This is a genomic window from Cystobacter fuscus, assembly GCF_002305875.1.
Classification (GTDB): domain Bacteria; phylum Myxococcota; class Myxococcia; order Myxococcales; family Myxococcaceae; genus Cystobacter; species Cystobacter fuscus_A.
Genome location: NZ_CP022098.1, coordinates 2,750,130 through 2,807,800, shown reverse-complemented (window position 1 = coordinate 2,807,800; position 57,671 = coordinate 2,750,130). Strand labels below are relative to the sequence as shown.

Here is a 57,671-nt window from a genome sequence, read left to right as displayed (position 1 = left end):
ACACAGGTGCGCTCAAGGCAGCCTCCATTGCCTATCCCCTCCCCTACGAACCCTTTCGCAATCAGGCGAAGGCTCCCTGTAGACCCGATCTGGATGAGATTGAAATCAACGGAGGGTGTTGGGTGACTCTCGAGAGGCGCCCTCCCTGCACCGCCATCCAGGCCGAGTACCAGGGCAAATGCTACTTTCCTGTCTCGAAGGACCGGGGCCGCCCGCCGCAGTCCGCAAAACCGTGAACGACCCCTGGGCGTGAAGAGGCCCCAGCAAGAGTCATTCGTCGAGAAAGCGGCGCCACCAGCGGTGGGCCGCATCGAGAGGACAGTCCCGCCAGGACATGTGCTCCGGGAAGGAAAAGAGCCAGGGCTCGAGCACGCGCGCCAGTTCGCGGTAGGCGGGCAGCGTGTCGCCTCGCCGCAGGTCGCCCGCCTCGGGCCCGAGGCCCAGGGACACCAGGACTCGCCCATCCACGAGTGATTGCACGGTGGAGGAAGGGGAATGCAGCCGTGAACGAAGCACCTCGGCACCACCCACATGGGACGACACTTCCGGGCCCAGGAAATTGAGCCAATGCACGCCATCAACGCGCGTGCCCATTTCCCGCTGGCCGTGCGTCACATCGAGGCCAGGGTAGCGCAGCGCATCCTCATGGATGTCCTTCATGGAGGGTCCCCAGAGGTTTGGGGAAGAGAAGGCGAGCCCCGCGTGGCCCGAGGCATAGGGCAGCAGCGCGGCCAGCGCCATCATCTCTTCCCGCATCCGCCCGGGACCACACGCCTCCAGGTATTCGGTGGGCCAGGAAAAGCTCACCAGACTCATCTGATTCTTCGGAGGCACGCGCCACGACAGACGCGCCCAGTAGAAGAAACCGAAACCGGTGACGCCGCGCTCCTCGCTCGACAATTCCACCATCCGGTCGCACTGGTTCTTCTGCTGCATCAAGCGAAGTTGCTCATCCTCCTCGTCATCGAGGAAATACTCCTCGTCCGAAGTAGAGAGTATCTGGCGGATGTTCGACCAACTATCCTCGTGAAGAACAGCGGATTCGTACCCCAGGGAGTATTCCGAGAAGATCTCGGGCCCCGTCCCAACCGCGTCCAGATACATATCGAGCGCACGCTGGATGGGAAGCGCGAGCGCATGATGATTGAGCGGTAGGTACAACACCAGCTGGATGACCTCTCTCCGCACGAGCACATCACCGGCTGGCCCCTGCTCATGGCGACGAATTCGAGGATAGGCGCTGCTCATGGGTTGATTCCGACTCAGACCTCGTCGAACCGCGCCCCCAAGATACCGGTTTTATCCAGAGCCACCTTGATCTCTCCATCAACGATGATCGGCGGGTGCCACCCCCAGAGCCGAAAGATCCGAGCGTCACCCACTTTCGACTTGTCGATGCGTAGGCCGGAGATGGCTCGGTATTCGCCGATCTGGTCTGGCCTCCCGTCCTTCGCGGTATAGAGCTGCACTTCCTTACAGGCCTTGTCGTCAATGCACCGAACCGTCCGTGCCACATTCAAGAGATGGTACGGCTCGCTCTGTCCCTCGACTTCGACCGGGAAGAGCTGAACATCGCTGGTCGCCATTTCGCGCAGCACTGATGCAACGCGCTCGCTGAGGATCGGCGCCAGCCCTACCCCTGCGGTGGTGAAATCCAGCGGCCTTCCAAGCCGGTAAAGCGGAATGCGCATCCTCTCACGAACTTCTACCGGTCGACCGTCGCTAAACTGCCAGATGTCGTCGATCTCCTCTCCCGTAAGGTTGGTGGGCTCCGAGAAGTACCAGCGCCCTGGCACTTCCGCATCGATGCTTAGGCGGAAGAATCTTCGCTCCATAAATGAATCATCCCTCAATGTTCTTGGTGATGAGCTTTCGCAGTTCCGTGCCCTGTTTCTTTCCACCCATGGCCGTCAACGCTACGAGGACCAGAACACGTGCCCCGTTGTCGCCAAGCACCCTTCCGAAACGGTGCCCGGACTTCTCCAGTTCCAGAAAGCCGTGCGCGTTTTTCGACTCCTCCAGGAGTCGCAGGAATCCTTGTCCGAGGTTCCACACGGGACCTGTACCCAGGTACGCGATCAGGGACGCCGTCAGTCCCATCGCGATGAACTTCGTGATGGGCTCGGGCGCAACGAGCATGACAAGCGCAGTCCCGACGATTGATACCACCATTGCCCGAAGAGCCGCGGGATTAGCGAAGTCCCTCACTGCATCTTCCACCCCATCCCAGACGGTATCGAACGCGAAGAAGAGCGCCATCAGGAACCGCTCCTTCGGCGCCAATGTAAACCCACCCGCGAGCAGGCTCAGGCAAGTCGCTGAGTCGATCTGCTGCTGGCAAATACGCTCATACGATGGAGGCACGGTTCGACCCTGCACGCCGTCGACAACTCCTCCGGCTGTGGCGAGCAACGAACGATGATTCTCCTGCTCGTCTCCCTCGAGCAAGACGCTCAGCTCCATGTCGAGCACCAACTGTGTCACTGCGCTCTTGAACTCTTCGTCGTCGATCTCAACCTGCTCGGACTCGACAGGCGTATAGACGATGGGCGTTTCCCTCCCCGTATCCAGTTTCACGATCCGCGTTGTCGCACATCCTGACGCGAGCAGCAGCAGCGCAAAGAGCCCGCAGACTCTCATGGTGTCCTCCAGGAGCAAGCCGAGAAAGGTGTCGGGTGCATCGTAGTGGGTTGAGAATTTCCAGGAAGCGCTGGGGCAGTTCGAGCGCAAGCTCCTGAACAACCGGGAAGATTGCTTGGGCAGGAGGGTGCCCAAGCCAGCAACTACGTCACCACCCTACCCGGCCGGAGGCACCTGCCGCGAACGGGCGCGGTGGGCCGGGAAGAGCAGCTCGTACACCAGGTACACGACGATCGCGGCGTTGAGGAGCAGCACGATTGCCTTGCCCACGCCTGGCTTGTGGATCACCTCATAGACCTCGAAGGGCAGGAACAAGGACAGTCCGATCACGACGAGCCATTCCCCCCAGGGTTTTCCCAGCAGGAGCAATGTGCCCTCGAGGGCCGTGGTGACCCCATCCAGCCAGGCCACCAGGGCGCTACGTTCGATCACATGCTTCGTCAGGTGCGTGTGCAGCCAGTTCCCGAGCCGTACCATGAAGGGCCGTGCCTCGACGAGTTCGTGGGCAACGCGTTGCCCGAACAAGTAGACCGCCTCCGGATCGGTCGTGAGCCAGATCGCCAGCCCGAGCATCAAGCCGGCCTTCACGAACTTGTAGGTGATGATCAGCCACATGCCCAACGTCCGGGGTGCCCTCTGGTCTGAGTCCGGCCCACTGCGCTCTGTCTTCACCCTCTCGCTCCCCGAAATGTGTCGAGCACTTCATAGCCTGGACCGTCCACCTCCAGGGGACTCCCGCGCCGCCCATGCGTCGCCACGGGAAAAACCGTACACTCGCTCGAAGCGGAGGTCTTCTCCGAGGGGACGGGGCGCCGCCCGCGCACCGGGATTCGAGTTCAGGAGTCAGCCATGTCGCGCTTCAAGGTAGGGACGTTCAACGTGCTCAATCTCGCCCTGCCGGGGCAGGTGACCTATCCGAACGACAGACCGTTCAGCAAGGAAGAGTACGCGAACAAGATCGCCTGGATTGGCGGTCAGTTGCGGAGGATGGATGCCGAGATCGTCGGCTTCCAGGAGGTGTGGCATCTGGATGCGCTGAAAGACGCCGTCCAGGCGGGAGCGCCCCCGGGGGCAGCACCCCTGCACGTGATGGTCGCGACCCAGGAGCAGAACAAACCCCAGGTGGGGCTCGCCACCTCACTGGAAGTCGTCCGGACGATCACCCACCAGGCTTTTCCAGATGGCTTCGCGCTCACGGTCTCCGGGATTCCCGATCCCATCCAGTCCTTCTCCCGTCCGGTGTTGCAGGCCGACCTGAGATTGCCGGAGGGCCAGGAGTTGAGCGTGCTCGTCGCGCACCTCAAGTCCAAGCGCCCGATGTTGGACGAGGAGACGGAGTCGGACGCCAAGAACCTCGCCCTGGGGAGCGCACGCGCCCTCATGGTCCGAGCCGCCGAGGCCTACGCCCTGCGCTGCATCCTGCTCAAGCTGATGGAGGGCACGAAGCACCCCGTGGTCCTGCTCGGAGATCTGAACGACTCCGCCTTGTCCGTGACGACGGTGATCGTCTCGGGCACGCCCCCCGTCCATCACCTGCCCCCCCAGGAGAAGCAGGCCATCTGGGACGTGCTGCTCTACAACGCCTTCGACATCCAGGCGCGTCAGAACACCCGGCGGGATGTCAGCTACAGCCACATCTACAACGGCTATTACGACACCCTGGATCAAATCTACGTCTCCCAGGAGTTCAGCCGGCTCAATCCCAAGCGGATGGGAGAGGTGGAGTACGTCCATTACTTCAATGACCACCTCGTGGACCGGACCTTGAGCCGGGAGCGGCCCGACCGCATCCAGTCCGACCATGGCCAGGTGGTGGCCACCCTCCGGCTGACGGAGCCGCCCCCCCGCCGAGCCTCCCCGTGAGCCGCCGACGAGTCGCCCTGTCCACCGATGCGGCGGGTCACCCCCGCTGCAGTCGCGCTCGGACCTCTCGCGCATCCGTGGCCGGTGGGCGGCCGAAGAAGCGCGAGTACTCCCGATTGAACTGCGACGAACTCTCGTAGCCGACCTCGAACGCCACCGAGGAGGCTGTCGTGAGACTTTCGACGAGCAAGGAGCGCGCTTGCATCAACCGGAGCCGCTTCTGGAACTGAAGCGGGCTCATCGTGGTGACGGACTTGAAGTGCCTGTGAAAGGCGGACTCGCTCATCGCGGCAATCCTGGCGAGTCCCTTGGTCCGCAGAGGCCGCGCGTAGTTCTCGCGAATCCACTGAATCGCGAGCCGCACCCGCGAGATGGCCGAGTCGGGCACCGCGATCTCCCGCAGGAGGTGCCCCTGTGGTCCTTGGAGCACGCGGAACAAGATCTCCCGCTCGTAGAGGGGAGCGAGCACCGGGATCTCATCGGGTCGTCGCATCAGCCGCAGGAGCCGCGTCCACGCGTCGAGAAGCTCCGCGGAGACCGAAGCCACGGCGAAACCCGCGCCACGGCCCACGCGCTGGGGCGCATGCGCCAAGACCTCGGCGATGACTCGCGGTTCGAGGGACAGGCTCACCGCGAGGTAGGGCCTCCCAGCACCTCCCTGGTGCACGGTTCCGACGGCTGGCAGGTCGACCGACATCACGAAATACGTGGCCGGGTCGTAGCGCAGCGTTCGCTCACCGATGGTCATCGTCTTGGCACCCTGGAGGATGAGGTTGATCATCGGCTCGTAGACGGCCGCGAGCTCGTGCTCGGGCACCTTGCCCCGCACCATGGCGACCCTGGGGATACCGGTTTCGGTGCGCCGGTTCTCGGCGACGGCGGTCAACTCGCGAAGCTCGTCCAGGGCATCCACGGGCACCATCATGCCTCATCCGCGTGGGCGCGGCGGCCCATGGCAGGATCAGGCAAGAACGCGACCGGATCCCACGTACCCTCCGGCGCACCCAACTCCTACGTTCGTGGCTCCACATCACGCGAGGAGCACACATGAGGATCGCAGTCATCACCGGTGGTAGCCGCGGCATCGGACGAAGTGCCGCCCTTCAGATTGCCCGACGCGGCGTCGGCGTTGTCGTCACCTTCAACAGCCATCCCACGGGCGCCGAGTCGGTGGTCCGTGACATCGAAGCCGAGGGCGGCAGGGCAACCGCCTTGAAGCTCGACGTGCGTGATGTCGGTTCCTTCGCGGCCTTCCGCGACGCCCTCTCCGCGGTGGCGCGCGGCTGGGGGAGAGACACCTTCGACATCCTCGTCCACAACGCCGGATATGGACTCTACAATCCAATCGAGACAGTCACCGAAGCCGAGTTCGACGGGCTGTTCGGCGTGCACCTCAAGGGGCCGTTCTTCCTGACCCAGACACTGCTCCCGTTGATCGCCGCGGGTGGGCACATCATCAACGTCACGAGCGTGACCACCCGTGTGGCAACGGCGGGCGTCGCACCCTATGCAGCCTTCAAATCGGGGCTCGAGACGCTCACCCGCTACATGGCCAAGGAGTTCGGTTCCCGGGGGATCCGCGCCAACGCGGTGTCACCCGGCCCGATCCGCACCGATCTCGCAGGCGGGCTGAGCCCGGACTTCGAGGCCCTGCTCGCGTCACAAACGGCACTCGGTCGGATCGGTGAGCCGGACGACGTGGGGCGCGTGATCGCTTCATTGCTCAGCGAAGACCAGCGCTGGGTCAACGCCCAGTGCATCGAGCTCTCAGGTGGTTACATCATCTGAGCCTGGGGGGACGGCGACTCAGCGCGGAGCCGGCCGCTCGATGCGGCCGTCCGCGTGCCGCGCGAACCGGCCCTCCTCGCGCGGGTGCACCGGGTCGTCCTTCCCGAACGGCCAGCCGCCGAAGCGCGTGCGCTGGTAATCGTTGAACGCCTGCTGGATCTCCGCGCGGGTGTTCATCACGAAGGGGCCGTACTGCACGACGGGCTGCCCGATGGGGCGCCCCTGCAACATCAACACCTCGACCGCGCCGCCCATGGCCTCGAGCCGCAGCGGGACGTCGCCCTGCACGGCCAATATCTGGTGCTCACGGAAGACGTGGTCCGCGACCTTCAGCGCCTCGCCCTCGAAGAAGTAGAGCGTGCGCTGGGCGCGCGGGTTCTTCGCGGGCGGAAGGGTCCACGTCGCGCCGGGCTCGAGGCGAACGGTCCAGATGGCCACGTCCGTGTCCGGACGCGAGGCCCACGAGCGGGGCGGAGGTGGCGGCGCGCGCCGGCCCTCGAGCTCCCCCGCGGCGACCGTCACCTCGGTGCGCCGGCCCGCCGCGTCGGTGAACGCGAGGCGGGGGATGTCCTGGCTCCAGAGCATCGAGAAGTGGGGCGGCGCGTGCTTGTCCTCGGCCGGGAGGTTCAGCCAGATCTGGAACAGCTCGGTGGGGTTGGGCTCGCCCTTCTTCACGAGCGGGAACATCTCCGAGTGCACGATGCCCGCGCCCGCGGTCAACCACTGCACGTCGCCGTGGCCGAAGCGCGCGGTGGCGCCGAGCGAGTCCGAGTGGTCGATGAGCCCGTTGCGCACCAGCGTCACCGTCTCGAAACCGCGGTGCGGGTGCCCGGGGAAGCCCGGCACCTGCTCGCCGTGGTACATGCTCCAGCCGTCTTTCCCCGCGAAGTCCTGGCCCAGGTTGCGGCCGTCGAGCGAGGCCTCCGGTCCCAGATGCTCGTTACCGGCGGGGTAGTGGTCGTCATGGTGCACGCAGAACAGGAACGGATCCGCGGTCACCCAAGGGGGTGAGCCAAGGGGCAGGGTCTGGAGGATGGGGCTCTTCATGGCGGGTCCTCTTATCACGGGGCTTTGTCTCCATCTGATGCGGCATGCCCCTTCTTGATTCGGGGCACTTCCAGACACCCCGTAGCGGTCCCCGGAACACGCCGCTCAACCGTCGCCCGTACGCTTGGGCAGCGTCACCACGAATTCCGTGAACTGGCCTTCCTCGCTCGTGAACTCCAGCGTGCCGCCGTGGCCCTGCACCACGATGTCGTGGCTGATGGACAGGCCCAGTCCCGTGCCCTCGCCAGAGGATTTGGTGGTGAAGAAGGGAGTGAAGATCTTCTCCTTGCTCGCCGCGCTGATGCCCGGTCCATTGTCCCGGATGCGGATTTCGAACCGGTCCCCCAGATCGCGCGTCTTCACGGCCAGCACGGGGGTGAAGGACTCGCCCAGCGCGCTCTTCTTGAGTGAGAGCGCGTAGAGCGCGTTGTTGGTGAGGTTGAGGATGACGCGCCCGAGGTTCTCCGGCGTGACGAGCTCGTTGCCCAGGCGCTCGTCGTAATCCTCCTGGAGCACCGCTCCAAGCATGGAGGCCCCTGGTCGGGAATCACGGCCCACGATGGTGAGGTTGACGTGCTCTTGCACGAGCTCGTTGATGCGCACCCGGCTGGGTCTGCCGGAACCCGAGCGCGCATGCTCGAGCATCGCGCGGATGATGCGATCGGCTCGCGAACCATGCTCGGAGATTCTCGTCGCGGCGAGCGACAGCTCATCGAGCACCTCGTCCACCACCTGGGCACGCCCTTGTGCCGGGGTGTCGCGCTGGCCGTGGAGCTCCTCGCGAAGTTCGCCGATGAGGCCCATGGCGGACTGGGCGAAGTTGTTGACGAAGTTGAGCGGATTCTTGAGTTCGTGGGCGATGCCCGAGGTGAGACCGCCGAGCGAGGCGAGCTTCTCCTGGAGGACGAGCTGCTTCTGCGTCTCGCGAAGGGTACGCAGCGCCTCGGAAAGCTCGCGCGTGCGATCCTTCACCCGCGCCTCCAGGGTGTCATAGAGCTTGGCGTTCTCGAGGGAGATGGCGCTCTGCGCGGCCAGCAGTTCGAGCACCTCGCAACGCTCGGGCGTGAAGGCGTTGGCCAGCAACTCGTTCTCCAGGTAGAGGAGACCCACGCGCTTCTTCTGGTAGAGGATGGGCATGCACAGCACCGACTTGGGCTGGCGCTCGCGGATGTAGGGATCCGACTGGAAGCCCTCGGCCCGGGAGGCATCGCCGAGCACCACCACCGTGTGAGTGCGCTCCACATAGCGCATGATGGCGCGTGAGAAGCCAATCGGAAGCTGTTCCAGGTTCTCGTGGAGCGTGACCGTGTTCGCTTCGTCCTGGAGCGAGATCTGCGCCATGGCGACGAGTGGCCGCCCGCCTTCGAGCACGAGCAGGCCAGAGCGGGCCCCGGCGTTCTCGACGACGATGCGCACCAGCTTCTTGAGCAGCTCGGTGAGGACGACCTCGCCGGAGATGACCTGCGAGGCCTTGACGACGCTCACCAGATCGAGTGCTCGCGAAGTATGGGAATCCTGCGTGGAGGAGGTGGTGCTGATGGAGGTGCGCGGAGCAGCGGTGGTGGTCCCATTGGAGGGCGCCGACACCGCGCGCAGCTCCGGCAGGGCGCGATCCAGCTCCCGGACCTTCGCCTCGGCGCCCCACAGGTGGTAGAGATGGCGCGCCTTGGCCAGGAAGAAGCGCGAGACCTCGAACTCCTCCTGCTGGCGTAGGAAGGTGGCGAAGAGCTCGGTGGCGAGCGCCTCGTCGTTGAGGTACTCGTGCTCGCGAGCCAGGGAGATGGCCCGGTAGTACGCCTTGCGCGCCTGCTCCACCTCGCCGCGCACGCGGTGGCGCTCCGCCTCCAGCAAGGCGTGCTTGGCCCCATAATTCATCGGCGCGTGGTGGGCCCGCGCCTCGAGCTTTTCCACGTTTTCGTCGATGCGCTTCATCGCGTGCTCGCGCTCCTCGGGAGACATCCCAGTGAAGAGAGCCAGGCGCGCGAGTGCGTCAAAGAAGTGGATGCCGAAGCCGAACGCCGTGGACAATACCGCGCCCAGGTAACGCTCGACTCTCGCGGAGTGTTCGAGCGCCTCGGCGGGCTGACCGAACAGCACGCAGAGCTGGATTTTGTAGATGAAGAGCGTGGCGAGGCCGAACGCGTCGTTCGCCTCGAGGTGGAGGGGCAACATCTTCCGCTCGTCGTACGCGGCCCCGATGAGGAGACACGGGTTCTCGGACAGGCCTCTCAGGTTCTGCACCGTCTGGTGCATGATCCTCGTGTAGTAGATCGCGCTCTCCTGCTTGAGCTGCACGATGATTTGGAGCCATCTGGCGGTGCTCTGGTCTAGTTCCGCGAGTTCCTGTCCCAACAAGAACGCGTGGGTCTGGCGCAACATCACGCTCCATCCGGCGAACTCCAGGTCTCCGACCTCCAAGCTCGTCTGGTAGAGTTCCTGGAGGTTGCGCAGAGACTCGCGCAGATGCTCCTTCCAGTGCTCGATGTGCATGTTCCAAAGATAACGGGTGCGCGGGGCATACTCCCGGGACTCGTAGCGTTCGAGCAGCCGCAGCGCCAGCTTTCCCGAGGCATGGGCGGAGTCGATATCCCCCAGCAAGCCAGCGAGGAGGATGCTGTACGTGCCATAGCCGTAGGCCAACGCCCCCGTGTTGCCGTGCTCGAGCCCGAGTTCGATCTGGCGAAGCACGACGAGGGGGAAGAGATCCGGAGCGGCAACGTACGTGGTCGTGGCGATGCTCGTGAAGATCCGCATCGCCACGAGCATCTTCGGGTCCGTCATCGGTGGCAGGTCGATGAGATCCTCGATGCGGCGCTCCCCGATGAGGGCCTTCGTCCTGGCGAACGCGGCTCGTACATCCTCGGAGGTCGATTGGTCCGGAAACTCGATACCGAGCAGCGACAGGCTCCGGCGTGCGGCCAAGACCGCGTCCTTGAGCCGGTTCTGGATGACATAGGCCTGGATCTTCATCTCGTAGACCCGGACCAGGTCGAGCGTGCCGTGAGCGTGTCGAAGGACCTCGTCGGAGTGGTGCTCCATGCTCGGGAAGTCCGTGCTCAAGAAGCACACCTCCACCGCCTGGGTGTGAAGCTGGAGCGCCAGCGGGAAACACCGCGTCCAGCGCTCCGGGCCCAGGAGCGAGAGCCCCTTCTCCAGATAACCCAGCGCGGCCGCATGCGCGGCGGAGGACTGCGCCTTGCGCCCGGCCATGAGATTGAACTCCGCCAGCTCGTCCCGCTCTGCCTGCCCGGTGATCAGCTCCGCACCAAGGTTGAGGTGCCCCACGATGGTGAAGAGTTCTTCGTTACGCTCTCCCTTGCTGAGCGCCGAGCGCATCAGACGGCCGATCCGCAGGTGGACCTCCCGCCGGCTGTCCTCGGGGATGAGCGAGTAGGCCGCCTGCTGCACCCGGTCATGCAAGAAGCGGTAGACGACCCTGGCGCTCTCACCTGGTGTCTCCCGCTCGACGAAGGCCGCGGCGGCGGAGCGATCCTCGATGAACTTGTAAGCGTCTCCCACGGGCAGGACGAGCCCCTCGCGCAATCCCGCCCAGAGTGACTCCGCTGTTTCCCCAGGCGTGCGCGCGTCGACGATGGAGAGGGTCTTGAGATCGAAACTGTTGCCGATACACGCCGCCAGCCAGAGCACTCGCTGCGCATCCGCCGGAAGCTTTTGAATCTTCGTGGCCATCAACTCCACGACGTTGTCCGTCATGGGCGTGTGGACGAGGCGGTCCATGTCCCACGCCCACCTGCCAGCCCGTGCGTCGAAGTGGACCAGTCCCTCCTCGGAGAGGGAGAGCAGGAATTGTCCCAGGAAGAAGGGATTGCCCTCGGTCTTGCGCAGACAGAGTTCCGCCAGGGACTCGACGTCCGCGGGGGCGCGGCCCAGGGTGTCGGCGAGCATCTCGATGCAGTGCTCGCGGTCCAGCGGGCCGAGGGTGATGGTGCTCACGGTGGCACCGGCCGCGCGCATCTCCTCGAGAAGAGAGAGGAGCGAGTGCGACGTGCCCACCTCGTTGTCGCGGTAGGCCCCCACGAGGAGCAGGTGCCGCGTGCCCGGATCGGTCATCAACCGCTCGAGCAGCTTGAGCGAGGGCAGGTCGGCCCACTGCAGGTCGTCGAGAAACACCACCAGCGGGTGCTCCGGCCCGGCGAAGCTGCGCACGAAGCCCTCGAAGACGAGATGGAAGCGGTTCTGCGCCTCGGTGGGCGGCAGCTCGGGGGCCCGTGGCTGCGCTCCGACGATGAACTCGACCTCGGGGATGACGTCGATGATGACGGAGGCATTCGGACCCAGTACGCCCAGCAGCTGCTCCTTCCATTGATTCAGGCGCTCCGTGGGCTCGGTCAGGAGCTGCCGCATCAGCTCCCGCAGCGCTTGGATGAGGGAGTCATAGGGAATGTTCCGGTTGAACTGATCGAACTTGCCGGAGACGAAGTATCCCCGGCGTTGCACGATGGGCCTGTGCACCTCGTGCACGAGCGCGCTCTTGCCAATCCCCGAGTAGCCCGCGACGAGCACCAGCTCCGCCCGCCCCTCGGCCGCCCGGTCGAAGTGGGTGAGCAGCGCGTCGAGTTCCCGCTGACGCCCGTAGAGCTTCTGAGGGAGCTGCAGGGAATCGGACACGTCACCGCGCCCGAGTTCGAAGGACGAGATGTGGCCGGTGGCCTGGACCTCGTCCAGGCAGCGCCGGAGATCGCGCCCCAACGCGAAGGCGCTCTGGTAGCGGTCCTCTGCCCGCTTGGACAGCAGGCGCATGATGAGTTGGGAGACGGCGGCGGGCAGGCCGGGCACCAGCTCGTGGGGGGGCACCGGTACCCGCGCGATGTGGCAGTGGACGAGCTCCATCGGGTCGGTGGCGGAGAAGGGAAGCTTGCCGGTGAGAAGCTCGTAGAGGGTGACGCCCAGCGAGTAGAAGTCGGTGCGGTAGTCGATGGCCCGGTTCATGCGGCCCGTGGCTTCCGGCGACATGTAGGGCAGCGTTCCCTCGAGTACGTGGGCCCCGAGGACGACCGGGGTCTCGCGCACCAACTCCGTGGCGATACCGAAGTCGATGAGCTTGAGCTCGTCGGTGTCTGGGTTCCAGACGATGTTGGAAGGATTGATGTCCTTGTGGATGACCTGGTGCTGGTGCACGTGACCCAGGATGTCCGCGAGCCGCTGTGCCATGCGCAGCAAGCGCGGCAGCTCCAGGGAGCGACCTCCCAGGAGGCGAGCAAGCGATTGGCCGCCAAAGTCTTCCAGGATGAGGGCCATGCTCGTTCCAAAGCGCTCCAGGCCCAGGACCTGGATGACCCCGTCCATCGCGAGCGCCCGCGTCAGCCGATACTCGCGGTGGAGCCGGGCCACGTGCTCGGTGCTGGGGAACTGCGCGTTCAGCACCTTCAGAACCACCGGCCGAGCATCCGCGGTTCGCATCGCCCGGTAGACGATGGACCTGGTGCTGGTGAACAGCGTTTCCTGGATGAAATACCCGGTCATTGGATTCATCGGTCCAAAAGCACGACCGTACCATCGCGTTCCCACACTGCCCAATCAGATCGGCCTGCTCGCGAGGCAAGCAGGCATGGACACGCTCTCCCCGGGAGGTAGATGTTACGGAGGTCCCGTCACTCCGGAAAGGAAGACATCCGCAGATGAACGACGCCACGCCAACCCCAACCGACGCCAGTGCATCCAGGACTCCGACCCTCTCCCAGAAGGCCTTCCAAGCGCTCTGGAGCCACCGGATGAAAGCGTTCGCGGGCATTCCAGGTCCCGCGCCATCCCTTCCCTTGGGAAATGCCCAGGACTTCATCGGTCGACTCCCCTGGGAAGTCTGCGCCCGGTACGCCGAGCGCCATGGAGGCATGCTCGTGGTCTGGCTCCTCGGTGCGCCCACGATCATCCTCACGGACCCGGAACTCATCTGGCAGGTGCTCGAAGGGGACTTCGACAGCTACTACAAGACCAGTCCCCGCAAGCAGTTCCTCCCCATCATCACCGACGCGAGCGAGTTCATCGCGAACGGCGCGGAGTGGAAGAAGAAGCGGGAGACGGACCCCGCCCACAACGCCATCGGCCCGCGGGGATACGAGATCGACGCCCACGCCGTGCGTGAAGCGCTCACCCAGAAGGTGCGCGCCCTTGTCGAAGCGACGCGAGGCGAACCTCTCGAAGATGTCGTGCCGGTGATCGCGCGTCTCGCCTTCGATGCGCTCTCGATTCAAGCCGTGGGGAGGCTGCTCGAGGATGAGATCTTCGACACGTTCCAGACACTGACGAAGGTCGGCACCGACCGGATCAACCTGCCCGTACCCCTGCCCTTCGCCCTGGCGGGCGCACGTGCGCGCGAGCGCTGGCAAGCCCGGTTCGAGAGCCTCGTGCGGGAAATCAGACAGTCACCCGGGGCGGGCAGGAGCGTGCTGCACGCCACGCTCAGGGTGGGAACGCAGCTCGACGAGAGGGCCCTGGCGACGCAGATCGGCAACATCTACTTCGGAGGGATGACCTCGATCACCAGCAGTGTCATTCACACGCTGTACCTCCTGACGCGGCACCCGGATGTGCGAGCGCGCGTCGTCGCCGAGGTGCGCGAGTTGGCGACTCGCGAGCTGGACCCGGCGCTCGAGGTGTTCGAGAGCTACCCGGAGTTCAACCGCGTCGTGCTGGAGTCGCTCCGCGTGCTCCCTCCCGTTCCCATCTACTCGCGCTGTTCGAGCCCGGACCGACAGGTCTCCCTCGGAGGGCATGTCCTGCCGCCCAACACCGACCTGCTCCTCACGTGCTGGCCCCTTCATCGCTCGGCCCGGCATTGGAAGGACCCCGAGCGCTTCGAGCCCGACCGCTGGAAGGGGAACACCCTGGCGGAGAACCCCCTGGGCAGCGGGTACTTCTTTCCCTTCGGCAGGGGCCGGCGGGCCTGCGCGGGCAGCGCGCTCGGGTTGCTCAACATCAAGATGCTCCTCGTGTCGCTGCTGACCGCGAGCCTGCCCGAGGTGGGCGCCCACCAGGAGTATCGGGGGAAGCTCTTCTTCGGCGCCATGCATCCCAAGGGAATGCGCGTGCGCTTCCTCCCCATGGGCTGAGGCTCTCCCCCGAGCCTCCCGCGACCGCCATACCGGGCTTCACACCTGACGTGTGAAGCCCATCACAGCACGCTCGGGAACAAGGCCTCAAAGTACTCACTGCCATGCACCGCTCGTCCCCTGTTGAAGAGGGACGATCTCCGACCCGGGCCTGGCGGAACAGGCGAGACATCAAGGCCCGGCTCTCTTGATTGCTCACCTTCCTGGCTCCGCGAAGGAAATGCCCACGCGCCCCGTTCAAGCCGGGCACTCAAGACACCCGCTCATCACGCTGAAAGAGACCCCATGCCGAAGCAGAGCGAAAACCTCGAGCTGTTGTTGGTCCATGCCGACACGAACACGCCCATGCTGGAGGAAGGTCCGCCCGTGGACGCGGCCGCCGGGCTCGAGAGCACCCGGGAGCAGGTTCACGAGCCGCTCGACTTCTGGGAGGAAGGCGGGGACCCGAACGACCTCGAGGCCCAGCGCTGGGGTCTCATCCTCCCCGAGGGTCCCCGGGGTGATCGCCTGCGCGAGCTGATCCAACCGCTGATCGCGCTCCGGCGGGAGCAACAGGGAGGGCACCCCATCAAGGAGTACCGCGTTCCGGCGGGGCCCATGACCATGGCCGGGGCCGCGCAGTGGCGCAAGAAGCACTTCGACGCGGGAGAGCACACGAACACGGACCTGCCGCGGTATCAGCTCATCCTGGGCGATTTCGACCAGGTGCCGCTCGCGATCCAGCAGATGCAGTCCACGGACGGCTATGTCGGCCGCCTCCACTTCTCCGATGAACGGGGCTACGAGTCCTATGTCGAGAAGGTCCTGCGCGCGGAGAAGCTGACCCGCGAGGCATCCGGCCGGATCATCATGCACACGGCCCATGACGGCTCGAGAGCCCTCGACGCGGGATTCAAGGCGCTCATCAACCCCGGCATCGAGCTCATGCGCGGTGAGATGGGCAAGGGCCTCTTTCCCACCAACGAATGCGACATCCATGGCAAGGAGATGGAGCCGGGTCTGGATCGATTCCTGGAGAGCGCGGCACACGCCGCTCCGGGCGTCTTGTTCAGCATGAGCCACGGCGCTGGCGCGCCCAAGGGAGGCTGGACGACGGAGGAGGACCGGCTCGCGGGCCAGGGGAGCATGAGCTTCGGCCGTGACGGGCTGCTGCGCGGGGACGACCTGACCTCGCGCACGTTCATGCCCAATGGCATCTGGTTCATGTTCGCGTGTTTCGGCGCCGGCACTCCGGACACGAGCGCGTACGAGCACTGGCTCCGCAAGCTCGTCGAGGCCGGGCGCTACCCCAGCGTGCCCGACGTGGTGAAGAACCTCGCGGGGACGGGCAGGCCCTTCGTCGCCGCCACACCGCAGAAGGTGCTCGCCAACCCGAACGGTCCGCTGGCGTTCATCGGCCATGTCGATCTCGCGTGGACCTACAGCTTCCGCGAGGACGACTCGCCCGCGAAGAAGCGTCCGGGCCGCTTCATCAACACCCTGAAGACGATGCTCAAGTCGGACCGGGTCGGCATCGGCTTCCGCGAGCTGTATCGCTACCTCGCGCTCACCGACAGCGAACTGGCCAGCATCCACGATGAAGACGTCCAGACGAGCGCCCAGCCCTCGAACGACGAGCTGATCCGGCGTGGATATCTGTGGATGATGCGGCAGGACATCGCTGGCTACGTGCTGCTCGGAGATCCGGCGGTCCGCCTCCCGGTCGAGTCGAAGCGGTCCAAGCCATACACGGCCGCGCCCCCCACTCCTCCCCCGTCCGCGCCGCTGCCCATCGCCGCGGACAAGCTCGAAGAAGCCATTGGCTACTTCATGTGCGGGGAGCTGAGCCCCAAGGAGCTCGCCACGAAATACGGCATCGAGCGCCGCGAACTCGAGCGCCTCGCCGCCATCTATTGCAAGGCGGGCCGTGCCGCCCTCGGCATCCCCGATTGAAACCGTCCCCCGGGAACTCCAGACATGAACCTCGAACTGCTCCTGACACACGCGGACGATCATCTCCCGACCTTGGAGGAAGGGCTCCCACTCGAATCGGCGTTGAGTCCGCCCAGGCCCGAGGCCAGCGACATGCCGACGCACCTGTGGGACTCGGGCGGAGATCCCAACGAGCTGCCCGCGCAGCGCTGGGGAGTGGTGGCGCCGGAGGGACCCGACGGGGATCGGCTGTTGGCGCTCATCACGCCCCTGCGCGAGCTGCGCCAGCAGGGCCAGGGAGCGCCCGTTCGCATCTACCGGGCACCGCCGGACATGGACGCTCCCACGGCGGCTCAATGGAAGAGGCGCGTGCTCCAGGACGAGAAGGTCGCGGAGGCGGATCGGCCCCGCTACCTGCTCATGCTCGGAGATCTGGATCAGCTCTCGCTCGAGATGCAGCAGATCCTCGGCGGTGACGGTTTCATCGGGCGGCTCGCGTTCTCCCGGGACGCGGACTACGAGGCGTATGTGGAGAAGGTGCTGCGCTGGGACAAGAACCCCTCCGCCTCCCCCCAAGCGCGCGCTCTTTTCTACACCGCGCATGACGGGACCCGGGCGACGAGCGTGGGCTACCAGGGGCTCATCACCCCCAGCCTCCAGAGCTGCCGCGAACGCCAGGAATTGGGTGACTTCCCGGCGAAGGAGATCCTGGAGCTGGGGGATGGTGAGAATGGGTCCGTGGACAGGCTGCTGGAGCAGGCGGCCTCGCGAGAGCCGAGCGTGCTGTTCTCCTTGAGCCATGGGTTGGGCGCTCCTCGCCAGGGCTGGAAGTCCGTGGACGCGCAGCACAGGCTCCAGGGAGCAATGAGCCTGGGCGCCGGGCAGACGCTGGACGCCTCGGCACTGGCGAACCAGCCCTTCCTCCCCGGTGGCCTCTGGTTCTACCTGGCCTGCTTCGGCGCGGGGACCCCCTCGCGGAGCGCCTTCCACTCGTGGCTGTCCCAGTTGCGTGACGCTGGCCAATTCACGGGGCCGTTGGATCGACTGCTCGCCTCGCTGCCCCGGCAGGGGGAGCGGCCCTTCGTCGCCGCGCTGCCCAAGACGGTGCTCGCCAATCCCCAGGGGCCCCTGGCCGTCGTGGGTCACATGGATCTGGCCTGGTCGTACAGCTTCCAGGACCCGGGCACGACGGCGAAGAACCGGCCCTCCCGCTTCCAGGGCCTGCTGCGCTCCCTGGTGTCCGGGCGCCGTGCCGGAGTCGGTCTGAACGCGCTGTCACGCTTCTTCACGGATGCGAACACGGAGCTCACCACGCTCTACGAGCTGCAGGAGGAGGCCCGGCGCTCGGGCCACCCGGATCCGGTGGACCCCACCCAGCGGGCACACCTCTGGATGCTGCGCCAGGATCTGGCCGGCTACGTCCTGCTGGGGGATCCCGCGGTCCAGTTGCCGGTCGCCACCGTCAAGGCGAGCAAGGAGGCGCGGCCCGCCTCGGCCCGGGAGCTCGCCGCGTCGTTGTTCGGCATGCCGGTGGCGGCCTCGGAGCCCCTTCCCAGCGCCGAGAAGATGGCGGAGGCAGTGCTCGCACTGCTCTCGGGTTCGGAGAGTCAGCGGGCCATCGCGGAACGGGTGGGCGTCTCCCTCAAGCAGCTACGCCACTGGGAGCAGGTCTACAAGGAGGCCGGACTGGCCGCGATGGAAAGGCTGCATAAGTGAATCTTGACGGCGCAACCCCTTCACGAGGTCTTGAGATGCGGACAATCATTCTGAGCGACCTGCACCTGGGCAATGGACAAGGTTACGACATCTTCGCGGGAGAGACAGCGCTGCCCTCGTTCCTCGACTCTCTCGCCAGCCCTCCCACCCGGGTGGTGCTGAATGGAGACACGGTCGACTTCCTGATGAACGAGGATCCTCTCGAACTCCAGGTGGAGCGAGCGGTGCGGCAGGCTCGGGCGCTCGTCTCCGCGCCTTCCACGGCGACGGTGTTCGCCTCGCTGGGGCGTCTGCTGGCCGCGGGAGGAGAGGTCGTCATGCGCCTGGGCAACCACGACATCGAACTGGCCCTGGACGAGGTCCAGGCCGTGTTGCGCGAGGCGCTGCGCCAACCGCCGGAGATCGCCTCCAGGCTCCTGTTCCATCGCGGGGACGCACCGGAGCTGCTCGACGTGGGCGGGGCGCGGCTGCTGCTCGCCCATGGAGACCACGGGGACAACTGGAACAAGGTGGAGTACGCCCACCTGCCCGGACCCGGCGCTCCCGTCAGCGCACGGGCCGAGGACTACCATTACTCCGCCGGCTCCCTGCTGGTGAAGAAGCTGCTCAATCCGCTCAAGCGGCAGTATGGGATGCGCTTCGCGGACCTGCTGGTGCCGGACTTCCAGGGAGCGGTGATGGCGGCGCTGGCCGTCAACCCCTCGGCGGTGAGGCTGCTGTTCCAGAACACCACCTTCGACATCCTCTGGCAGTTGTTGCGCAAGTCGCGGATGCCGCTCAGCTTCGATCCCAACGCGCCGGGCGAGGAAGACCTGGGACTGTCCCAGAAGGTGGACGATGCGGGCCTCACCGACGAGGAGCGGAAGGAGTTGGAGGAAGTGATGGGTCCCTCCCCCGTGAGCTTCGGTGGGGACGAGGCGGAACTGAGCCTGGGGACCCGCATCAAGCTGGCCCGCGCCGCCCTGGGCTCCTACGCGCGCATGCAACGGCTGCTCGTGGGCCAGAGCGGCAAACGCTACTTCAGCCTGGAGCCCACCGAGGCGGAGTCGCGGGAAGCCCAGCGTCTGGCGAAGAAGTTCGGAGCGGGGGCGGTCATCATCGGCCACACCCACGCGGCGCGCTGGAAGCAGGACGCCGGGGTGCTCTACGCGAACTCCGGCAGTTGGATCTGGCTGATGCGGCTGCCCTCGCCAGAGGCGCCCGATTCGGACTGGGCCGACTTCCTCGAGGAATTGCGGACCAACCCCGGGTTGGAGCCCCAGCGGCAGCAGTTGGCGAAGCTGGAGACGCGGTTCACCGCGGTGAGCGCCGAGCCCCACCCGGACGGAGGGGCGGCGGTGTCGCTGGTGGAGTGGATACCCTCTGAAGGGGTGATCCGGCCGCTGGCCACCACGCGTGTGTCGGCCACGGCCTGAGGAGGAGCGGGCGCGCGGGCCCGGTGAGCGCCACTCGGGCGCCACCGGGCGGAGCCGCCGCTGACGACTCAGATGTTGATGCTCTGGGGGACCCGGCTCGGCAGCAGGAACGGATAGGGGCCGAAGCGGGTGTGGTTGCGCTCGGAGATCAGCGACTCGAGCTCATCGAGCTTCTTCTGGAAGTGGGCGAGCGGCTCACCCACCTGCTTGTCCTTGAACCAGTGCGTCTCGTAGTGACCGAGCCGGGTGTAGAACACACCGCCCAGCAGGTGCAGGAACTCCATCTGGAGCGTGGCCATCTCGAGCGGCGGCAGGTAGTCGAGGTAGTCGTTGGCCTCGGAGTCGAGCTCGGAGAGCGGGGCCGCCCGGTACGCCGCGGGAGGAGTGGCCGGCGCGTAGGTCATCAACTCGGCCTGGGGAGCGTTCACGGCCGCGTGCTGCGCGCTGGCGGTGAAGATGATCATCGTGAGCGCCTGGCACAGGTACGCGACGGTCTGGATGCGCCCGTCCCCCGCGTCCCCGAAGCCCCGGATGCGCCCGCCCTCCCGCGAGACGATCTCCGCCGCCCACTCCTGGAGCGCCGCGTCCGCCCGCACCTGCTCGTCGGAGCGGTAGTAGAGCTTGACGTAGCTGCTCACCCACTCCTCGATCGCGTGCCAGAGTTCCAGGGCGTCCTCGCGGTACGGGTACTCGAGGGAGTCGCTGGTCACGCCGCGCGCCTCGAGGTCGGCGGGCAGGAAGAGCTCGTTGAAGGGCCTGGCGAGCAGACCCTCCGCGGCGACCCTCCGGCTCTCCCAGATGGTCCCGGCGAGCGACTTGTCCACCTCATGCCCGGGCGCCACCAGCGTGGACTGGGCCATGTCGTTGATGTTGAGCGTGCCCTCGAAGTGCGGCCGCAGCAGCGTACTCACCGGGTGCTCGTCGGGGAGGCACCGGCGCGTGGCGATCACCATCGGACCGATCAGCAGGTGGGTGCGGCCCAGGTGGGAAATCAGCTCGTGGTGGTTGAAGTCCGCGACGGTGACCACGACCTTCGCCTTCCTCCAGGCGTCGCCGTCGGCCGGCGTGAAGATCGGATGATTGCGCGGATCCTGGCCGCACTGGATGGCCACCGCATGGAGCCGCTGCGCCCCCGAGGCGCCACGCGGGAGCGCGAACAGGGCGAGCGGGGCGAAGCAATACTTGGGGCCAACCGGGAAGTTGCCATTCTTCACGCGCGCCAGGGCCGCGTAGTCACAGAGGAAGAGCCGGCCCTCGGAGCCCGCCAGGGCCAGCGAGTCCCCCGCGTCGCCGATGGAGACACGGAACTGCGCGTCGGTGACCGGGAACTTCTCCCCCGGCGTCGCCACCCGCTGGAGCACGAGCGGGTTGAAGCCCGCCACACGCAGGTAGGCGAAGACCTCGTCGGAATCATACCGGTCAGCGAACCAGGGCCGCTCGAACGTGGCGAACAAGCGCGCGTAGTCGTCCAGGGACCTGGGGCGCCCGGACCTGTTGACGTTGGAGCGCTTGAGCACGAACTCGAGGATGCCGAGCGGATCGGTGATCCCCTTCTTGATGAGCTCGCGGGAGATGGTCGCGACCAGCTTGAGCACGGAGAGCACGCCCGGCCCGGACTCCTCTCCGCCGAAGGACAGCGGACCCTCCTCGCCAGGGAGCGCCGCCGCGAGCTGCTCCGGACTCATCTGATCGAAGTGGGCCGGAGCCACCGCGGCGGCCTCGTGCGGCTTCACCGCGTGGAGCGGAGCCGCGTCGAGGTTCACGGTACCGAGGCCCAGATCGCTGAGATCGAGTTCCGCCGTATCCACGTCCGTGTACGAGACCGCGTCATCCCAATGCAAACGATTGTGCACGGCGCGCAGGGACAACTGCACGCATTGCATCATCCACTGGAGGCTCGGCTTCTCCGCCTTCGGCAGCGTTTCGATCATCGCGAGCGGCGCGAGCTTCTTGTAGTCGTAGCGATACAGCCGCTTGGGGTCCGAATGGGCCGAAGCGGAGCCGAAGAGGAAGGTATCGGGCCCCGTATTCTCCGCGACGGAGGCGGACGGGTTGCTCTGAGCGGGATCGGACACGGTGGTTGCCTTTGGTGAAGAGGGTGCGGGAATTCGTCCCCCAGGGACGGGTCCCCCCCAACCCTGGTATGAGAAGACATACCAACTCCTCACTCGCTTCCGCTGTGATCCACCTCACATGACATTCAATCCGGCGCACGGCAGGCTGGTTGTCTGGTCATCGATCAGGCCCCGGCGATTCACCGCACCTGGTGTGATGTGACGCACCTCACGCTTCGCGAGTGAACCCCATCACAGCCCCCGCGAGGAAGAACCGTCACAGTACGCATCATCCGGTGCAACAAGGCCTCGATGAACGGATGAATGCCAATGAACCAGCCGAGCACCCGTCCCCCTGGTTGTCATTTTCCCGAGGCTGTGGACTGCTTGCCCTCCTTGATGGGTCCCTACGAGCTGGTGCTGGAGTTCGCTCGCGCGAGCGACACGGGAGAGCCTTTCGCCTTCCGCTTCGAGGAACAGGACTACCAGCTCCGGCTGGAGGGAGGGGTCTTCGAGAGCACCCCCTTCCCGTGGAATCCCCAGGTGCTGGCGGACCTCGCCGAGCTGGACAAGGCCACGCCGGACGGCAACGCCGTGCAGCGCCTGGGCAACCACCTGCGCGGCTTCCTGGGCCGGCTGGACTGGGGACGGCACGAGGCCGCCATCGAGCAGGCCCTCTCGGCGGGACGCGAGGTGCGCCTGACGGTGCGCTCGGCGGCGGCGGAGCTGTATGCCCTGCCCTGGGAGTTGCTGACGCTCAGGGGTTCCGGCCAGCACCTGGGGGAGTTGCCCGGCTGCTCCATCCGCTACGAGTGGCCCCGGGACCAGACGCCCTCCAAGCGCCCACCCGCCTCCGAGGGAGGACGCCTCCTCTTCGCCTGGTCCAGCGCGGGCGGCCCGGTGCCGGCCGACGCGCACCAGCGTGCCCTCACGCGCGCGTGCGCCACGGGGCACCTGGACTTCGACACGCGCCGGGACGTGCTGGCGGGCGTCTCGCCACGCGCCCTGTCCGCGGCGCTGGCCGCTGGCGGCGGCTCCATCACCGTGCTCCACCTGCTGTGCCACGGAGGCCGCTCGGAGGCGGGCGTCGTGGGGCTGTGGTGCGATGGCGAAGGGGACACGCCGCGGTTGGTGGACGGAGCCCTGCTGCGTCAGGTGCTGGCGCCCCACGCCGGCAGCCTGCGATTGGTAGTGCTCAGCGCTTGCAAGAGTGGCAGCGCGGGCGAGCTGGGCAGCCACCTGGGCAGCGTCGCCCAGGAGTTGCACCGGGTGGGCGTGCCCGCGGTGGTGGCCTCGCGGCTGCCACTGTCGGTGCCGGGCTCCCTCGTCCTCACGGAGACGCTGTACGGCGAATTGCTGGAGTCCTCGTCCTCGCTGGAACAGGCCCTGGGAGAGACACGGCGGCGGCTGGCGCTGGAGGGACGCCACCTGGACTGGGCCTCGCTCCAGCTCTACGCGCGCGCCGGGGAAGCGCCGGACACGCGGCCAGTGGCCATCCGTCCCTACCGGGGCCTGCTGCCCTTCGAGGCCAGACACCGCCGCTTCTTCTTCGGCCGCGAGGCGCTCTCCCAGCGTCTGCTGCAGCGGGTGCAACAGGCCGTCCAGGGACAGGCGCCGCGCTTCCAGGTGGTGGCGGGTGCCTCCGGCGCGGGCAAGTCCTCCGTCGTCATGGCCGGGCTGGTGCCGCTGCTGCCCACGGAGACGTGGGACGTGTTGGTGGTGCGGCCCGGTGAGCTGGTGAATGAGAGCACGGCCAAGGACGGCGCCTCCTCCGCCCTCGCGGGCCTGCTCCGGCGGCTACGGGCATTCCGCGGCGCCGAGGCACTGTCCCCGGGCGCCGGAGTCACTCCGGAACAGGTGCTGGAGGAAGCCAGGCGGCTGAGCGAGGCGAGGCCTGGACGCAAGCTGTTGCTGGTGGTGGACCAGTTGGAGGAGGTGTTCACCCAGTTGAGCGGCGTGGAGGCGTGTACCTCGCTGATGCGCACACTGTGGCGCCTGGCGCACGCCCCGGAATGGGAGGGCGTCCTGCTGGGCACCCTGCGCGTGGACCATTTCGAGCACTGCGGCGAGGTGGTGCTCGAGGAGGGCAAGCGCCTGGACGCCGTCGTGTACGACGAGGCCTATCGCGTCTTCGTGGCCCATCTGGCCAGCGAGGAGGTGGCGGCCATCATCGAGAGGCCGGCGCGTCTGGTGGGGTTGGAGCCCGAGGCGGGGCTGGTGGACAAGCTGTGCAAGGACGTGGGCCAGGAGCCCGGCGCGCTGCCACTGCTGGAGTACGCGCTGGATCTGCTGTGGCAGCGGCGCGAGGGCGGCTGGCTGACGCACGCGGCCTATGAGGAGATGGGCGGGGTGACGGGAGCACTGACACGCACCGCCGACAGGCTGTACGCCGCGCTGTCCGAGGCCCAGCAACACCAGGCGAGGCGGCTGCTGGTGCGGCTGGTGGATTTCCGCGACGCGGCCAGTCCCCAGACACGGCGCCGCGCGTGGGTGAAGGAAGTGCATCCGGTGGAGGCCGAGGCGCGCGAGGCCTTCGAGGCCGTGTTGGAGCGCCTGGTGGGCAGCAGACTGCTGGTGAAGGGCGGAGAGGACAGACCCGGCGAGCGGGACGGCACCTGGGTGCAGTTCGCCCACGAGGCGCTCATCCGCCGCTGGGAGTCGCTCCAGGAATGGGTGAAGGAGGACTGGGAGCGGGAGCAGCAGTTGCGCGAGGTGGATGGGTGGGCGCAGGCGTGGGAGTCGAACCAGGCCAGCAAGGACCAGGGCGCCTCCTATCTGCTCACGGGCGACAGGCTGGGCTACGCGCACCGCGTGCAGGCGAAGTACCACGGGGAGCTGTCCGTCAGGAGCCTGCGACTCATCGCCCGGTCCGACAAGGCCGAGGAGCGCGAGCGGCGGCGCACGAGGTTGGGCCTCCTCACACTGGCCGTCTTCCTGGTGCTGGCCCTCGCGGGCGCGGCCCTGGCCTCACGGGAGAGGAGGGAGGCGCTCAACCAGAAAACCGCGGCCTTGGATTTCGCGCGGATGGTTCAGTTCGAAAAGATGCACCGGCAGGACCCGACCCTCGCGGCCCTCGTGCTGCGTGAGGTGGTGCATCCCGAGGCGTCACCAGAGTGGCTCCAGGATACCGTGGACATTCTCCAGCGCCCCTTGAGCACGGCGGTGCTGGAAGGGCACTCGGACCGCATCGTGGCGGCTTCCTTCAGCCCGGACGGAACACGGATGGTGACGGCCTCCGAAGACGGGACGGCGCGGGTGTGGCGCGCGGACGGCTCGGACCAGGACCATCCGCTCGTGCTCACCGGCCATGCGGGCCCGGTGAATTCCGTGGCGTTCAGCCCCGATGGGACTCGGGTGGTAACGGGCTCCTCGGACAAGACGGCGAGGGTGTGGCGCACGGATGGCTCGGACCAGGGCCACCCCCTCGTGCTCACCGGCCATGAAGGCCTGGTGTATTCCGTGGCGTTCAGCTCGGACGGGACGCGGGTGGTGACGGCCTCCGAGGACAAGACGGCGCGGGTATGGCACACGGATGGCTCGGACCAGGAGCACCCGCTCGTGCTCACCGGCCATGCGGGCCCGGTGAATTCCGCGGCGTTCAGCCCGGACGGGACTCGGGTGGTGACGACCTCCGAGGACAAGACGGCGCGGGTATGGCACACGGATGGCTCGGACCAGGAGCACCCGCTCGTGCTCACCGGCCATGCGGGCCCGGTGAATTCCGCGGCGTTCAGCCCCGATGGGACTCGGGTGGTGACAGCCTCCGACGACAACACGGCGCGGATGTGGCGCGCGGATGGCTCGGACCAGGGCCACCCGCTCGTGCTCACCGGCCATGAAGGCCTGGTGTATTCCGTGGCGTTCAGCTCGGACGGGACGCGGGTGGTGACGACCTCCGAGGACAAGACGGCGCGGGTATGGCACACGGATGGCTCGGACCAGGGCCACCCGCTCGTGCTCACCGGCCATGCGGGCCCGGTGAACTCCGCGACGTTCAGCCCGGACGGGACGCGGGTGGTGACGGCCTCATCAGACAATATGGCGCGGGTGTGGCACACGGATGGCTCGGACCAGGAGCACCCGCTCGTGCTCGCCGGCCATGAGGGCCCGGTGTATTCCGCGGCGTTCAGCCCCGACGGGACTCGGGTGGTGACGGCCTCCGACGACAACATGGCGCGGATGTGGCGCGCGAATGGCTCGAACCAGGACTACCCGCTCGTGCTCACCGGCCATGCGGGCCCGGTGTATTCCGCGGCGTTCAGCCCCGACGGGACTCGGGTGGTGACGGCCTCCGACGACAACACGGCGCGGGTGTGGCGCTCGGATGGCTCGGACCAGGAGCACCCGCTGATTCTCCGCGGCCATGACGGCCCGGTGAGTTCCGTGGCGTTCAGCTCGGATGGGATTCGGGTGGTGACGGGCTCCTCGGACAAGACGGCGCGGGTGTGGCGCTCGGATGGCTCGGACCAGAAGCACCCGCTCGTGCTCACCGGCCATGCAAGCCTGGTGAGTTCCGCGGTGTTCAGCCCCGATGGGACACGCGTGGTGACAGCCTCCTACGACAAGACAGCGCGGATGTGGCGCTCGGATGGCTCGGACCAGGACCACCCGTTCGTACTCACCGGCCATGAAGGCCTGGTGTATTCCGTGGCGTTCAGCCCCGACGGGACGCGGGTGGTGACAGCCTCACGGGACAAGACAGCGCGGGTGTGGCGCTCGGATGGCTCGGACCAGGAGCACCCGCTCGTGTTCCACAACCATGGAGACACGGTGTTGTCCGTGGCGTTCAGCCCGGACGGGACGCGGGTGATGACGGCCTCACGGGACAACACGGCGCGGGTGTGGCGCTCGGATGGCTCGGACCAGGAGCACCCGCTGATTCTCCGCGGCCATGACGGCCCGGTGTATTCCGTGGCGTTCAGCCCGGACGGGACGCGGGTGGTGACGGCCTCCGAAGACAAGACGGCGCGGGTGTGGCGCTCGGATGGCTCGGACCAGGGCCGCCCGCTGATCCTCCGCGGCCATGGCGGCCCGGTGCATTCGGCGGCGTTCAGCCCGGATGGGACGCAGGTGGTGACGACCTCCGAGGACAACACGGTGCGCCTCTGGACGATTGAAACCAAGAGACTCCAGGAGTTGCTGAACGCGGCCACTCCCATTTGCCTGGACGTGAAGCAGAGACAGAGCCTCCTCTCGGAGACTCCCACCGAGGCACAAGCGGGCCTCGAGCGATGCGAGCGGGCTCATGGCAGGCCCCCCGCGACCGCCGCGTCCTCCGTCCGGTAGGGCGTTTCCGCTCCTTCAGCGCCCGAGCGCCGGATCCCACCCGTAGAAGCGCTTGAGCTCCTCGTAGAGGTCCGGCGTCTTCTCCTTCATCTGGTGCGGCTTCTCGAAGAAGGACTCGGTGGCCACGGCGAAGAACTCGGCCTCGTTCACCCCACCGTAGTCATCCAGCACCTGCCGCTCCAGCCGCCGGCCCTCGCGCAGCTTGTGGAAGTGCTCGCCCATCACCGAGGCCCACGCCGCGTAGTGCGAGTAGCGGCGCAGCTCCGGCGTGCCGTCGAACGCCCCATCCTCCCGGTCCAGCACATGGGCGAACTCGTGCGTGGCCGTGGAGTGGCCATCATGCGGGTTGCGCAATCCCGCCAGCACCGAGCGCCACGACAGGATGACGCTCCCCCAGTTCTTCGCCTCGCCCAACACCACGCCCGTGCGATCCGGAATCCTGAAGGCATCCGGATAGACGATGACCTCGCGCAGCCGGTCGTAATAGGAGAAGTCCAGATAGAGAATCAGGCGCACGGCCGTGGCGGACACCACCACCCGCACCTCGTCGGTGATGGTGAAGCCCCCTGCCCCGATGAACTCCTTCTCCCAGGCGAAGAGCTTGAGCAGTTCCAGGAAGCGCTGGCGCGGCTCCGGCGCGAGTTCCTGGAAGAAGGAGACATGACGCTCCAGGTGACCGAACCATTCGGGAGGAAATGGCCGGCGCCTCAGACGGTTCCGACGGAAGGTGCGCAAGAGGCCGCTCATGAGGTGTCTCCATTAGCACCGCCCCCAGGTGCTCTGCCGGGAAAATGGTTCCCCGGGCGAGCGCCTCGCGCACAGCTCACGCGAGCGAGCGGCTCAGTCCACCACCGGGAGGGTGAAACGAAAGGTGGAGCCGTGACCCGTCCCGCTCTCCACCCAGATGCGACCGCCGTGACGCTCGACGATGTGCCGGCAGATGTAGAGCCCGAGCCCCAATCCGCCAAAGCCAGAGATGGGTGCGTTCCGGGCCCGGAAGAAGCGCTCGAAGAGGTGGGCCTGCTGGTCCTCCGGGATGCCAATCCCCGAGTCCGAGACGGAGACAATGGCCTCCGCGCCGCCGCGGGCGAGCGTGACGCGGATCGGCCCCCTCAGGGGGCTGTACTTGCGGGCGTTCTCCAACAGGTTCGCCAGCACCTGCGCGAGCCGACCCCTGTCTCCCTGGACCATGAGCCCCCGCGCGCACTCCTCGTACTCCAGCGGGTGCTCGAGACAGAGCGGGCGGAAGTCCTTCAGGACTTCACGGACGAGTTCCTGGAGCGACAGGGGCGCGCGATCCAGCTCCAGCTGTCCCGCCTGGATGCGCGAGGAGTCCAACATGTCGGAAATCACCTCCGAGAGCCGGTCCACCTGGCAGAGTGCCTTCCGCGCGAGGTCGGGCGGGAGGGGCTGCCCGCAGGCGCACCGTCGCTCGAGCAGTTGCAGGTGGAGCTTGAGGGGCGTGAGGGGCGTCTTCAGCTCGTGCGAGGCGACGCTGAGGAAGTCATCGCGGATCTGGATGGCCGCGTGAGCCTCGCGCAGCAGCCGCTCCCGCTCCGCCTGGGCGTGACGCTCCGCCGTCAACTCGACGACCACGGCGCCAACGCCCATGAGCTTGCCGCTCGTCGTCCGCACGGGGTAGTAGCTGACACGCCAGTGCCGCAACAGGCCCGGGGTAGGCGGCACCTCGAGCGCCAGGTCGAAACCGATGATGGGCTCCCCGGTGTCCAGGACCTGGCGCAGCAGGGGCTCGACGGTGGTGGCCACCCGGGGGGACAGCTCGTGGAGTGCCCGACCCACCTCCTCGTGCCGGCTCTTGCCGTGAAGTGAGGCCAGCGCGTCGTTGACCCGGATGAAGCGCAGGTCGAGCCCGACGAAGCCCAGCCCGATGGGCGCGTTGTTCAGGAAGGTGTCGAGCAGGGCGAACGACTCCTCCAACTGCTCGCGCGCGTTCTGCTCGGCCGCGAACGCCCGCTCCCGCTCCTCCCTGGCGCGGCGCTCCTGCGTGACATCCCGATAGCTCCAGACGCGTCCCACGATGGTGCTTCCCACCCGTTGGGGCAACGTGGTGCGCTCGAAGATGCGCCCGTCGCGAAGCTCGACGATGTCGACGTCCTCCATCTCGGGAGCCGCATACACCGCACGGATCCGCGCGGAGAAGCGCTCCGGCTCCTTGACCTGGGAGATGGCGAACGCGAGGGCATTCTCGTGGTCCAGCTCCTCTCGCAGCAGTGCATCGGAGAGCCCCCACAACTGCTGGAAGCGCTTGTTGAAGGCGGTCACCCGCCCGTTGTTGCTCACGACCATCACACCATCCGTGATGGAGTCGAACGTGGCGCGCAGCAACGAGACGGTCTGCTCCAGCGTCTCCCGGGCCTCGCGCTGCTCGGTGACATCCACCAGGATGCCACGCAGCTTCAGGGGATGCTCCTCCTCGCCGAGCACCGTGACGAAGGCCCGCAGCCACACGATGCGTCCATCCGCGGCCACCATGCGGTACTCGAACTCATAGGGCCTGCGCTCCCGGGATGCCTTCATGCAGTAGGCCTGGGCCCACTCACGGTCCTCGGGATGCACGTGGGCCCTCCAGAAGTCCGGCTCCTGGATCCATTGGAGGGAGGAAAAGCCAAGCAGGCGCTCCGCCTGTCGGTTCACGAAGGTGAAACGAAAGTCCACGTCGGCTTCCCAGACGGCGGCGTCGAGGGTGTCGAGCAGCTCTTCGTATTGCCGCTGGGTCCGGGTGAGTTCCTGCTCCAGGGCATCGTGACGGGCCGACCCGGCGCTCCCAGGCGCGCATGCACTCAAGAGGGCGCATGCTCCCAGGCACACGCCGTCCTCGAAGACGGGAAGCACCAGGGCCCTCATCCGCCGCTCCGGCGCGCCGCCCTCGCAGACCGTCTCCGTTCCGCTCAGGGCCGTGCGGAGGGCTTGAGCGAGCCAGGGGAGACGGTGGAGCACCTCCTCGAAGGCCCGCCCCTCGAACGCGACCCCGTCCCCCCACCCGGCCAGGGAGGTCAGCAGGTGGTTCATCCGAAGAATCCGCTCCTGGCTGTCGACGATCAGCGTGGCATGCAGGCTCGCGCCCACCTGGACAAGCAGTTTGGGAAAGGAGGGAGCGGAAGCCTCCCACCCCGCGTCACGTCCCTGCCCGTCGGTCATCGTCATGGGCTCTCCTGCCTCTGTGGTGACGAGGCGCCCTCCCACCACATCAGTCACAGGTGGAACATGTCGGGGGCATCACAAAGTCGGCGCATCCCCTCCCTTTCCAGCCCAGCACTCCCGAGGGCATGGATGTGGCTGACCATGGTATTCATGAATAAAAGGTGAATCCACGTATTGAAGGATTCAAGGAGAGAAGATGATTCTGGTTTCACGACCCGCTCAGCACTCGCGAAGGCTCGCCCCCCTCTCCGTGTTGCTGCCGCTGCTGGCCTTGGGGTCGGCGTGTGACGGCAGGGCCGCGGACGAGGCGGATGCGCCCCAGACGGACGGGGGCGGCACCGACGGTGAGGCAACGGCCGGCACTCGCGACGCCACGCTGCAACCCTTCCGCTCGAACTCCGTCTGGAACCTGCCCATCGGCACCGGGGCGACGTACGCGGACACGACGGATCCCGCCACCCGGGACTTCATCGCCACGAACATCAATGGAATGACCATCAACACCTGGGCCAACTGGGATGTCTATTCCCATCCCATCACCTTCGCCTCCGAGAGCGATCCCTGGGCCCAGGTGACGGACTACAACGACTCCTCGCGCAGCGGGTCCTATTACATTCCCGCGACGGCCGTCATCGCCAATGGCACCGACAAGCACATGCACATCATCCAACCGGCGCGTACGACCATCGAGGAAGCCTGGAACGTGACGCGGCAATCCCCCACGGCCTACCGGGCCGGGCGGCACCACAAGATCGAGCTCCACGGCAGCGGCATCGGGCCCGCGAATGGCGTGCGCGCCTATGGCGGCTCGGCGATTGGCGGGCTCATCCGCGGCTGGGAGACCGATCCCACCCATCCGAAGTACACGGGGAAGCTCCAGCACGCCCTGGCCGTGGCCGTCGATCGCGTCCAGCTCCATTACAGCGGGGGCGCCAGCGGCTACGACGCGAGCGGGTACGGCACGGCGAAGGGCTATGTGTGGCCCGCCACCGAGCAGGATTGGGGCAGCGAGACGACCTACAAGGGCCACGTGCCCATGGGGGCCTACTTCGCCATCCCGCCCTCGGTGGACATCAACGCGCTGGGCCTCTCGCCACAAGGCAAGATGGTCGCCCAGTCCCTGCAGGACTTCGGCGCCTATGTCACGGACGCGACGGGGGCCACGGTCGCCTTCTACGTGGAGCCCACCGCCCCTTCCGCGTTCGTGTCCGCCCTGCGCAAGGATCTCCCCCTCATCCGCTCGAAGATGCGGCGGGTGACGAACAACAGCGCCTCGGCGCCCAACGGCCCGGGGACGCGGCGGGTCCCGATGCTGCCGGAGCTGGCGCCCTGAGCCGAAAAGCTTCTCCAAGGCCGAACGGAGGGCGGAATCGAGAGCAGACAAGGATGGCGCGCCCGCTCAACTACGCTCACCTCCCTCCACCCGGACACGCCCCTGGAGTGGAAGGGAAGCTGGTCGGTGCCCCAGAGCTGATCCAAAGGGGCCGGCGTACGCCCCGAGCGGCGCGCACCACGAAGAAGAGGGCCCGGGCACCGGCTGAATCCGGTCCCGGGCCCTCGTGCGTTTCAACGCGTCAACGGCTCACTTGCACAAGGGGCTGTGCTCCGCGGTGCCCGGCGGGCAGCCCTCGCCGACACAGAACTTCACCCCGCTGTCCACCGCGCCCCGGCCGGACTGATCGTGCGGCACGTAGACGTGGCAGGTGCCCTGCGTGGACACCCCGCCGGGAACAGAGACCACGTACGTCACGGTGTAGACGCGGCCGTCGCCCGTGCCCTCGCGCTCGGAGCGCAGCCGCATGGACGTGGGGCCGTCAATGATCATGTCGTCGCACGTGCGGCCATCACCGTTGCCGTTGGCGTCCTCCACCTCGTCCGAGGTGATGCGCAGGATGCGCCCGTACTGCTCCAGGGGCAGCGAGCCGCCACACGCATCCGTCGCCGGGGCGGCACACTCCGACAGCGAGACGGGCAGGGACTCGTACTTGTGGTTGGGCGACCACAGCTCGAGGCCGCGATCCGCGCCCGGGGTGGGCGGCGTGGACGAGCCCGCGCCGCGCACCTGGACGGAGAAGAGACACGAGGCCGAGTTGCCCCAGGCGTCCGTCGCCGAGCAGGACACGGAGGTAGTGCCCGCCGGGAACGAGGAACCCGAGGCCCGCGAGCACGAGACGGGCACGGGGCCGCAGTTGTCCGTGGCGGAGACCTCGAAGGAGGCCTGGGCGCTTCCCGCGCAGCTCTCCACCACCACCGGCGCCGTGGGGCAGTGCAGCTCGGGCGGCGTCGTGTCCCCACGCACCTGCACCTTGAAGCCACAGGACGCGCTGTTGCCAGAGGCATCCTTCGCGGAGCAGGTGACGGACGTCTCGCCCACCGGGAAGGTGGCACCCGAGTCATACGAGCAGGTGACGGCGGGTGAGCCGCAGTTGTCGGTGGCGGAGAGTTCGAAGGAGGCGGAGGCCCCCGCCAGCGAGCACGTGTCGAGCACCTGCGAGTCGGGGCAGCCCACCGCTGGCTTCGTGGTGTCCACCACGGTGACGTGACCCACGCACTGGTCGCTCGCCTCTCCATCCGACGCCGTCAGGGTCACCGGGTGGGTGCCCAGGCCGAAGGACGCGGAGGGCACCTCGGTCACGGCGAGCGGCGACGGCCCGTTGTCCGGATCGTAGCTGCCGCTGTTCACGCTGGCGCCACCGAGGCAGGACGCGTCGGCGTTGACGGTGACGTCACGGCACAGGGCCACGGGCGGCTTGTTGGCCGGGGTCACCTCGCACGACAGCTCCGCCAGGGCGGAGACGCCGTTGTTGTCCTCGAGGCACTCGGAGGTGCTCCCCTGGCCCGTGCCGTCATCGTCCACCACGGCCCACACCTCGGCGGTGCCCGTGAAGGAGGAGAGTACCTGGAGCGTGGCGGTGGCGCTGCCCCCCACGGGCAGGGGCTCCGCGACGGCCGTCACGCCGAGCAGCGTGCCGCCCGAGGCCGGATTGCCCTTGTAGAAGGCCACCTTCACGCCCGCCCCCACGGGGGCCTCGCCCTGGTTGAGCACGCTCGCGCCGAGCACGAGCAGGCCCTCGCCATCACACGTAGCGGTCACGCGGGAGGCGGCGAGGTCCGGGGCGGCGTAGGGGCTGGGACCCTCGCCCAGGTAGTTGGCGACGTTGGCGCGGAAGACGTTGAGCTTCGGGTGGAGCCAGTGGGGAGCCGCGTGCACGGGGATGGCGCCGTCGTCGTTGACGTTCGTGATCGAGTACGCGTGCTGGTTCCAGACGCGCCGGGTGTTGGCCCAACCCTCCCTGGCGTCGTGGAACACGCGGATGCCGTTCTGGCCCGGGTAGGCGTGGTTGTTGGACACCACGATGATCTCCGCGGCGTTGTCCCCATCCACGTCCACGACGAGCGGGTACTCGTGCGTGGTGCCCGAGCTGTTGCGCGTCTGCCAGCGCACCGCGCCCGTGGCACCGTCGTAGATGCGCAGGTACACCTCGTCCGCGAAGACGACCTCCAGCTTGCCATCGTCCTCGAAGTCGAACGTGGTGGAAGCGGTGCGGCCCGAGCTGTAGTCCTGGATGGAGCTGGACCACTTCACGGCGCCGTCGGAGCCATAGACGGTGTAGTTCCACTCGCCGGGCAGGCCGATCTCGAGCTGGCCGTCGCCATCGAAGTCCGCGATCGTCGGCGGGCCACCGTGGCCGGCCGCGGAGTGACCCGTCACATACACGTCCCGGGTCCACAGCAGCGAGCAGTCATCGTCGAGCAGGCTCACCTTGCCGCGGCCCGCCACGACGATCTCCCCCGCCGCGTCGGCGTCGAAGTTGGCCACGCCCGCGAAGCCGTGCGGCACGTTCGTGTTGGCGCACCGCAGGGTGCCGTCGAAGTTGTAGACCGACCGGCCGTTGATCACCTCCAGCTTGCCGTCCTGGTCGAGGTCCACCGCGAAGGACACGGGCCCGGTGGAATGCGCACCGCCCATGGAGTCGCCGCCCACCCACGACAACTGCCCGGTGTGGCTGTAGACGCGGTTGCCATCGAGGATCTCCACGGAGCCGTCACCGTCCAGGTCCGCCAGCGAGGGGCCGCCCCACTCGTTGTAGTCGTACGCGGCCTCGGCCGAGCGGAACTTGAAGGTGCCGTCGTGCTCGAAGCAGATGATGCCGCGCCCGTTCTCGGGGATGCCGCAGATCTCCACCTGCCCATCGCCATCGAGGTCACCCGCCGTGATGCTGGCGCCCGGCTTCACCCGGGCCGAGGCGTCCGTCACCGTCCACAAGGCATGGCCGTCATCACCACTGATGGCGCGCAGCACGCCGTCCGCGCTGTAGTTGCCGCCGGCGAAGGAGCTGAAGACGATGTCCGGAGTGCCGTCTCCGTTCACGTCCACCACCGCCGGGGTCATCATCACCTGCTTGTAGTCGGGCAGCACCGCGCTGCCCGTCCACGCCCACTGGAGCTCGGGCTCGAAGTTGCCCGTGAAGGGGGGCGGCACCTCGCAATGCTCGGCCAGATTCCTCACGCCCTTGACGGGCTCCGGCTCCAGGGACTCCGTGGTGCCACAAGCGCTCGCCGCGGCCACCACCCACAGCGCCATCCACGTATTGCGTCTGGATTTCATGCCGTTGTCTCCTCCAGCCTCGCGCAGGACCCGGCCATCACCGGCCGTCCATCGCCTGGAGAGTCTAACGTGCGAGGCGAGTGCGCCTCGCCCTCCACCGGACCCACCCCCGGAGCGTCCGGGGTGCCTCGTGGGATTCGGCATCAAGAGAGCAGACAGCGGGGCAGGTCGCTTGCAGGATGAGCGTCACGCAAGGAGCAATACCCATGATTGATGCAGTGCGACGCTTCGTATGTGTTCTCGGGCTCGTGTTGGGAGTGGCTGGGTGCGGGCCCACTTCGAGTGAAAATCCCTCCTCGGAACGCTGTGGCGACGGAGTCGTCCAGCAGCAGGAGACCTGTGACGATGGCCTGAACGCCAAGGGCGATGGGTGTGACGAGGCCTGCCAGGTAGAGCAAGGATGGCAGTGCACCGGTGCACCGAGCCGCTGTACCCGGCAGACGGGCTCGTGTGCCGACGGCTCGGCGAAGTGCGACGCCAACGCCCTCTGTACCGAGGCGTCCGGCAGCTTCGCCTGCACCTGCAAGCCCGGCTACACGGGCGATGGCTTCACGTGCACGGACATCGACGAGTGCGCCAGCGGTACGACCACCTGCGATGCCAATGCCCACTGCACCAACACGCCGGGTGGATTCACCTGTGCCTGCAAGTCTGGCTACACGGGCGATGGCACCACGTGCACGGATGCCGACGAGTGCGCCAGCAACACGGACAACTGCGATGCCAATGCCACCTGCACCAACACGACGGGTGGTTTCACCTGTGCGTGCAAGGGGGGCTTCTCGGGCAACGGCGTCACGTGCACCGACATCAACGAGTGCGCCAGCAACACGGACAACTGCGATGTCAATGCCACCTGCGTCAACACGGCGGGCAGCTTCACCTGTGCGTGCAAGGTGGGGTACTCGGGCGATGGCGTCACGTGCACCGACATCGACGAGTGCGCCGATCCGAAGACCTGCGCCCCCGGCGAGACGTGCACCAACACGCCGGGCCACTACACCTGCACGCCCACTACCTGCGAGGCCCCCAGGACGACCTGTGGAAGCGAGTGCGTGGATTTGACGTCGGATGCGAACCACTGCGGAGACTGCGACAACGCCTGCGGCGGAGGCCAGTCCTGCGTGGAGTCGCTCTGCCTGGGCAGTGGCAACCTCCAGATCAGCGCGACGTGGAATCGTCCGGGAGATGCGGACCTCATCGTCAGCACTCCCTCTGGCAAGCTGGTCTGGTGGGACAACCTGGGCCCGAACGCGGGCACTGACTTTGGCCAGATGGATCGGGATGACACCTCGGGCCAGGGGCCGGAGAACGTCTTCTGGGCATCGGACAGGACGCCTCCCTCCGGCACCTACCACGTCTGCTTCGAGACCGCGGATTTCAATCCCTCACCCAGCCCCGACTCGCCCATCACCTGCTCCGTCTCGGTGCGGCGGCCCGGCAAGGCGCCCCAGACGGTCACGAAGTCGTTCACGGGCAGCGCCTACACGTTCCCGAAGGCGTGTAACACGAACACGGCCAGCTACGTGACGTCCATCACCTATCCCTGAACCCCGGTGAGTCCGCGCCTGCTCCCATGAAGGGGCAGGCGCCTCCCGCCCCTCAGTCCAACAGCGGCAGCCCGGCCAACAGGCCCCGCCGCGGAACGGACCAGATGTCCTCGCCCTGGACGTCCCAGCCCGCGAGCAGGTGATTGGCCGCCAGGAAGCCCGAGGTGGCCGCCCGCTCCATCAACGCCGTGGGAATGGGCAGGCGAGTGAAGTCCCCCGCCAGCGCCACCCGGGACGAGGGCGTCTCCGGCCCCGGCCGCGAGGCGAACGAGCCCGGCGCGAACGCCGGACAGTCCTGATGCCACAGGAAGCGCTCCTCCAGCACCCGCGCGTCGCGGAACTCCGGGTAGAACCCGTGCAGGCCGGCCAGCAAGTCCCTCCGGACCTCCGCCTCGTCCGCCCCTCGGGGCAGGCCATAGGCATGCAGCTCGACCACCGAGCCCCCCGTGCGCGCCGCCCAGTCCCGGCTCTCGCTCTCGAACAGGTGGTAGAGCGAGATGTTGTCGATCACCCCCACCCCCGTCGTCCCCGCGAACGGCGCGCGCCCGGGCCGCGATGGGCGATCCAACCACAGCCGCCACACCACGAACGGCGAGGTCAACGCCAGCCCCTCCACCCGCGCGCGCCACGCGCGATCGAGCAGCTCCGGTGAGCGAGCCACGATCCGCTGGAGCGCGGGCACCGGCGTGGCGAGCACCACCGTGTCCGCGACGAGCGGCTCCCTCCCCTCCACCTGCAACCGGAACTTCCCATCCACCCGGGGCTCCACCGCGGTGACCGACTGGGACAGCCGGAAGTCCACCCGCAGCGACTCCAGATAGCGGCGCAGCGGATTCCACAGCGCCAGCGAGAAGGGCTGATCGAGCACGTCGAAGACGAGCCCCTCCGGATTCCCCATGAAGTAGAAGTGGAACATCATCAACAGCTCGGCCGCCGACATCTCCTCTTCCGGGTTGAAGAAGGAGTGCGCGAAGACATTGAACAGCATGCGCCGCGCATGGGGCGGGAAGCGGAGCGAGTCCAGGAACTCGCGCGCGTCGCGGTGATCGAACCGGGCGTACGTGCGCTCCATGTCGAACGTGAGCATCGCCAGGCCCGAGCGCGTCTCGAGGTGGAGCAGGTCCTTGAGCCGCAGCGACGGCGTGCGGGCCACGAGCCCCACCAGGTTGAAGGGAGGTCGCGCGGGAAGGCCCGAGAAGGACTCCCGGCGCCCCTCCGGGCCCAGCAAGGGATAGTCGTCCAGCTTGAGCAGGCGCTCTCCGCGGGGATCCACCCGGCGCAACAACGCGCGCAGGTTGTAGTACTGCCGGAAGAAGGCGTGGAAGCCGCGCTCCATGTCGAACGGCTCGCCATCCGCCAGCCGCTCCCGCCAGCCACCGGCCCGGCCGCCCAGGTACGGCTCCCGCTCGATGACGGTGACGGAGACACCGCGCTCGGCGAGCACCGTGGCGGCCGCCATGCCCGCGAGCCCCCCGCCCACCACCGCCGCGGTGACCCCTCCGGGGGCGCTCGACCGGAGTGCCAGACGCGCGGGCGGGAGCTTCTCGGGAGACAACCGGGGAACGGAGAGCTTCGACCACTCGAACGGCAGGCGCATGGGGCCCACCTCCCATCAGGGTGCGAGGAACGGGTTGAGCAGCAGGCGGGAGAACCCCTCCAGCCAGCGGGCGAGCGCGAACGGACCGGTATGCGCGAGCATGCGCAGCTCCCGGAACGCCTGGGGCCGCCGCCGCGCGATCCCCCCGAGCAACCGCGCGAAGTCGCGCCCCTCCAATCGATCCTTGAGCAGGGCCGCGTAGGAGTCGTTGCCCAGCGCGTGGAGGACGGCGAAGGCCGTATCCAGCAATTGATTCACCTCGTCGCGGCGCTCCGGAGCACGCGAGGGAATGGCCATGGAGGGAGGAAAGCGCTCCCGCGCGAGCGCCTCCGCGAGCACCCGGGAGCCGGGAAGAAACGAGCGCATCATCCCTCCGAAGCCACAACAGGTGAGGGGCGAGTGGCGCGCGGCCGCGTCCCCCACCAGCACCACCCGGCGCTCCGGCGCCCTCGGGGCGGGAGTCAGCCGCGGCAGGCGCACGGAGCGGGGGCCCTCACTCAGGCCCACCAGGGTATGGCCGTCGTGGAAGGACACGCCGCGCAGCTCGGCACGGCGGCGCACCTCGGAGAGGAACCGGCCCGCGTCGATGGCGTGATCGAGCACGCCCCTCACGGGATACTCGCCTCCGCCGTGCCAGCGACACACGCCGCGCTCGTAACGAGCGACGATGAGGGACTCCACCTCCGGCGGCGTGAAGAGGCCACTGTCCGTCAGCGGAGCCAGCTCCGAGCCGCTGATGTTCCACTCCAACCGCTCGAGCAGTTCGGGTCCTCCCGCCTCGCGGATCCGGGCCTTGAGTGTCTCCAGTCGCATCCGTCCCCCCTCGCCGGGACACTGAACCAGATGCCGCACCGCCCATCCGCATCAGGTCACACGCGGGAATACTACCGGACGCTTGGTATGAGCCCGCCGGGAACACTCGTTCTTCGAGTAACACTCCACCGGGATGGAACGACTCCCCCCTCGTCCGTCAACCTCCAGCAGGACCCCTCCCCGCGGAGATTCGACCCACCGCTGAATCGTGACATTTCCCGGAGGCGCGAACCGGGCTACGAAGAGAGTCTCCATCAGCACAGTCCCCCCTTGGAGGTTGAATGCGCGCTTCTCTCGGTACCCTGGGTGTGATCTCCGCTTGCCTGATCTCGACGTCGGCCCTCGCCAACAGCGCGGGCATCACCGGCCAATCGGGCAAGGATGGAGCGACGTGCAGCACCTGCCACTATGGCGGCGCCGCCGCCCCCGTGGTCGAGATCTCCGGGCCCACGACGCTCGAACCCAACGCCACGGGCCAGTACACGCTCATCATCAAGGGTGGCCCCGCGAACGTGGGCGGCATGAACGTCGCCGTGGACAACGCGGCGGCGGTCCTCCAGGCGGGAGAGGGGAGCAAGAAGCTGGGCAGTGAGCTCACCCACAACGGGGCCAAGTCCTTCACCAATGGCGAGCTGCGCTTCGCCTTCTCGCTGGTCGCCCCCGCCAGTGGCACCGTGAAGATCTTCGCGGCGGGCAACTCGGCCAACAACAACTACGACAGCTCGGGGGACCGCGCCGCGGCCACGACCCAGACCGTGACGATCTCCGGGGGAACGGGGACCCCCACCGAGCCGGACGAGGACAAGGGCGGCTGCTCGGCCACGGGCGGCTCGCCCATGCTCGCCTTCGCGCTCGCGGCGGCCACGCTGACGCGCCTGCGTCGCCGTCGGGCCTAGGCGCCGCGCGCTTCAGGGGGCTGGGGCCTTCGGCAGTTCGAGCGCCCGCCACATGTACCAGCTCGCCACCGAGCGCCACGGCCTCCAGCGCTCCCCATGGGCCAGCAGCTCCCGGGCCCGGGGCATCTCCGCCAGCCCATAGGTGCGCATGAAGCCCTTGCGCACCCCGTAGTCATCCACGGGCAGCACGTCCGGCCGGCCCAGCCGGAAGATGAGCATCATCTCCACCGTCCACTGCCCGATGCCCCGCACCTTCGTCAGGTGCTCCACCAGCGCCGCATCGCTCATGCGCCGGGCCCTCGTCAGCGTGGGCACCTCCCCTTCCCGGGCCTTGAGCGCCAGATCCCTCATCGCCGCCGCCTTCGCCCCGGACAGTCCCGCCGCGCGCAAGTCCTCCACCGGCACGGCCAGCACCGCCTCCGGCGTGAAGCGCGCGCCCTCGCCCACGCGCTCGCACACCCGGGCGAAGATGGTGGCCGCCGCCTTGCCCGTGAGCTGCTGGTAGGCGATGGAGCGCGCCAGCGCCACGAAGGGGTCGCGCAGCGCCTCCACCTCCAGCCGCAACGGCCCCACCTGCTTCATCAACGTGCCGAGGAGGGGATCCGCCTTGGCCAGGGCGCGGCGGGCGGCGGGCGTGAAGCCCTCGGGCAGGAGGCTGTCGGACGAGGGCACGGAGTCGCTCGCGGGAGCGGCGCGGGAAGAGGCGGGCATGAGCCCATCGTGCCACGCGCCGCGCGGCCCCGCGCTTCAGCGGATCTTCTTCGACGCGAGTCCCTTCACCGGAGGGCCATTGAGCACCTCGCCCGTCGGGCTGAAGCGGCCGCCATGGCACGGGCAGTCCCACGAGCGCTCGGCGTTGTTCCAGTGCACGTGGCATCCCAGGTGCGTGCACACCGGGCTGAGCGCGTGGACGCCGCCGGACGTCTCCCGGTAGACGGCCACCTTGCGGCCCTCCACCTCCACGATGCGGCCCTCGCCGGGCGGCACCTCGGACAGGTCATGCGTGTCCGGCCTCGCCAGCCGATCCGCCACGAAGTGGAACGCCACGTCCGCGTTCTCGTGGACGAAGTCCCGTGCCCCCGCGATCGGCTTCACCCGCGTGGCGTCATAGAGCGAGGCGTAGCGGTTGTCCCGGCCGAGGATCAAATCCGAGAGGATCATCCCCGCCAGTGTCCCGAACGTCATGCCCGTCCCCGAGAAGCCCGTGGCCACCCACACGTGACGCGAGCCGCCGTTGCGGCCGATGTACGCGAGCCCGTCCACCGGCTCGATGACCTGGCCCGACCAGCGGTACTCCACCCGTGACGCCGAGAAGTGCTGCCGCAGGTACTCCTCCAGGGCCAGGTAGCGGCGGGCCGTGTCCTCCTCGGCGCCCACCTTGTGGTCCTCGCCTCCCACGATGACGTAGTCCGCGCCGTCCAGACGCTGGGTGCGGATGTAATGGTAGGGCTCCTTGCTGTCGTAATAGAGCCCCGGCGCCAGGGGGGCCTCGAGCCGCGCCGCCAGCGCATAGGTGCGGTAGGGCATGAGCTTGGTGTGCAGCAGGACGCGGTTGAGGGGCGTGGTCGTGGCCTCCACCACCTCCTGGCACAGGAGCACCCCGCGCGTGGTCTGCACCCGGCAGGGCACCCCTTCGTGGATGTCGGTGACCTGCGTCTCCTCGAAGACGTGGCTGCCCTCCCCGACGATCCGCTCCGCGAGCGCCTGGAGGTACGCGCGGGGGTGCAACTGAGCCTGGTCCTCCACCCGCAGCGCCAGCATCACCGGATAGGGCAGCGGCACGTCCCGGGTCAGCGAGCACAGCAACCCCGCCCGCCGGGCCGCGGAGGCCTCGCACTCGAGCTGCCGCGCCTCGTCCTCCGTTTCCGCGTAGCGGTAGCCGGGCAGCCGCTGGAAATCACACGCGATGCCCAGCCGCTCCACCAGACTGGAGATCTTCTCGATGGAGGCGCGCGTGGACTCGGCCGCCAGCCGAGCCCCCTTCTCCCCGAAGTCCGATGCCAACGTGTCATAGGAGACGTCCAGCAGCTCCGTGAGGTGCGCCGTCGTCTGCCCTGTCTGCCCCGTCAGGATGCGGTGCATCTCCACCACGGCGACCCGCTTGCCCTCCTGCTTGAGCAGCCAGGCCGTGGTGAGCCCCGCGATGCCCCCTCCCACCACCACCACGTCGACCTCGAGATCCCCCGGCAGCGGGGGGTACCGCCGCGCCGGGGCCGACACCGTCCACAAGGATTGATGCTCGCGCTCATCGACCATCTTCCAAGGCTATGGACTCGGCCGAGGGCTGGTAGGGGGAACGAGCGGACGAGCCCGCCCGCCTGCCTGTCCTCCACTGAAGCCTTTTTTTGTATAAGACCCAACAACCGAGCCTGGCGGGCGTTGGCCGGAGCGTGGAGGGGACACACTACCATGGAGTCACTCGACTCCATGATCCGCACCCGAGACCTCTGAACCCCACGGACACCGGAGCGTTACGTCTTGCCATCCATTGCCGCACTGCCAACACCCCCCGCACCCAGCTCCGAGGCCCGACTCGCCTTCTCGGAACTGCTGCTCGGGTGCGATGACGCCCGGGCGTGTGCCGAAGCCGCCGTGTCCTGGCTCGTGCACCACGCACGGGTGGAGCAGGTGTTGTGTCTGGCACCCGACGAATCGGATTCCCTCGTGCCCCTGGCCTCCTATGGAATGCCCGGCGTGGAGGGCGTCGTGCTCGCGCTGCACGAGACGAAGCACCCGCTGGTGGAAGCCCTCCAGTGGTCCGAGCCCCGGTGGATCGCTCCGGGCCAGCTCTCCCCGGAGTTGTCGCCGCTGCGCCGGGGGCTCTACTCGCTGTCGCTCGGCAAGGCGGCCCCCGGCATCCCTCCGCCGGGCTTGCTGCTGGTCACGCCCGCCTCGCCGGAGCTATCCCCGGACGTGCGCTGGCTCGCGGGCCACCTCGGCTCGCACCTCACGCGCCTGTACAAGGGCCGGCAGCTCACCCGGCTCGAGGCCGCCTCCAGTGAGCTGGCCGCCCGGGTCAACGCCGCCACCGAGGAGCTGGCCACGCAGAACGAGCTGCTGCGCCGCCAGGCCATCCAGTTGGAGCAGGCGAGCGCCGCCAAGTCCCAGTTCCTCGCCAACATGAGCCACGAGCTGCGCACGCCGCTCAACGCCATCCTCGGCTACACCAACATGCTGCTGCAGGGCGTCAACGGCGAGCTGCCCCCTCCGCAGCGCCGCAGCCTCAGCCGCATCGACTCCAACGGGCGCCACCTCCTGGAGATCATCAACGAGATCCTCGACATCACCCGCATCGAGGCGGGCCGGATGCCGCTGCACCTGTCCGAGTTCCGCCTGCCCGAGCTGCTCCAGGAGGTCATGGCGGAGTTGGATCCCATCATCGTCCGCTCGAAGCTGGCGGTGAGCACCCAGGTGGAGCCCAACCTGCCCATGGTGCACAGCGACCGGCAGAAGGTGAAACAGATCGTCGTCAACCTGCTGTCCAACGCCCTGAAGTTCACCCACGAGGGGAGCATCCAGGTGAAGGCCCGGTACGAGGTCGCCACCGCCGCGTTCCACATCTCCGTGGTGGACACCGGCATCGGCATCGATCCGGCCCATCAGGAGCGCATCTGGGAGGACTTCCAGCAGGTGGACAACTCTCCCACGCGAGCCTATGGGGGAACGGGACTCGGCCTGTCCATCTGCCGCCGGCTGGCCGCGATGCTCGACGGACGCGTGAGCCTGGAGAGCGCCGTGGGCCAGGGCTCGACGTTCACCCTGCACCTGCCCCGCCTCGCGAGGCGATCATGACCCAAGCCATGGGCAACGAGTCCGCGCCGCTCATCCTCATCGTGGATGACTATCAGGATGCCCGGGAGATGTACGCCGAGTACCTGGAGTTCTCCGGCTACCGGGTCATCGAGGCGCGCAACGGGCTGGAGGCGGTGGAGAAGGCCATGGAGTTCCGGCCCGCCGTCATCCTCATGGACCTGTCCCTGCCCGTGATGGATGGCTGGGAGGCCACGCGCCGGCTCAAGGGCGACGCGCGCACCAAGGCCATCCCCGTGGTGGCGCTCACCGGGCACGCGCTGGATGGGCACTCGCGCGAGGCCCAGAACGCGGGCTGCGATTCGTACATCACCAAGCCGTGCCTGCCCGATGCCCTGCTGCGCGAGGTGCGGCGCATGCTCGCCACCGTGAACCCGGCCGCGAGCATTGTGAAGTAACCCTACATACCCTATTAACAACATCTGGTTTGGGGCGAAAAGGCCCCAGGCGCACAATGGCCCGCTCTGGCTCGGGGCCATTCCCCCCCGCCTGGAGGTCTCCATGATGCATCGCCCGGGCATCCTCACCGCTTCCCTGCTGGGAGCGGGAGCCCTGTGCGCCGCGCTCGCGCTGGCGTGTAGCTCAGGCCGTAGCGGCGTGAACGCCAGCCCCGCCACGCAGTTGCCCCCCGTGACGGCCCAGCAGTTGCGCACGCCGGACATGTTCGCGCGCATCTCCTCCCGCCCGGAGCGCTCTCGCGCCCTCTTCCTGGAGGCCAGCCGCGTGATGCTCCATCCGCGCTGCACCAACTGCCACCCCGCCGGCGACTCGCCTACCCAGGGCGATCAGGGGCTCACGCATGATCCGCCCGTCTCGCGTGGCGCCAAGGATCAGGGAGTGCCCGGCCTGGAGTGCACCTCCTGCCACCAGGACAAGAACCTCGCTCACGCTCGGGTTCCGGGCGCCCCCAAGTGGCACCTCGCTCCGCGCTCCATGGCCTGGGTGGGTGCCACTCCCCGCTCCCTTTGCGAGCAGCTCAAGGACCGCCAGCGCAACGGCGACAAGAGCCTCGAGGAGCTCATCGAGCACTCCACGCACGATGAACTCGTCGCGTGGGCATGGAAACCGGGGTGGGAGCGGGTTGCCGCCCCTGGAACACAAGAACAATTCGGGGCCCTCATCGCCGCGTGGGCGAAGGACGGCGCCGAGTGTCCAGACGAGGAGGCACGGCCATGAGCATCCACCTGAAGTTGAATGGAACCGAGCGTGAGCTCGAGGTCGACCCGGAGATGCCGCTGCTCTGGGCCCTGCGTGACGTGCTCGGCCTGACGGGCACCAAGTACGGCTGTGGCCAGGCCCTGTGCGGCGCGTGCGTCGTGCACCTGGATGGCGAGGCCGTGCGTGCCTGCGTCACCCCGGTGAGCCGCGCCGAGGGACGCCACGTCACCACCATCGAGGGCCTGTCCGCCGATGGCTCTCACCCCTTGCAGAAGGCCTGGGTCGAGCTCGCCGTGCCCCAGTGCGGCTTCTGCCAGTCCGGGCAGATCATGACCGCGGCGGCCCTGCTGGCGAAGAAGCCCCAGCCCAGCGACAGCGAGATTGACAGGTCGATGAGCGGCAACCTGTGCCGCTGTGGCACCTACACGCGCATTCGCTGCGCCATCAAGAAAGCGGCGGGTCTCCCCCATGAGTGAGCACTCCCTGGACGACAATCCCATCCGCCTGTCGCGCCGCTCCTTCCTCGAGGGTGTGACTCTGGTCGCCGCTGGGCTCGCGCTCGAGTTGCTGCCCACGAACGCATGGGCCGCCCCGATGCCCACGGCCTACCCGCCCGTGCCCGAGCAGGGCTTCCGCCCCAACGTCTACGTGCACGTGGCTCCCGATGGCGTGGTGACCATGATCTGCCACCGCTCGGAGATGGGCCAGGGCGTGCGCAGCTCCCTGCCCGTGCTCATCGCGGACGAGATGGGCGCCGACATGGCCCGGGTGAAGGTCATCCAGGGCGATGGGGACAAAGCCTACGGAGACCAGAACACCGACGGCTCGAGCAGCGTGCGCAAGATCTTCACGGACCTGCGCTACGTGGGCGCCACGGCGCGTACCATGCTCATCACCGTGGCGGCCAAACGCTGGGGCGTGCCCGTCAACACCTGCGTGGCGCGGGACCATGTCGTGTTCCACCCGGCCAGCAAGCGCTCCCTCGGCTTCGGCGAGCTGGCCAACGACGCCGCGAAGCTGCCGGTCCCCGCGAGGAAGGACGTCACGCTGCGGCCCCGCTCCGAGCTGCGCCACCTGGGCAAGGAGCTGCCGCTGCTCGACGGGCCGGACATCGTCACCGGCAAAGCCCAGTTCGGCGCGGACGTGGTGCTGCCCGGCATGCTCACGGCCATGGTCGTCCGGCCTCCCGTCGCCGGTGGCCGGGTCGCCCGCTACGACGCGACGAGCGCCCTCGCCGTGCCGGGCGTCAAGCAGGTGGTGGAGCTGCCCGCGCCCAAGCTGCCCTTCGCCTTCCAGCCGCTCGGAGGCATCGCCGTCGTCGCGGACAACACCTGGGCGGCCATGCGCGGACGCGCGGCGCTCGAGGTGACATGGGAGCACGGAGACAACGCGGGCTACGACTCGGCCGCGTACCGACAGGAGCTGACGAAGGCCATCGGCTCCTCGGGCAAGGTCGTGCGCAACGTGGGCAATGCCGACGCGACGCTCGCGGGCGCGAAGCGCAAGCTCGAGGCCGACTACCACACGCCGCACCTGGCCCATGCGCCCATGGAGCCGCCCGCGGCGGTCGCGAGGGTGGAGGGAGGCCGGTGCGAGGTGTGGGCGGCGACCCAGAATCCCCAGTCCGCTCGCACCGAGGTGGCGCGGGCGCTCGGCGTCGACGAGAGCCAGATCACCATCCACGTGACGCTGCTGGGCGGTGGCTTCGGCCGCAAGTCCAAGCCGGACTACGTGGCGGAGGCCGCCCTGGTGGCACGCGCCGTGGGCGCTCCCGTGCGCATGCAGTGGACGCGCGAGGACGACGTGCGCCATGACTACTACCACTCGACGTGCGCGCAGCGGCTGTCGGCCGCGCTCGACGACTCGGGCAAGGTCCAGGCCTGGCACCACCGCATCGCGTTCCCGCCCATCGGCTCCATCTTCTCGGGCGCCACGTTCGCGGGCGACGGCGAGCTCAACCAGGGCATCCTGGATCTGCCGCTCGCCATCCCCCACGTGCGCATGGAGAACTGCGAGGCCCGCGCGCACACCCGCATCGGCTGGATGCGCTCGGTGGCCAACGTCTACCATGCGTTCTCCGTGCAGAGCTTCATCGACGAGCTCGCTCACGCGCGCGGCACGGATCCCCGCGACACGCTGCTCGAGCTCATCGGCCCACCGCGCATCGTGACGCCCAAGGAGCTGGGCGTGGAGAAGGTGCCCAACTACGGCCAGCCCTTGGAGGAACACCCGCTCGATACCGGGCGCCTGCGCCGCGTCATCGAGCGCGTGACGGAGCTGTCGCGCTGGGACTCGCGCAAGAAGGAGGGGCGCGCGTTGGGGCTCGCGGCGCACCGCAGCTTCCTGTCCTACGTGGCGGTGGTGATGTCCGTGGTGAAGGACGCGGACGAGCGCATCCGCGTGGACGAGGCGTGGATCGTCGCGGACGCGGGCACCATCATCAACGCGGAGCGCGTGCGCGCGCAGTTCGAGGGCGCGGTCATCTTCGGCATGAGCCTGGGGCTCTATGGCGCCATCACCATGAAGGACGGCGCCACCGAGCAGAGCAACTTCCGCGACTACCGCCTGGTGCGCATCGCGGAGGCACCCCAGCGCATCCACGTCGAAGTGATTCCCAGCGAGGGCGCGCCGGGCGGCGTCGGAGAGCCGGGAGTGCCCCCCGTGGCCCCCGCGCTCGCCAACGCCATCTTCGCGCTCACCGGCACCCGCGTGCGCGAGCTGCCGTTCGTGCGTTCGGTCCGCGTCTGAACCCAGGCGGTCCGAGGGGCTCCCCCCTGCGCGGGGGCCCCCTCCTCCCGCCGCCCCTGGAGCGTGATAGAGGGCCATTCCCGGAAAGGCACCGCCATGCCGGGAGATGTCCGCCCATGAAGCTCCTCTACCCTCTGCTCAACGTGCTCCAGGCCCTCGTCCTGGCGGTGTGGGGTGCCTTCTGGATCACCCTCGCCGGAGGAGGGGCGCTCCTGACCCTCGACGGCAGCGTGCCGTTGATGATGGCGCGGCGCTTCTGGGCCCCGCTGCACTGGCGCATCACCGGCTCGCGGATGTTCGTGGAGCCGCTGCCGGACATCGACTGGAGCAAGCCCCACATCTTCGTCATGAATCACCAGTCGGCGATGGACATCCCCTGCGCATTCGCGGCGCTGCCGGTGAACCTCCGCTTCATCGCCAAGCACGTCCTCAAGTACGTGCCCCTCCTCGGTTGGTACATGGCGATGACGGGGATGATCTTCATCAACCGCTCCCACCATCGCGAGGCCGTGAGGAGCCTGGCGCTCGCCGGCGAGCGCATCCGCGCGGGCAAGTCCATCCTGGCCTTCCCCGAGGGCACCCGCTCGCATGACGGGCTCATCCTCCCCTTCAAGAAGGGCCCCTTCGTGCTCGCCATCGAGGCCCAGGTGCCCATCGTCCCCGTGGCCATCGAGGGCGCCCTGCAGGTGCTTCCCCGGGGCGGCATCTGGCTGCGCAGGCACGACATCCGCGTGAAGGTGGGGCAGCCCATCGACACGAAGGGGCTCGGCAAGGCGGACCGCGACGCCCTGCTGCGACAGGTGCGCGACACCGTCATCCAGCTCCACCGGGAGATCGGCGGACGCGGCGGCGTGCCCCAGGCCATCGCGGAGCGTGGACAGGAGGGGCGTTCCCCTTCCCCCCTCTCCTCCTTGGAGTAAGCCCCCCTTTCCCGGGGCGCCGCGTGTCGATTCCCGGTTCAGCTGTCAAAGCACTCGAACGGCCTGTCCTTTCCGTCCTGTCCAAGAATTTGAGCAAACACTCCACAAGGCACCACACGCGGCGGAAATGACGGGTGTCGCTCCGCTGGCAAACCCCTGCTCAAAAGATGTTCGACGCGGTCGAACGGGTCCGAGGCTGGACCTAGACAGACTGGACGGAATTTCTCAATCACTATGCAGCACCGAGTGGTACGCGCAGCGGCTTCCAGCCTGACACGACACCACTGATGCCTGTCGGCGGACATCCTGGCTGGATTAATCCCGAACAGCGGTCATGCATTCGCCGCCGATAACCCAGACCACGTCACCGAGCGACTGATTCGTTTTTTCTCCTGAAGTAGGACTACACGGCTAATTAATAAAAACTGGCTTAAACTGAAATAGCTCAGAGCACAAAATAAACCGACTAGCGCGGGATGATCCCCACCCCGCCTGGAGGTCTCCAATGATGCATCACCCGGGCATCCTCACCGCATCCCTGCTGGGAGCGGGAGCCCTGTGCGCCGTGCTCGCGCTGGCGTGTAGCTCAGGCCGTGGCGGCGTGAACGCCAGCCCCGCCACGCAGTTGCCCCCCGTCCCGGCCCAGCAGTTGCGCACGCCGGACATGTTCGCGCGCATCACCTCCCGCCCGGAGCGTTCACGCGCCCTCTTCCTGGAGGCCAGCCGCGTGATGCTCCATCCACGCTGCACCAACTGCCACCCCGCTGGCGACAGCCCCGCCCAAGGCGAGCAGGGGCTCGCGCATCAGCCGCCCGTCTCGCGTGGCGCCAAGGACCAGGGCGTGCCGGGCCTCGAGTGCACCTCCTGCCACCAGGACAAGAACCTCGCGCATGCCCGGGTTCCGGGCGCCCCCAAGTGGCACCTCGCTCCGCGCTCCATGGCCTGGGTGGGTGCCACTCCCCGCTCCCTTTGCGAGCAGCTCAAGGACCGCCAGCGCAACGGCGACAAGAGCCTCGAGGAGCTCATCGAACACTCCGCGCACGATGAGCTCGTCGCGTGGGCATGGAAACCGGGGTGGGAACGGGTCCCCGCCCCCGGAACACAAGAACAATTCGGGGCCCTCATCGCCGCGTGGGCGAAGGACGGCGCCGAGTGTCCAGACGAGGAGGCACGCCCATGAGCATCCACCTGAAGTTGAACGGAACCGAGCGCGAGCTCGAGGTCGACCCGGAGATGCCGCTGCTCTGGGCCCTGCGCGACGTGCTCGGCCTGACGGGCACCAAGTACGGCTGTGGCCAGGCTCTGTGCGGCGCGTGCGTCGTGCACCTGGATGGCGAGGCCGTGCGTGCCTGCGTCACCCCGGTGAGCCGCGCCGCGGGACGCCACGTCACCACCATCGAGGGCCTCTCCCCCGATGGCTCTCACCCCCTGCAGAAGGCCTGGGTCGAGCTCGCCGTACCCCAGTGCGGCTTCTGCCAGTCCGGGCAGCTCATGACCGCGGCGGCCCTGCTGGCGAAGAAGCCCCAGCCCAGCGACAGCGAGATTGACAAGTCGATGAGCGGCAACCTGTGCCGCTGTGGCACCTACACGCGCATTCGCTGCGCCATCAAGAAAGCGGCGGGTCTCCCCCATGAGTGAGCACTCCCTGGACGACAACCCCATCCGCCTGTCGCGCCGCTCTTTCCTCGGGGGGGTGGGTCTGGTCACCGCTGGGCTCGCTCTCGAGCTGCTGCCCACGAACGCGCGCGCGGCCACCATGCCCAACGCCTACCCGCCCGTGCCCGAGCAGGGCTTCCGCCCCCACGTCTACGTGCACGTGGCTCCCGATGGCGTAGTGACCATGATCTGCCACCGCTCGGAGATGGGCCAGGGCGTGCGCAGTTCCCTGCCCGTGCTCATCGCGGACGAGATGGGTGCCGACATGGCCCGGGTGAAGGTCACCCAGGCCGATGGAGACGAGGCCTACGGAGACCAGAACACCGACGGCTCGTGCAGCGTGCGCAAGATCTTCACGGACCTGCGCTACGTGGGCGCCACGGCGCGCACCATGCTCGTCACCGTGGCGGCCCGGCGCTGGGGTGTGCCCGCGAACACCTGCGTGGCGCGGGACCATGTCGTGTTCCACCCGGCCAGCAAGCGCTCCCTCGGCTTCGGCGAGCTGGCCAACGACGCCGCCAGGCTCCCGGTCCCCACGAAGAAGGACGTCACGCTGCGGCCCCGCTCCGAGCTGCGCCACCTGGGCAAGGAGCTGCCCCTGATCGACGGGCCGGAGCTCGTCACCGGCAAGGCCGTCTTCGGCGCGGACGTGGTGCTGCCCGGCATGCTCACGGCCATGGTCGTCCGGCCCCCTGTCGCCGGTGGCCGGGCCGCCCGCTACGACGCGACGCGCACGCTCGCCGTGCCGGGCGTCAAGCACGTGGTGGAGCTGCCCGCGCCCAAACTGCCCTTTGGCTTCCAGCCGCTCGGAGGCATCGCCGTCGTCGCGGACAACACCTGGGCGGCCATGCGCGGGCGCGCGGTACTCGACGTGACATGGGAGCACGGGGACAACGCGGGCTACGACTCGGCCGCGTACCGCCAGGAGCTGACGAAGGCCATCGGCTCCTCGGGCAAGGTCGTGCGCAACGTGGGCGATGCCGACACGACGCTCGCGAGCGCCAAACACAAGCTCGAGGCCGACTACCACACGCCGCACCTGGCCCATGCGCCCATGGAGCCGCCCGTGACGGTCGCTCGGGTGGAGGGAGGCCGGTGCGAGGTGTGGGCGGCGACCCAGAACCCCCAGGCCGACCGCACCGAGGTCGCACGGGCACTCGGCATCGACGAGAGCCAGATCACCATCCACGTGACGCTGCTGGGCGGTGGCTTCGGCCGCAAGTCGATGCCGGACTTCGTACCGGAGGCCGCCCTGGTGGCACGCGCCGTGGGCGCTCCCGTGCGCGTGCAGTGGACACGCGAGGATGATCTGCGCCACGACTACTATCACGCGACGTGCGCGCAGCGGCTGTCGGCCGCGCTCGATGACTCGGGGAAGATCGTGGCCTGGCGCCACCGCAGCGCGTTCCCGCCCATCGACTCCGTCTTCTCGGGCGCCACGTTCGCGGGCGACAGCGAACTCAACCATGGCCTCCTGGACTTGCCGCTCGCCATCCCCCACGTGCGCCAGGAAAACTGCGAGGCCCGCGCGTATACCCGCATCGGCTGGATGCGCTCGGTGGCCAACGTCTACCATGCGTTCTCCGTGCAGAGCTTCATCGACGAGCTCGCCCACGCGCGTGGCACGGATCCCCGCGACATGCGGCTCGAGATCATCGGCCCACCGCGCATCGTGACGCTCAAGGAACTCGGCGTGGGACAGTTGCGCAACCACAGCCAGTCCTTGGACGAGCACCCGGTCGACACCGGGCGCCTGCACCGCGTCATCGAGCGCGTGACGGAGCTGTCGCGCTGGGACTCGCGCAAGAAGGAGGGACGCGCGTTGGGGCTCGCGGCACACCGCAGCTTCCTGTCCTACGTGGCGGTGGTGATGTCCGTGGTGAAGGACGCGGACGAGCGCATCCGCGTGGACGAAGTGTGGCTCGTCGCGGACGCGGGCACGGTCGTCAACATGGATCGCGTGCGCGCGCAGTTCGAGGGCGCGGTCATCTTCGGTATGAGCCTGGGGCTCTATGGCGCCATCACCATGAAGGACGGCGCCACCGAGCAGAGCACCTTCCGCGACTACCGCCTGGTGCGCATGGCGGAGGCACCCCAGCGCATCCATGTCGAAGTGATTCCCAGCGAGGGCCCGCCGTGCGGAGTCGGAGAGCCGGGAGTGCCCCCCGTGGCGCCCGCGCTCGCCAACGCCATCTTCGCGCTCACCGGCACCCGCGTCCGGGAGCTGCCCTTCGTGCGTTCGGTCCGCGTCTGAACCCAGGCGGCCCGAGGGGCCCCCCGGCGGGGCCCCTTCGTGGAGTGAACTTCTCCCCCCTTCTGGGGGGCTCCAGTAGCCCGCCTGGCGGGGCCGTCAGTCTCCGCTGACGGCCAGCTGCCAGTCCCCGGTACTGGAGATGCCGACGCGCAGGCCGAGGTAGCTGCCATCCCGCTGCATCGCCTGGAGCTGCGCGTCCGGGTAGATCCCCTTGAGGGCCTCGAAGTCCTGGGCGGTGGCGTTCTCGCGGAACGCCGTGGGCCAGACGTAGAGCTCGTCCTGCTTCGTGTAGGGCAGGCTCAGGAGCTTCACCATCCGGGCGAGCACCGGCTCACCGCGCTCCTGCTCCGCCTGGCGCCAGAACCGGGCCACGTCCTCATCGGGACCGAAGGAGAAGCGCAGGCTCTTGCCCTGTTCGTCCCCGAGCGCGGCGAGCGCCGCGTAGTCACACGCCACCGCCGCGGCGACGATGCGGCGGCGCATGGAGTCCACCGCCGGGGGAAGGGGCGGATTCGCGGGAGATGGCGTGGGGCTCAGCCCCTGGGCCGAGCAGGCGGCGCCGCCATCCGGGGTGGGCGAGGGAATCCCCGCGTCCGCGAGCCCCGCGTCCGGAAGCCCCGCATCGTTGACTCCGGCATCAATGGGCGCCGCGTCGGTCTTCCCTGCACCGGTGGGGGCGTCCCGGTGCTCGGGCGGAGCGGGGGCGCGGCGCGAGTCCGTGCAGGCGGAACTCATGGTGAGGACACAGGCGGACAGGAAGAGGGCACGGTTCATGGTGCGCACGTTGTAGATCAACGTGGGAGCGCACGGGGCTGCTCCACGCGTCTTCTTGGTGTAGAAAACACGAGCCGAGGCCCTCCGTCTCGAACCCTTCGACACCGTCTTCTCGCGCCATGCGCGTCCCCTGGAGCACCGGTGAACCCCGTCGCCATGATGTTGGTCCTGTCGTCCGCCTTCTTCCACGCGTCGTGGAGCGCGCTGCTCAAGCGGCACGAGGACCCGGAGTCCGCCGTGGTGGGCGTCATCACCATCACCGTGTTGTGCGGAGGGCTCTGGGCGCTCGGTCTCCAGGGCGCGGCCTTTCCCACCTCCGGAGCCTTTCTGTGGGCCCTCATGGCTGGCGTGCTGGAGAGCGGCTACCTGGTGACGCTCGCCAAGTCCCTGAGCCGTGCCCCGTTGGGACTCGCGTACACGGTGTCCCGTGGCGGGGCGGTGTTGCTCGTGTGGCCCGTGTCCGTGCTGTGGTTGAACGAGCAGCTCACGCCGGGGTCCGTGGCGGGCGCGGCCCTGGTGGCCGTGGGCATGGCGGGGATGAACCTCGTGCTGCCTCGAGGCAGGGAGAAGGATGGCGTGCTCTGGTCCCTCGCGAGTGCCGCGTGCATCGCCGGGTACAACCTCAGCTACAAACGCGCCCTGGGAGAAGGCGCGCAGCCTCCGGCCCTGTTCACCCTGTCGCTCGGAGTGGCCCTGCCCCTGCTCGTCCTCATGCGCCGCCGGGAGGAGACGAGCTGGGGCGCGCTGCTCCGGAAGATCAGGACCCGGCCCTTGCTGCTCGTGGCGGCGGGAGTCCTGTGCACGCTGTCGTTCTCGCTGATGCTCGTCGCGCTCAGGGGCAGTGGCACGGGGGCCGTGATCACCCTGCGCAATACGTCCATCGTGTTCGCGCTGGTGCTCGGCGCGCTCCAGAACGAACGGATGGGACGGCGGCAACTCGCCGGTGCTGGACTGGTGATGCTCGGGGCCGTGCTGTTGGGGTGGCCCCGGTCGTGACTCAGCGGGCCGCGGTCGCGATCAAACGCGCGTAGAAGCCCACGGCGAACTCCAGGTTCTCGAGCGTCAGGTGCTCGTTCGTCCCATGAATCATCTGGAGGCTGGAGAGCGAGAAGGTCATGGGTTGGAAGCGGTAGACGTCCGTGGCCACCGGCAGCAGGTGACGGCTGTCGGTCGCCGCGGTGACCAGCCCGGCAGACACGGGCGCCCGGCTCATCTCCCCGGCGAGCGAGGCCAGCACATTCCACCCCCGCGAGCGCGTGGAGGAGATGGGGGTGGGTTCATCCGGGGTCTTCGTCCAGGAGAGCTCGACGGGCAGGTCGCCGACGGCGGCACGGGCGTGGGCCAGGACCGTCTCCGAGGTGTCACCGGGCGCGATGCGGTAGTTGATCCACGCCGTGGCGTCCTGCGGCAGCACGTTCTCCTTGGGGCTGCCCCTCAACATCGTGGGCGCGATGGTGGTGTGCAGCAGGGCCGCGCCCGTGGAGGTAGCCGCGACCTGCTGGAGGAGGAGCGGCTCGAACAGCCAGCGGTTGGCCACGGCCATGCGCAGCGCCCAGGAGCCCGTGGGCGCGAGCGTCTCCAGCAGGGCCACCCCGGGCCCCTTGAACTCCATTGGGAAGGGGTGCTCGGCGATCGCGACGACGGCCTTGGACAACAGCACGGCGCCACCGGCGTCCTTGGGCGGAGAGGACGAGTGGCCTCCAGGTGCTCGGGCCACGACGTTCAACGTCCCATAACCCTTCTCGGCGACGCCGATCAGGGCGACCGCGCCACCGGTGACCGGATTGTCCGAGATCACCGCCATGCCCTCGTCGAGCACGAACTCGGCCTGGAGCCCACGCGCCTTCATCCAGTCCGCCACCGCGCGGGCCCCTTCACCGCGCGCCTCCTCGTCATGGGTGGAGACAAGGAGCACCGTGCGGCGAGGCGTGAAGCCCTGGGCGGCGAGCAACTCGGCGCCCTCGAACAGGGTGATCAACGAGCCCTTGTCGTCGATGGCCCCGCGGCCCCAGACCGCGCCGTCGGCGACCACGCCGTCGAAGGGCGGATGACGCCAGTCCTTCTCGGTACCGGGAGTCACCGGCACCACGTCCTGGTGCGCCATGAGGACGATGGGGGCCAGCGACGGATCCGAGCCCTTCCAGGTGTAGATGAGCGTATGGCCGGAGATCACCTCGCGCGTCATGGCGGCATGCGCGGCGGGATAGGCGCTCACGAGCCAGGCATGGAGCCGATCCCACTCGGCGGACTGATCCTCGACCTTGTCCTGGTGGCTGACGGTGCGGAAGCGGATGGCCTGGGACAGGCGCTGGGCGGCCGCGTTCACATCCACCGCGACGGGCCCGGCCAGCGAGCCACCGCCCCCGTCCAGGGCCGCCACGGCGGGGGCCTCGAGCATCGCCGTGCGGACGCCAATCACCGCGATCGACAACGCCAGTGCGCCACCGACGCCAAGGCCGATCCTCGCCAGGGTCTTCATCACCGCCCTCCCCTTCAGAAAACGTGGTTGAAGTCCAGGTAGAAGCCGGTGGTGCCATCCTGGGGGCTCACGCCGTAGTCGAGCCGGACGATGAAGTTGTCCTCCCACGCGATGCGCAGGCCGCCGCCACCCGTGTAGCGCGGGACCCGAGCCTCCAGGGAGTCCAGGTCCGCCCACGCCTGGCCCATGTCCATGAAGGCCAGCAGGGTGAAGTCCAGGTGCTGATTGCCCGGTGCCACCGAGAGGAACTTCCAGCGCAGCTCGCCGTTGGCCAGCGCCTTCACCTGTCCGCGCAGCCGGTTCTTGAGGATGCCGCGCGCGGTGCTCACGCCGCCGATGCCGCTCATGGTATCGCGCCACTCCACTCCGCCGAAGGACGTGAGCTGAAGAAAGGGGACATCGCCCCCCATCACGTCCGCGAGGAGCCGCAAGGCGGCCACCAGCCGGTCCGTACCCAGCGGGTGGTAGAAGCGCAGGTTGGCCGTGACCCCGAAGTAGTTGAAGCCGCTCCCTATCGCGCCCGCGGCCCCGCGCACCGCGAGTTCGTGGAACATGCCCCGCACGGGCGCGGGCTCGTTGTCGCGCAGGTCCAGCAGCAGGCTCGCCGTCACCTCGGCCGTGCGGAAGGTGCTCACCCCGTCCAGGTGGTCGGCCGTCAGTCCGGGGATGCGTCCCGCCCGCACGTCCTCTTCCAGGAGCGAGTCCCGAGCCTGACCCAGGTCATCCACGGCGTAGCGGGTGCGCAGCTCGGTGAGCCGGAACCGGTAGCCGGCCGCCACCTGCCAGGGGCCGCTGAGCGGGCGACGCACGTTGAGCATGACGCTCGGGAAGGTGCGTTGATCGTAGGCGTAGTAGCGCACGCCCCGGAAGTCCGGGTTGCCCGGACAGCCATTGGGGTCGGACTTCAACGCGTCGCGGTCGTCGCAGGTGTTGAGGGAGGGGACGTAGCGCGTGTCCTCGGGCGGGCCGTAGTACGGCGAGAAACGATCGTTGATCAGCGCCACGTCCAGGACCACCCGCCAGGGTGAGTCCAGGAAGCGGGGGGCATCCAGGGCGAGGCGGTGGATGGCCACCCCCACCGTCGTCTGGAAGAACTGCGCCATGAAGGCGTAGCGGTAGGGCCGAATCGAGCCGTCGCCCGAGTCCACCACCAGCAGCCGCGCGCCATACCCCAGGCCCTCGTCGCTGTTGTAGTTGATGAGCGGCAGGCCCTGGACCCCCCAGCCCGTGCGCGGCGGAGGGGGCGTGGGCGTCAACTCCTCGGCGGGCGCCTGGGTGGACTCGGGCGGGGGCGCCAGGGACGAGCCCTCCGCCCGGGCCGCGGCCGTGGCCAGCGCGGCCACCAGTACCCCTGTCCACATCGTCCGAATCAGCCACATGCGAGACTCCAGGTCCGCCCAGGTGTCGAAGAACTCCGCCCTCCGCCCGGTGGGCGGAAGGAAGAGCGCGCCTCAGCCCACCTTGGAGCTGGTGATGCCCAGCGTGTCCAGGTAGCTGTGGACGCCACGGATGTGATTGCCCCCGTCGACGGCGATGGTCTCACCGGTCACCCACGACGCGAGATCACTGCACAGGAACGACACCACCTTGGCCACGTCCTCCGGCTCGCCGACCGCCTTGCCGAGCGGCGTCCGCTCGAGGAACGCCCGGGTCATGGCCTCCGTCTGCAGACCGGCCCCCTCGGACAGGGGCGTGCGGATGAGCCCCGGCGCGACGATGTTGGCGCGGATGCCGTAGCGGCCCAGCTCCGAGGCCGTGACCTTCGTGAAGTTCGCGAGCCCCGCCTTGGAGGCGCAGTAGTGGGCGAGCCCATCCGTCACGTCCGTCTGGTTCAGCGACGAGATGTTGACGATGGAGCCGGGCTGCTTCGCGTCCACGAGCGCCCGTCCCAGGGCCTTGGTGAAGAGGAAGGGCCCCTTCAGGTTGATGGCGAGGATCTGATCGAATTGCTCCTCCGGCATGTCGATGATCGGAGAGAGGGCGCCCGTCCCGGCGTTGTTCACCAGGATGCCCGGCAGACCGAACTCCCGCGTGGCGGTCTCGATCGCCCGGGACACGTCCGCGGCCCGGACCACGTCTCCCGTGAAGGGCACGGCCCGCGCACGTCCCGCCATCGCCCGGTTGAGATCCTCGGCGGCGGCCTCCACCTTCTCCCGGGTACGGCCGAAGAGGAGGACATTGGCTCCGTCCCGCATGAGATGCGCGGCGATCGCCAACCCGATTCCCTGCCCCGCGCCTGTCACAATGGCACTGCTCGATACGAGCTTCATCCTGGCCCCCTTTTGTTTAATGGAAGACAGGACGCTACCTACCCTCGAGGAGGAACAGCAAGGAGGCGTCCCCGAATGACCCGCCGCGTCATCGGGTCCGGCGAGCATCATCCAGAACGTGGCCTGGCACCTGCTGGCCATCGAGCACGTGATGGGCATGGCCCAGGTCCACTTCGAGGGAGCGT

The 57,671-nt window shown here is 68.1% G+C and carries 40 protein-coding genes (1 of these 40 only partly in view); 21 read left to right on the top strand and 19 right to left on the bottom strand.

Translation table 11 applies throughout. The features are described 5' to 3' along the window. On the top strand, positions 1-236 hold the final stretch of the coding sequence (locus tag CYFUS_RS11650; RefSeq protein ID WP_095985292.1) for a hypothetical protein. 514 nt of this gene lie to the left of the window's left edge; the window shows 236 of its 750 coding nt (coding positions 515-750); the start codon falls outside the window, past its left edge; it ends in the stop codon at positions 234-236. A 34-nt stretch (positions 237-270) separates the two neighbouring features. Here CYFUS_RS11650 and CYFUS_RS11645 read toward each other — a convergent pair whose 3' ends face one another. From CYFUS_RS11645 to CYFUS_RS11630, 4 genes are read right to left on the bottom strand one after another with little or no spacing between them, the layout of a single operon-like run. Further along, the gene (locus CYFUS_RS11645) at positions 271-1,248 is read right to left on the bottom strand and encodes a type VI immunity family protein (protein ID WP_095985291.1); all 978 of its coding nucleotides are present in this window, start codon (positions 1,246-1,248) and stop codon (positions 271-273) included. 14 nt (positions 1,249-1,262) lie between these two features. Next, positions 1,263-1,835, bottom strand: coding sequence for an imm11 family protein (locus CYFUS_RS11640; protein WP_095985290.1), 573 nt, complete (start codon positions 1,833-1,835; stop codon positions 1,263-1,265). Positions 1,836-1,842: 7 nt separating this feature from the next. Further along, the gene (locus CYFUS_RS11635) at positions 1,843-2,775 is read right to left on the bottom strand and encodes a hypothetical protein (protein WP_198316546.1); all 933 of its coding nucleotides are present in this window, start codon (positions 2,773-2,775) and stop codon (positions 1,843-1,845) included. Between the two features lie 21 nt (positions 2,776-2,796). Further along, positions 2,797-3,255, bottom strand: a complete 459-nt coding sequence (locus tag CYFUS_RS11630) for a DUF2127 domain-containing protein (RefSeq protein WP_095985289.1) — start codon at positions 3,253-3,255, stop codon at positions 2,797-2,799. A 234-nt stretch (positions 3,256-3,489) separates the two neighbouring features. On the opposite strand from CYFUS_RS11630, the gene CYFUS_RS11625 reads away from it, so the two are divergent. Then, the gene (locus CYFUS_RS11625) at positions 3,490-4,503 is read left to right on the top strand and encodes an endonuclease/exonuclease/phosphatase family protein (RefSeq protein WP_095985288.1); all 1,014 of its coding nucleotides are present in this window, start codon (positions 3,490-3,492) and stop codon (positions 4,501-4,503) included. A 37-nt stretch (positions 4,504-4,540) separates the two neighbouring features. On the opposite strand, the gene CYFUS_RS11620 is transcribed toward CYFUS_RS11625, so the two are convergent. Continuing rightward, positions 4,541-5,428, bottom strand: a complete 888-nt coding sequence (locus tag CYFUS_RS11620; RefSeq protein ID WP_198316545.1) for an AraC family transcriptional regulator — start codon at positions 5,426-5,428, stop codon at positions 4,541-4,543. Positions 5,429-5,550: 122 nt separating this feature from the next. Here CYFUS_RS11620 and CYFUS_RS11615 point away from each other — a divergent pair, with 122 nt between their 5' ends. Next, positions 5,551-6,291, top strand: a complete 741-nt coding sequence (locus CYFUS_RS11615) for an SDR family NAD(P)-dependent oxidoreductase (RefSeq protein ID WP_095985287.1) — start codon at positions 5,551-5,553, stop codon at positions 6,289-6,291. Positions 6,292-6,309: 18 nt separating this feature from the next. On the opposite strand, the gene CYFUS_RS11610 is transcribed toward CYFUS_RS11615, so the two are convergent. Beyond that, entirely contained in the window at positions 6,310-7,338 is a 1,029-nt protein-coding gene (locus CYFUS_RS11610; RefSeq protein WP_095985286.1) for a pirin family protein, read from the bottom strand. Between the two features lie 105 nt (positions 7,339-7,443). Beyond that, positions 7,444-12,831 carry a trifunctional serine/threonine-protein kinase/ATP-binding protein/sensor histidine kinase gene (locus CYFUS_RS11605; RefSeq protein ID WP_095985285.1) on the bottom strand — a complete coding sequence of 1,796 codons (5,388 nt, stop codon included), beginning with the start codon at positions 12,829-12,831 and terminating at the stop codon, positions 7,444-7,446. Positions 12,832-13,070: 239 nt separating this feature from the next. Here CYFUS_RS11605 and CYFUS_RS11600 point away from each other — a divergent pair, with 239 nt between their 5' ends. The 4 genes from CYFUS_RS11600 to CYFUS_RS11585 all read left to right on the top strand — a co-directional run bounded on the left by CYFUS_RS11600 (position 13,071) and on the right by CYFUS_RS11585 (position 19,450). Continuing rightward, entirely contained in the window at positions 13,071-14,408 is a 1,338-nt protein-coding gene (locus tag CYFUS_RS11600) for a cytochrome P450 (RefSeq protein WP_157758389.1), read from the top strand. 285 nt (positions 14,409-14,693) lie between these two features. Then, positions 14,694-16,340: a hypothetical protein gene (locus CYFUS_RS11595; RefSeq protein ID WP_095985283.1), complete on the top strand. Its 1,647-nt coding sequence runs from the start codon at positions 14,694-14,696 to the stop codon at positions 16,338-16,340. A gap of 24 nt (positions 16,341-16,364) precedes the next feature. Continuing rightward, a complete protein-coding gene (locus tag CYFUS_RS11590) occupies positions 16,365-18,035 on the top strand; it encodes a helix-turn-helix domain-containing protein (RefSeq protein WP_095985282.1) in 1,671 nt (556 codons plus the stop codon). Between the two features lie 35 nt (positions 18,036-18,070). Then, entirely contained in the window at positions 18,071-19,450 is a 1,380-nt protein-coding gene (locus CYFUS_RS11585; RefSeq protein WP_095985281.1) for a metallophosphoesterase, read from the top strand. Positions 19,451-19,518: 68 nt separating this feature from the next. Here the strand turns inward: CYFUS_RS11585 and CYFUS_RS11580 are convergent, their stop codons facing one another. Beyond that, positions 19,519-21,525, bottom strand: coding sequence for a lipoxygenase family protein (locus CYFUS_RS11580; protein WP_095985280.1), 2,007 nt, complete (start codon positions 21,523-21,525; stop codon positions 19,519-19,521). A gap of 378 nt (positions 21,526-21,903) precedes the next feature. On the opposite strand from CYFUS_RS11580, the gene CYFUS_RS11575 reads away from it, so the two are divergent. Further along, positions 21,904-26,790 carry a CHAT domain-containing protein gene (locus CYFUS_RS11575; RefSeq protein ID WP_232537783.1) on the top strand — a complete coding sequence of 1,629 codons (4,887 nt, stop codon included), beginning with the start codon at positions 21,904-21,906 and terminating at the stop codon, positions 26,788-26,790. Between the two features lie 15 nt (positions 26,791-26,805). On the opposite strand, the gene CYFUS_RS11570 is transcribed toward CYFUS_RS11575, so the two are convergent. Further along, the gene (locus CYFUS_RS11570; protein ID WP_095985278.1) at positions 26,806-27,537 is read right to left on the bottom strand and encodes a M90 family metallopeptidase; all 732 of its coding nucleotides are present in this window, start codon (positions 27,535-27,537) and stop codon (positions 26,806-26,808) included. Positions 27,538-27,630: 93 nt separating this feature from the next. After that, on the bottom strand, positions 27,631-29,955 hold the full coding sequence (locus CYFUS_RS11565; protein ID WP_232537502.1) for a PAS domain-containing sensor histidine kinase: 2,325 nt from the start codon (positions 29,953-29,955) through the stop codon (positions 27,631-27,633). Positions 29,956-30,148: 193 nt separating this feature from the next. On the opposite strand from CYFUS_RS11565, the gene CYFUS_RS11560 reads away from it, so the two are divergent. Beyond that, positions 30,149-31,285, top strand: coding sequence for a hypothetical protein (locus CYFUS_RS11560; RefSeq protein WP_095985276.1), 1,137 nt, complete (start codon positions 30,149-30,151; stop codon positions 31,283-31,285). A gap of 249 nt (positions 31,286-31,534) precedes the next feature. On the opposite strand, the gene CYFUS_RS11555 is transcribed toward CYFUS_RS11560, so the two are convergent. Further along, positions 31,535-34,561, bottom strand: a complete 3,027-nt coding sequence (locus CYFUS_RS11555) for an HYR domain-containing protein (protein ID WP_095985275.1) — start codon at positions 34,559-34,561, stop codon at positions 31,535-31,537. Positions 34,562-34,767: 206 nt separating this feature from the next. Here CYFUS_RS11555 and CYFUS_RS11550 point away from each other — a divergent pair, with 206 nt between their 5' ends. Then, on the top strand, positions 34,768-36,111 hold the full coding sequence (locus tag CYFUS_RS11550) for an EGF domain-containing protein (RefSeq protein ID WP_198316543.1): 1,344 nt from the start codon (positions 34,768-34,770) through the stop codon (positions 36,109-36,111). 52 nt (positions 36,112-36,163) lie between these two features. On the opposite strand, the gene CYFUS_RS11545 is transcribed toward CYFUS_RS11550, so the two are convergent. After that, positions 36,164-37,708: an FAD-dependent oxidoreductase gene (locus CYFUS_RS11545; protein ID WP_095985273.1), complete on the bottom strand. Its 1,545-nt coding sequence runs from the start codon at positions 37,706-37,708 to the stop codon at positions 36,164-36,166. Positions 37,709-37,723: 15 nt separating this feature from the next. Further along, positions 37,724-38,521, bottom strand: a complete 798-nt coding sequence (locus CYFUS_RS11540) for a hypothetical protein (protein WP_095985272.1) — start codon at positions 38,519-38,521, stop codon at positions 37,724-37,726. A 281-nt stretch (positions 38,522-38,802) separates the two neighbouring features. Between CYFUS_RS11540 and CYFUS_RS11535 the strand changes: the two genes are divergently transcribed. Beyond that, on the top strand, positions 38,803-39,417 hold the full coding sequence (locus tag CYFUS_RS11535) for an MXAN_6652 family MXYO-CTERM-anchored protein (RefSeq protein WP_095985271.1): 615 nt from the start codon (positions 38,803-38,805) through the stop codon (positions 39,415-39,417). 12 nt (positions 39,418-39,429) lie between these two features. On the opposite strand, the gene CYFUS_RS11530 is transcribed toward CYFUS_RS11535, so the two are convergent. Both CYFUS_RS11530 and CYFUS_RS11525 read right to left on the bottom strand, forming a co-directional pair. Next, the gene (locus CYFUS_RS11530; RefSeq protein ID WP_095985270.1) at positions 39,430-40,128 is read right to left on the bottom strand and encodes a DNA-3-methyladenine glycosylase family protein; all 699 of its coding nucleotides are present in this window, start codon (positions 40,126-40,128) and stop codon (positions 39,430-39,432) included. Between the two features lie 36 nt (positions 40,129-40,164). Next, positions 40,165-41,673 carry an FAD-dependent oxidoreductase gene (locus CYFUS_RS11525; protein ID WP_095985269.1) on the bottom strand — a complete coding sequence of 503 codons (1,509 nt, stop codon included), beginning with the start codon at positions 41,671-41,673 and terminating at the stop codon, positions 40,165-40,167. Between the two features lie 222 nt (positions 41,674-41,895). On the opposite strand from CYFUS_RS11525, the gene CYFUS_RS11520 reads away from it, so the two are divergent. The 9 genes from CYFUS_RS11520 to CYFUS_RS11480 all read left to right on the top strand — a co-directional run bounded on the left by CYFUS_RS11520 (position 41,896) and on the right by CYFUS_RS11480 (position 51,963). Next, on the top strand, positions 41,896-43,209 hold the full coding sequence (locus tag CYFUS_RS11520) for a sensor histidine kinase (protein ID WP_232537501.1): 1,314 nt from the start codon (positions 41,896-41,898) through the stop codon (positions 43,207-43,209). Then, the gene (locus CYFUS_RS11515; RefSeq protein WP_095985268.1) at positions 43,206-43,625 is read left to right on the top strand and encodes a response regulator; all 420 of its coding nucleotides are present in this window, start codon (positions 43,206-43,208) and stop codon (positions 43,623-43,625) included. Before CYFUS_RS11520 ends, CYFUS_RS11515 begins: the two co-directional genes overlap by 4 nt. A 103-nt stretch (positions 43,626-43,728) precedes the next feature. Then, on the top strand, positions 43,729-44,403 hold the full coding sequence (locus tag CYFUS_RS11510) for an Isoquinoline 1-oxidoreductase subunit (RefSeq protein ID WP_095985267.1): 675 nt from the start codon (positions 43,729-43,731) through the stop codon (positions 44,401-44,403). After that, entirely contained in the window at positions 44,400-44,861 is a 462-nt protein-coding gene (locus CYFUS_RS11505; protein WP_095985266.1) for a (2Fe-2S)-binding protein, read from the top strand. Before CYFUS_RS11510 ends, CYFUS_RS11505 begins: the two co-directional genes overlap by 4 nt. Beyond that, positions 44,854-47,133 (top strand): xanthine dehydrogenase family protein molybdopterin-binding subunit, encoded by a 2,280-nt coding sequence (locus tag CYFUS_RS11500; RefSeq protein WP_095985265.1) that lies wholly within the window; start codon positions 44,854-44,856, stop codon positions 47,131-47,133. The genes CYFUS_RS11505 and CYFUS_RS11500 overlap by 8 nt, the downstream gene beginning before the upstream one ends. A 116-nt stretch (positions 47,134-47,249) precedes the next feature. After that, the gene (locus CYFUS_RS11495) at positions 47,250-48,053 is read left to right on the top strand and encodes a lysophospholipid acyltransferase family protein (RefSeq protein ID WP_095985264.1); all 804 of its coding nucleotides are present in this window, start codon (positions 47,250-47,252) and stop codon (positions 48,051-48,053) included. Between the two features lie 505 nt (positions 48,054-48,558). Further along, positions 48,559-49,233 (top strand): Isoquinoline 1-oxidoreductase subunit, encoded by a 675-nt coding sequence (locus tag CYFUS_RS11490; RefSeq protein ID WP_095985263.1) that lies wholly within the window; start codon positions 48,559-48,561, stop codon positions 49,231-49,233. Next, positions 49,230-49,691 (top strand): (2Fe-2S)-binding protein, encoded by a 462-nt coding sequence (locus CYFUS_RS11485; RefSeq protein WP_095985262.1) that lies wholly within the window; start codon positions 49,230-49,232, stop codon positions 49,689-49,691. The genes CYFUS_RS11490 and CYFUS_RS11485 overlap by 4 nt, the downstream gene beginning before the upstream one ends. After that, positions 49,684-51,963: a xanthine dehydrogenase family protein molybdopterin-binding subunit gene (locus tag CYFUS_RS11480; RefSeq protein ID WP_095985261.1), complete on the top strand. Its 2,280-nt coding sequence runs from the start codon at positions 49,684-49,686 to the stop codon at positions 51,961-51,963. Before CYFUS_RS11485 ends, CYFUS_RS11480 begins: the two co-directional genes overlap by 8 nt. A 96-nt stretch (positions 51,964-52,059) precedes the next feature. Here the strand turns inward: CYFUS_RS11480 and CYFUS_RS52555 are convergent, their stop codons facing one another. Beyond that, the gene (locus tag CYFUS_RS52555; RefSeq protein ID WP_232537500.1) at positions 52,060-52,737 is read right to left on the bottom strand and encodes a hypothetical protein; all 678 of its coding nucleotides are present in this window, start codon (positions 52,735-52,737) and stop codon (positions 52,060-52,062) included. A gap of 141 nt (positions 52,738-52,878) precedes the next feature. Between CYFUS_RS52555 and CYFUS_RS11470 the strand changes: the two genes are divergently transcribed. Continuing rightward, positions 52,879-53,733, top strand: a complete 855-nt coding sequence (locus tag CYFUS_RS11470; protein WP_232537499.1) for a DMT family transporter — start codon at positions 52,879-52,881, stop codon at positions 53,731-53,733. A gap of 1 nt (position 53,734) precedes the next feature. Here the strand turns inward: CYFUS_RS11470 and CYFUS_RS11465 are convergent, their stop codons facing one another. The 3 genes from CYFUS_RS11465 to CYFUS_RS11455 all read right to left on the bottom strand — a co-directional run bounded on the left by CYFUS_RS11465 (position 53,735) and on the right by CYFUS_RS11455 (position 57,486). Then, complete coding sequence (locus CYFUS_RS11465; protein ID WP_095985260.1) at positions 53,735-55,216, bottom strand: M20 family peptidase; 1,482 nt, start codon at positions 55,214-55,216, stop codon at positions 53,735-53,737. Positions 55,217-55,230: 14 nt separating this feature from the next. Further along, positions 55,231-56,595, bottom strand: a complete 1,365-nt coding sequence (gene omp85 / locus CYFUS_RS11460; RefSeq protein WP_198316542.1) for an Omp85 family outer membrane protein — start codon at positions 56,593-56,595, stop codon at positions 55,231-55,233. 72 nt (positions 56,596-56,667) lie between these two features. After that, a complete protein-coding gene (locus CYFUS_RS11455) occupies positions 56,668-57,486 on the bottom strand; it encodes an SDR family NAD(P)-dependent oxidoreductase (protein WP_095985259.1) in 819 nt (272 codons plus the stop codon). Positions 57,487-57,671 lie beyond the last annotated feature (185 nt).

Bases quoted from the DNA above. Each gene is read 5' to 3' on its own strand.
- CYFUS_RS11645 (WP_095985291.1), bottom strand. From the start codon at position 1,248: ATGAGCAGCGCCTATCCTCGAATTCGTCGCCATGAGCAGGGGCCAGCC.
- CYFUS_RS11640 (WP_095985290.1), bottom strand. From the start codon at position 1,835: ATGGAGCGAAGATTCTTCCGCCTAAGCATCGATGCGGAAGTGCCAGGG.
- CYFUS_RS11630 (WP_095985289.1), bottom strand. From the start codon at position 3,255: ATGTGGCTGATCATCACCTACAAGTTCGTGAAGGCCGGCTTGATGCTC.
- CYFUS_RS11625 (WP_095985288.1), top strand. From the start codon at position 3,490: ATGTCGCGCTTCAAGGTAGGGACGTTCAACGTGCTCAATCTCGCCCTG.
- CYFUS_RS11620 (WP_198316545.1), bottom strand. From the start codon at position 5,428: ATGATGGTGCCCGTGGATGCCCTGGACGAGCTTCGCGAGTTGACCGCC.
- CYFUS_RS11615 (WP_095985287.1), top strand. From the start codon at position 5,551: ATGAGGATCGCAGTCATCACCGGTGGTAGCCGCGGCATCGGACGAAGT.
- CYFUS_RS11610 (WP_095985286.1), bottom strand. From the start codon at position 7,338: ATGAAGAGCCCCATCCTCCAGACCCTGCCCCTTGGCTCACCCCCTTGG.
- CYFUS_RS11605 (WP_095985285.1), bottom strand. From the start codon at position 12,831: ATGAATCCAATGACCGGGTATTTCATCCAGGAAACGCTGTTCACCAGC.
- CYFUS_RS11600 (WP_157758389.1), top strand. From the start codon at position 13,071: ATGAAAGCGTTCGCGGGCATTCCAGGTCCCGCGCCATCCCTTCCCTTG.
- CYFUS_RS11595 (WP_095985283.1), top strand. From the start codon at position 14,694: ATGCCGAAGCAGAGCGAAAACCTCGAGCTGTTGTTGGTCCATGCCGAC.
- CYFUS_RS11590 (WP_095985282.1), top strand. From the start codon at position 16,365: ATGAACCTCGAACTGCTCCTGACACACGCGGACGATCATCTCCCGACC.
- CYFUS_RS11585 (WP_095985281.1), top strand. From the start codon at position 18,071: ATGCGGACAATCATTCTGAGCGACCTGCACCTGGGCAATGGACAAGGT.
- CYFUS_RS11575 (WP_232537783.1), top strand. From the start codon at position 21,904: ATGGGTCCCTACGAGCTGGTGCTGGAGTTCGCTCGCGCGAGCGACACG.
- CYFUS_RS11570 (WP_095985278.1), bottom strand. From the start codon at position 27,537: ATGAGCGGCCTCTTGCGCACCTTCCGTCGGAACCGTCTGAGGCGCCGG.
- CYFUS_RS11565 (WP_232537502.1), bottom strand. From the start codon at position 29,955: ATGACGATGACCGACGGGCAGGGACGTGACGCGGGGTGGGAGGCTTCC.
- CYFUS_RS11560 (WP_095985276.1), top strand. From the start codon at position 30,149: ATGATTCTGGTTTCACGACCCGCTCAGCACTCGCGAAGGCTCGCCCCC.
- CYFUS_RS11555 (WP_095985275.1), bottom strand. From the start codon at position 34,561: ATGAAATCCAGACGCAATACGTGGATGGCGCTGTGGGTGGTGGCCGCG.
- CYFUS_RS11550 (WP_198316543.1), top strand. From the start codon at position 34,768: ATGATTGATGCAGTGCGACGCTTCGTATGTGTTCTCGGGCTCGTGTTG.
- CYFUS_RS11545 (WP_095985273.1), bottom strand. From the start codon at position 37,708: ATGCGCCTGCCGTTCGAGTGGTCGAAGCTCTCCGTTCCCCGGTTGTCT.
- CYFUS_RS11540 (WP_095985272.1), bottom strand. From the start codon at position 38,521: ATGCGACTGGAGACACTCAAGGCCCGGATCCGCGAGGCGGGAGGACCC.
- CYFUS_RS11535 (WP_095985271.1), top strand. From the start codon at position 38,803: ATGCGCGCTTCTCTCGGTACCCTGGGTGTGATCTCCGCTTGCCTGATC.
- CYFUS_RS11530 (WP_095985270.1), bottom strand. From the start codon at position 40,128: ATGCCCGCCTCTTCCCGCGCCGCTCCCGCGAGCGACTCCGTGCCCTCG.
- CYFUS_RS11525 (WP_095985269.1), bottom strand. From the start codon at position 41,673: ATGGTCGATGAGCGCGAGCATCAATCCTTGTGGACGGTGTCGGCCCCG.
- CYFUS_RS11515 (WP_095985268.1), top strand. From the start codon at position 43,206: ATGACCCAAGCCATGGGCAACGAGTCCGCGCCGCTCATCCTCATCGTG.
- CYFUS_RS11510 (WP_095985267.1), top strand. From the start codon at position 43,729: ATGATGCATCGCCCGGGCATCCTCACCGCTTCCCTGCTGGGAGCGGGA.
- CYFUS_RS11505 (WP_095985266.1), top strand. From the start codon at position 44,400: ATGAGCATCCACCTGAAGTTGAATGGAACCGAGCGTGAGCTCGAGGTC.
- CYFUS_RS11500 (WP_095985265.1), top strand. From the start codon at position 44,854: ATGAGTGAGCACTCCCTGGACGACAATCCCATCCGCCTGTCGCGCCGC.
- CYFUS_RS11495 (WP_095985264.1), top strand. From the start codon at position 47,250: ATGAAGCTCCTCTACCCTCTGCTCAACGTGCTCCAGGCCCTCGTCCTG.
- CYFUS_RS11490 (WP_095985263.1), top strand. From the start codon at position 48,559: ATGATGCATCACCCGGGCATCCTCACCGCATCCCTGCTGGGAGCGGGA.
- CYFUS_RS11485 (WP_095985262.1), top strand. From the start codon at position 49,230: ATGAGCATCCACCTGAAGTTGAACGGAACCGAGCGCGAGCTCGAGGTC.
- CYFUS_RS11480 (WP_095985261.1), top strand. From the start codon at position 49,684: ATGAGTGAGCACTCCCTGGACGACAACCCCATCCGCCTGTCGCGCCGC.
- CYFUS_RS52555 (WP_232537500.1), bottom strand. From the start codon at position 52,737: ATGAACCGTGCCCTCTTCCTGTCCGCCTGTGTCCTCACCATGAGTTCC.
- CYFUS_RS11465 (WP_095985260.1), bottom strand. From the start codon at position 55,216: ATGAAGACCCTGGCGAGGATCGGCCTTGGCGTCGGTGGCGCACTGGCG.
- omp85 (WP_198316542.1), bottom strand. From the start codon at position 56,595: ATGTGGCTGATTCGGACGATGTGGACAGGGGTACTGGTGGCCGCGCTG.
- CYFUS_RS11455 (WP_095985259.1), bottom strand. From the start codon at position 57,486: ATGAAGCTCGTATCGAGCAGTGCCATTGTGACAGGCGCGGGGCAGGGA.